Here is a 57671-nt window from a genome sequence, read left to right on the forward strand (position 1 = left end):
GTATCTTAGACTGATGAATATTCGACTAGATGTAGTGGTCAAAGATGTGGTGGGTCTGACAGGACTTAAAATTATTAGAGCAATTGCTCTAGGCGAAACTGACCCAAAAAAATTAGCTAGTCTCAGGCATTATAACTGCAAGAAAAGCGAAGAGGAAATAGCTAAAGCGCTACATAGTAATGAACGTAAAGACTTCCTTTACGCTCTTAAAGACGAATTGGATACCTACGAGTTCATTCAAAAGAAAATCAGAGAATGTGATGACCAAATTGCTAAGAAACTAGACGATATAATAGGTAAAGATCCTGAAAAGCAAGAACATCACATCGATAAAAAACCATATAAACGCATCAATAAAAACACCCCAAAAGATATTGACATCAATTTAAAATCCTATCAAATGTTTAAGGGTACAGACCTACTTGCTATCGAAGGTATGAGCTATAATACTGTCCTTACCATTATGAGCGAAGTAGGATATGATGGCATCAAGAAATTTAAGACCGCAAAACACTTTACATCGTGGCTAAGACTCGCACCAAACAATAAAGTCAGTGGTGGCAAAGTGCTATCCAGCAAAATTGGAAAAGGTAGTAGCAGACTCAAAATAGCACTAAGAAATGCCGCAAACTCTATTGGAAACCTAAAAGACAGTACACCTTTAAGAGATTTTTTTCATAGAATAAACTTTAGAAAAGGACGGGTATCTGCAATTACAGCAACAGCAAGAAAATTAGCCGTTATAATCTGGAATATGGTCACTAAAGGAATTGCATATCAAAATCCAGAAGGCTATCTCTACCTCGATCAAAAAAGAAAACTAGGACTAGTGAAAAGAATTAGAAAACAAATTGATAAATTTGGATTAACTAATGATGATTTGCAAATAACTGTAAATCAGTAGTGTAATTTTACGTTAGTCAGAATTTTATATTGTACAGTCTGAATGTTATCAGGAATTTGAAGTGCCCAGGATACATTGGTATTGCCAGCAGCTTTTACCGAGAAATCCTGGCTGATATTGGTATTCTGTAAATCAGTATTAATAGATTTTCCTGTAAGCGCATCTGTTAATTGTAATTCTATGACCCCGCTAAGATCTTTTGTAGAAATATTAGAAACCTTAGAACTGAATACAATTTTGTCTCCTTCTCTTAAGAATCGAGGAGGATTTGGCAGAATCATTAATTCTTTTTGAGTTACTGTTTCCAACATAGTAGTTGCTGCATGCAATTCTTTTGTATGCGCTACTAACTGTAGTTTCCATTTGGTCAGCGCTTCAGGAGCAGTAAAATTAAAACTTACATTTCCTTCGGGGTCTGTGGTCAAATGCGGAAAGAAAAATGCGGTTTCCTGTAAATTTTTTCGAATTTTGACACCTTCTAATACAGTTTTTGTCGTTTTATCTTTTGCCTCCGTACTGGCTGTATTAGATGTGTCTTTCTCTTGGTTAGAGATAGAGGCGACCTCTTCTAACTGAGCCTCATCCTCTACCATTTCCATAGCATTAGACATAGCAGCTTCTCTTCCAGGAGCAGCAGCGCTTTTCATTTTTATACCAGATGATAGCCCTCTTAGTCTATAATTATTGCTTTGTCCAAAATACAATCCAAACCAATTCAACTGGTCATATCCTTGTTGAGTGAAACCTGTATGTTTTTGATTTGTATTAAAGAGTCTGAAATTGGTTGTTTTAAAGCTGTTGTTTCCTTTTCTCTTCGCATAAGAGTAATATATAGGTCTGTTTATAGGATTAAAAGACCAATCGTGCATTCTAAATTGATCCAGAGAAGCATCATACATGCCAGCCAATAATTCTGCAGTAACTTTGTCTCCTTTTGGCCCTTTGACTGTAAAACTCCAGATTTCCTCTTGTCCGGGTTTCAGCTTGTCTCTAAAGGTTTTAGTTTCTATGCTCAATTCGGTTGATTCATAAGGAACTGCTATTGGTAACACACCATTTTTATGATCATTATACGTTACTAAGCTGTATGCTACTGCGAAGCCTCCCAAATTTTCTTTGTTTACGGGTATTTTTATCGTTTTACTATTGTTTGATAGTTTGATCAGTTTGGTTTCAATAATTTCATGATTCTTTTCTATATCCAGGGTAACGGTTGCATTTTCTGAGGCCGAACTTACTTTTAGAACTACTTCTTCTCCTGATTTATAAGAAACCTTATCTGTCGTGATTTCAAATAGCTGATGATCTGCAACCTTCTTGTCTGATTGATCAACTACAGAAACATATTTAATATCTTTTACTTCCTGACCAAATCTGTCTTTGGTAGTTAATTCTATAACATAGTTGCCAGATTCCCATTTTTTTGTATTTCCTAATGCTATTAGCTGATTTCCTTTCTTCTGGTTTTTGGTTTGTTGAGTATCATATTTTTTTTCCAATACTAGTTGTCCTTTTTTCCAGTTTCTATGATCATCTTCATTTTGATACGCATCGTGCGGGAATAGTTTTTTAAATTCTTCTTTTGTCAAACTAGTATAATCTGGAGCTTTCCAAGGTCGCGATCGCAATGTATACTCAGGAGATTGAAGTTTAAAAATTTTGATAGCCCCACTATTTGCTACGAATTTATCATTCAAATTTTTGGTCGTAATATTCAGAGAGTTATCTTTTTTCGTTTTTTCAACCGTCGGGGAGATGCTTATGTCGGCCGTTAAGGCATGATACCCAACATTCACAATAGTTGTTGTACTTCTGGTTTCGCCATTAATATCAATAACATCCGCAGTTACTTCATAATTAAAAATAGGCTGATCGTCTTTAGAAACATTTTTATCAGGTATGGCAGCAAAGGTGATACTATACTCGCCAGTATCATTAGTTCTAGTCTCTCCGTGTGTGATTTCCTGTGATTCTACAGTATATCTGGGAAACCAATAGCACCATTTGGGATATTGCACTTTTCTGTGTACCCGGTATACTACTTTGGCATCCGTAATATTGCTTCCTGCATAGGCAATGGCTGTTCCTGTTAGTTTGATACTGTCATTAACCTTATAGGTTTCTATAACGGGTTTAAAGGTAGTTTCAAACTTAGGTCTTTTGTATTCTTCTACAGAGATGTAGGTACTATTATAATTATGAGTCTGGATAGTATAATTTCCTGTAAGACCTGAAGAAGGCAGTATAAATTCTCCTGCAAAAGAACCATACTCATTGGTGGTGAAATTTATATTTTTTATTTCCTGCCCATTTACATCTATTAGTTTTGCGAAGGTCTCTTTTCCGGATGTTACTTTTGGATCTTCTTTACCTATAGATTCCATCATAATTCCTTTAAAATATACTGTTTGTCCAGGTCTATAGATGCTTCTATCTGTAAATAAGAAGGTGGTGTAGCGTGTTTGGGTATCTGTATTGTTTCGATCAGGGTATTGGTTGATATAGTAATTTCCAAAAAAAGCTGTATCTGTTCCACTGCTTACTGTGGCCATTACGTTATAGTAGTTGCCTTTTTTACTAAAAGATGCTTCGCCTTTCTCGTTTGTAGTAATTGTTTTATTGAGGCTGTTTCTATGATTATCAGTGGTAAGAAGAATACTTGCTTTAGGAATAGGACTACCATTATTTCTGTTCACAACCTGAAACTTAGTTTCTTTGGTTGTCTTGTTTTCTAATAAAGTAAGGTCTGTTACCTGGAGATCACCAAATGAAAAGGTATGTTCTTCATTGAGATCTTTTGCTGTAGAACCTACGATAAGGTATTCTCCTTGTGCCAATGCAGGTACGGGGATTTCTGTACTGTGATTTTGGTAGTCTTTTTCGTTAATTAAGGAGGAATCCCAACTTGTTACTTCGGTAAGTTTGCTCAGAAATTCTATTTGTTCTTTTTTTCGATACTTTTTCTGAAGCGATTTTAGTTGATTTTTATCTATTTTTAATACTTTAAAATAGAGTGCATTCAGATTTTTATAATTTACTAAAATTTTTGAAGGCTGCTTTATGGGGATATATTTTTCTAATGTAATTGAATTAATAGTCTTATTAAGGATTTGTTCTTTAAGAGAAATACAATTTTTTGTTCCTTTGGAATCAGGAAATCCTGAAACAGCATTTTCACATATTTCTAAAGCTTTTTTTAATTCCCAGCGGTATGTGTCATTTTCTTTGGGTATATATGTTGCTGCCTGTTCTCGATAGAGATTGGCAATTTCATAATCATATAGGGTAGAAGAGGGACTGTTTTTATATTTTTCTTTTTCAGAAAGTAGAGTCTCTAATAATACGGTTTGTTTGTTAGAAAAGGTAGCGTGGTCATCAACAAAATTTAAGCGTTCAATATTTATAGCAATTAATGCATCAGCTTGTTTGTCTCGCTTATGGAAATTAACAAGGTTTTGGTATATCTTTATTGCATGAAATTGAAGTGATAGCGAATCCTGCGTAGTAATTTTTACTCTAGAAAACGGTTCGGCTTCCTCCATATATTCTGGTGTGTCAATCTCAAAAGCATATGCCGGTTTGGTAATACTCGTTTCTGAAGTTTTATAAAACGCTAAGGCATTATGGGATAAAAAATCATACAATGTAGACCTATAAATTTTAGAGTCTTCTTGCTGAGTAAGAATATCATTGAATTTAGTAAGATCAGTTTGCTGCGCCAAAACTCCATTTTGAAGAGATTTCTGATAATATAAGTGGATTTCGGAAAATAAGGTTTCTAAATCCCAGGTTCTGAAATCTTCCGGATCTACTTTTTCAGAAGTTTTGGTTCGGTTATAGAATTTCCATCGGTTTTCCTGAAAGTATTGCCAATATAGGTTTGCCAAAATACTTTCCAGAATATTTCTGCTAGGAAAAGCAGTTTCTTTGATCTCATTTTTTAACTCTTTGATAATACTTAATTGCGCGTTCTCTTCCAGGGTTAACGTATACTTTGCTTTATAGATAAAAGCTTTAGTAATCTGGTTAGCGTTTTTATCTTTTTTTGCCTTGTTATGAATAACCTCTACTACTTCCAGTGCAGATTTAGGTAATCCTTTTTTATCAAAATCTTCTATTTTTTTCCAGTCACTTTGATAATCTTGTGCTATCATATAATAAGCATTAGTAATGAAGAGTATAAAAACTAAGATGATGTGCTTTTTCATTTTTTTATAATAATTTGTTATCGGTTTACCAAGCAAGCTTTATATCATAAAACTCACAATAGATAAATAAATGTATAAAACTACATAATAGAAATGAGCATTGGCATTATTAATTAAATTAATAAGCCAAAACATACATACTATTTGGATGTAAATAAACAACTAAACCAAAACTAATAAAACGATGAATTAGGGAAAAGCTTGTATTGCTTAGTGAAAGGTTAGAATTGATGAGTAATCTTATCTCGAATTAGGTAAAAAAGAAAAAATCTGAACGGATTTCAGCCATTTTTCAGGAAATAGAAAAAGTCAAGACAAATTTCTACAATATCAATATAGAAATTTGTCTTGAATAATATACTTCTATAATGCTATCTGTATACTATTATTTAAAATAAATTTTGGTGTCAAAATTAGTATATGAAATTAAGGTAATACAATATTAAACCAGAAGTTAAAAGTGTCCAATTTTGACATAAAAATAGTAAATGCCGATTGACTTCCTTCAAGTTCCATTTCACCACTATCTATTAAATCTTGGACTGTAGATTCTCCAGACATTAGCTTATCAAAACTTATTCTCTTAGTTGTAATAGTAGCAGTAACATTTTCAGAGACATGTTTATCCATTCTAGGGGTGACAGCTCCATTACTTACGATAAGAGCTAATCTATGAGGTATTCTGTTGCCTTCTTGTGTAAGATTAATATTAAAATTGTAATCTAGATTAGAGTTTTCAGTTCCTTTGAATTGCATTCCGAGATAGTTAAAATATAGTTCGTTAGACATTCCTGCAGTCATATCAGGAGAAGCTGTACTAACAGATTCTGTTTTATGAATACCATTTCGTAGTTCTTTGGCTCCTGTCAAATAAAAATTTCTCCAGGGACCGGATTCTGCCTGATACCCCAATTGTTCGTAGGTGTCGGCCAGGAGATAACGTGCCTGGGTATTCGTAGTATCTGCAAAAACTAGATTATTAACTAGTTCAGCTACCCATTGATACTCTCCTCTATCAAAAGATTTCTGAGCAGTTTCTAGTAATTTTGAAGCTCCTCCAATTGCTTCAACATATTTTTTACCTGATTTTTTAGGTGTAAGTGGGTTTAGGTTAGCTGGATTTCCATCAAACCATCCAAAATATAGTTGATATTGAGCTTTTGTATTATGCTTTACAGTACCATAATAGTCTCTATTATAAAATTCATTACTCAAGGAATCTGGCAATTGAATCATGCTGGATAGTTCTCTGGGAGTGTATCCTTGATTAGAAAGTCTTAAGGTTTGGTCGTGTATATATCTATAGGTGTCTCTTTGTTTTTTTAAAAATTTGAGAATGTTATCGTTCCCCCATGTAGGCCAATGATGTGATCCAAAAGAAATTTCGGCTTGATCTCCCCATTTAGAGATTGATAAATCAATGTATTTACTCCATTTTTGACCATTTCTCACTTGTGCACCTCTGAGAGTATACAAATTATGAAGAGTATGACTAACGTTTTCTGATTGACAGAAAGCTTTTAGATCTCTAAAGTAAAACATCATTTCTGCTGGAGCCTCTGATTCTGGAGTATATATAAACTCGATATTTACGCCATCGATATTCATAGATTCTCCTTGTTCTTCTTTAATATCTATAGTGGGTTCTACAATACCTGTTATACCATTAGATGTAGTGGTTCCCAATCCACTTCCTAAAGTTCCTAATGTATCTTTAGTCATTATGTTTCCATACATGTATGAAGCTCTTCTACTCATGGCATTACCAGCCATAACATTTTCACTGATAGAGCTATCAAAAAAACCTTCAGGAGCTAGTATTTTATAATCATCATCTATAAAATCTGTAAGCCCTCTGACTCCGCCGAAATGATCTACATGAGAATGTGTAAAAAGAATGGCTTTTATTGGTAAAGTACCAAAATTTTTATTGACTAGTTCCATTGCTTTTTTTGCAGTGGCAGGAGTTGTCAGAGGATCAATTACTATCCATCCATTGTCACTTCTTACTAAGCTCATATTAGCTAGATCATACCCTCTGACCTGTAAAATACGATCATCTTTTACTCTAAAAAGCCCGTGAATAGCATTTAATTGGCTTTGTCTCCACAAACTTGGGTTCGTTGTTGTAGGGTGAGAGCCTTTAATAAAATCAAATAAAGAAGTGTCATAAGAGAGACTTCCGTCAGGGTTGATTATTCTTGATATTTTTAAAGTATCAATAAGTCCTTGATTTGCATTAATAAAATCTGTAGAGTCTTCAAAATTTAATTTGGTCAATAATTCATTGTTCTTTTCAATGGTGAAATTGGAAGCTTTTTTTTGATTTTTAGTTCTAATAATCTGAGGTAGTGTAGTAGGCGTATTATTACAACTGTAAATGATTGTAAGAAAAGCAATGATGAAAGTGATTCTAATTTTTCTCATTTGATATATATGATTTGTTTATTACTAGATGATTGTATTTGCAGGTAGAAGATAAAATTAAAGATGTATGGTTTTGAGGAGATTAATTTTTAGGTTACATAGGGTAGTAATTCATGTATTGTAATCGATGGTGTAAAAAAATAAATGGAAAGAGGTATTGATGTGTGGTTCGTTTGTAATTCATAGTTGTGCTAGAGATGTCCATGTTTGTGAAAAGTCAAGAAAAGTATTATTACGATATAGAATTTTAATAAACAAGGATTTATTTTTGTGTCTTTTTTTAAGAAGATTGTGACGTGTGTTTTAAATAGTTGTTTATCAGTTAGTTTGTTGTGCAGTGTGTTTGTGCTGAGTATTTGTGGTATAGTATGTTTACTTTTTTAACGTAATGTTTAAAATAGAAAAACAGTATTAGAGTTTTTAGTTTTTGTAAGATTTTAAGAATAGATTTGTTTTATTCTATTGTAGATTTTCTTATGTTGGTAGTTAACAAAATGAGAATAAAGTATTATAGAATATGATTACTATTATGCTTATAAAAAAGATATTGTCTTAGCAATTAATTTTATATTTACATTCAATTATATAATTAGACTATGCGCGTACATTTTATTGCTATCGGAGGAAGTGCAATGCACAATCTGGCAATGGCACTATATCAAAAAGGAGATGAAGTAACAGGTAGTGATGATGTAATTTTTGAACCTTCAAAATCCAGATTAGATCGTTATGGATTATTACCTAATGAATTTGGATGGTTTCCTGAAAAGATTACTACAGATATTGATGTGATTATATTAGGAATGCATGCTAAAGAAGATAATGAAGAATTGAGGAAAGCTCAGGAGTTAGGGTTAAAAATATATTCATATCCAGAGTTTTTATATGAACATTCTAAAAATAAAACCAGAGTAGTTATTGGAGGATCACATGGTAAAACGACTATTACTTCTATGATTTTACATGTGTTGCATTATCATGATAAAAAAGTTGATTATATGGTGGGTGCACAGTTAGAAGGTTTTGATACTATGGTGCATTTAACAGAGGAGAATGATTTTATGGTGCTGGAAGGTGATGAATACCTTTCTTCTTCGATTGATAGGAGACCAAAATTTCATTTGTATCAGCCTAATATTGCTTTGGTCAGTGGTATTGCCTGGGATCATATTAATGTGTTTCCTACTTTTGATACTTATGTGGATCAATTCAGGATTTTTATGAATTCTATTATTAATGGAGGAGCTTTGGTATATAATGAAGAAGATATAGAAGTGAATCAGTTAGCAGAAGCTACAGAAAATCCAATTCGTAAGTTTGCATATAATACACCAGAATATCATGTAGAAGATGGAGAGACTTTATTATTAACTCCAGAAGGAGCGATGCCAATTGAGATTTTTGGAGGACATAATCTTAGTAACCTCGCTGGTGCTAAATGGATTTGTCAGCACATGGGGGTTGATGAAGATGACTTTTATGAGGCTATTTCATCTTTTAAAGGTGCATCAAAGCGATTAGAGAAAATTGCAGAAAGTGATGTTGCAGTAGCCTATAAAGATTTTGCACATAGCCCTTCAAAGGTAAGTGCTACTACAAAAGCAGTAAAAGAGCAATACCAAAATAAGCGATTGATAGCTTGTCTGGAGTTGCACACATACAGTAGTCTTACTGGAACTTTTCTTAAAGAGTATAAAGGAGCGTTGGATGCAGCAGATGAGGCAGTGGTTTTTTATTCTCCTCATGCTATAGAAATTAAAAAATTAGAAGCAGTATCTGCGAATCAAATCGAAGAAGCATTTAATCGGGATGATCTTATCATTTACACAAATCCTGAAGAATTCAAAAAATATTTATATCAAAAAGATTTTTCTAATTCAGCCTTGTTATTAATGAGTAGTGGTAATTATGGAGGATTGGATTTTGATGAAGTGAAAGGAATGATTTAAGACTAAAAGTGCTTTTCAAATAATCCATTTACAAAATCTGTAATGTTTTTTTGATTATTTTTAATCAATTCTTGTTTTGCATTTTCTATATCTGCCGGAACCTTATCTTGGCTAAGTTTAAATTTTCCTTCCCATTGTTGCACTTCGATTTCGAAGCAATGTATGTGAGGAAGTAGACGATCCATTCTTGTATCGTTTATAGATAAAGTAAAATTTTGATTAGGAGTTTCCAGAAATTCTGTCATAGTAATTATAGATTTTTTGATGATATCAGAGTCTTTAATTTCTGTTACTATCCCGATAGCGTGCGCAATAATATAGTTCCACGTAGGCAATTGATTTGTGGTATATATAGAAGGAGATATATAGGTCTGAGGCCCTTGAAAAATACAGGTAACAGGATAATCATCCTTTAATAGTTCTACATGAGGGTTGTTAGCATCTATGTGTCCTACAAGTTTCTGTCCGTGAAGAATAACGGGAGCGTGTGTTATAAAAGGTGTTTTGTCTTGTGCTGAAACCAAAACTGCGAAAGGATATTGTAAAGCAACTTTTTTTATATTCTCTAAGTTGTGTTCTTGATGATGTTTTGGAGGATACACAAAAAAACTTATTTGTTATACATTAAATTGTTGTAAATGGTGATCCAGATGTTTGTATTGCATCTTACCCCATTGCTCATTAGTGAAGGCTCCAAACATTGGATGTGGCTCCCATTGAGATACATTTCTTTTTTCAGAAAATTCTTTTACAAGCTCAAGCAATGTCTTTTTTTCTTCATCAAAAATTTTAAGATCTACTACTTTTAATTTGGGATGCGTTGGTAAGTTCTTTCTCCAGGGTTTGTCATTGTATAATGACTTTTTAAAAAACAATTTTGCCATAAAACTTGGTTTCATAGCAGGATGCTGTTTTTTTAAAGCAATTTTTAATGGAAATTGACAATGATGTAACATTTGAGATACGTCCATTTTACCCCAATTGGGAGTGCTGGTGTTCGACAGTGCATCAATGCGATCTGCTATCTCATCTTTTGAAGCTTCATTAAAAAGGGATTTCATTTCTGATGTTTTACTATGCTGATACTCAAAAATAGCAGATTTATTTTAAAATTAAGCATAGAAACGACTTGCCATCATAAAATAGCTCACTTTTTAATGTTTTTAGAAAGTAGAAGTTTATTAGCCTACCTTTTCAAAAACAAGCTTAAGCACACCGTCTAAATCACTATTAGCAGAAATATCAGATGGAGTTCCCAAATTAATCATTACGGGTTGATTCTTGATTTTTCCTCTCAGGAAATATTGAAAAGTAGTTCCAGATTTAAATTTATAACCTTTAAGGGGTGATCCAAACGAAGTGAAGATAACTTCAGTTTTAGAAGAACTACTAGCAGCAAATGCTTCTATTGTAGCGTCAAAAACAGCTGATAACATATCATCACTATAATAATCCCATTTGATGGATGTTCCATTACATGCTTGTAATTCGTATTCAGATTGCGCTTCGCAACCTCTTGGAACTTGTATGTGGTTTCCTACTAAATTTAAAAAGCCAATACGTTTGCTATCTTGTCCATAGAAACTTATAGTAGCAAATAATAATACAAAAGTAAAAATGTTCTTCATAAATAGGTTAATTTGAAGTTGTTAAATTCTATATTTTAGACTTAGGATCGTCAAATATAGTAAAACTTTCATTTTCAAACAAATATCTGGTCAAAGAATCTAGGTTTACAAGAGGGCTTTATGTTGGAACTCAAATATTTTGGGGAATAATATATTGTATTTGAGATAAATAGTTTATACTTATGGCATAAAAAAAAGTAGGTAAAGTGTATAAAAATAAATAAATGAGTAAATATAATTCTTCATTTTCTATCAAGGAGTGGAGTGAAAATGATCGTCCAAGAGAAAAATTATTGGTTAAAGGGAAGAATTCATTAACTGATGCTGAGCTAGTTGCTATTTTGATAGGTTCAGGAAATAGGGATGAAAGCGCAGTTGACTTGAGTAAAAGGATTTTGGCGAGTGTAGGTCATCAAATAAACTCTTTAGGGAAATTATCTGTAAAACAGTTAATGGATTTCAAAGGAATTGGAGAAGCAAAGGCAATTTCTATTGTTGCCGGATTAGAATTAGGTAGGAGAAGAATCGATGAAGATGTCCCTCAAATTCAAAAAATTACTAGTAGTAAAGATGTTTTTATGGTTCTAAACCCTTTAATTGGCGATCTCGAGCATGAAGAGTTTTGGGTGTTGTATTTGAATAATTCAAACAAGATACTACAAAAAAAGCAGATTAGTATAGGAGGGAAGACCGGAACTTTGGTTGATCCGAGAATTGTATATAGAGCTGCGTTGGATTTTGGAGCTACTTCTATAATTTTGGCGCATAATCACCCTAGCGGTTCTTTAATACCTAGCCAATCTGATAAGAATTTAACTCAAAAATTAAAGCAAGCAGGAATATGCCTGGAGATAAAACTACTAGATCACTTAATAATTACAGAAAAAAAATATGTTAGTTTTGCTGATGAGAAGATTTTGTAGTTTCTTATATCATATTGATTTTTGATATGTTAAAAAAATAAGAAAAAGTAGGGTTAATTCTTATCTGCTTGTTTATAGTAGTTATCATTGATAATGATGATCTCCTGAAGATGGGAAGAGAAGTGGTTATAAAATTCTAAGTTCAAATAACTTTCTGGATAGAAAATTGAGAAAGAATAGTCTTAATAAGTCTATTTCTGATTTGTTTCTGTACTGATTAGAACCATTTGGATTGACAAATTTGATAGTAAGAAAATAGGATGCGTGCTAGTATGTTTATAAATAAAAAGTAAGATTAGTTAGATCATCACCTTGATAGTATGGTATTAATTTATGTTCACAAAATTACTCCTAGAATCTCCTATGTGTTTAAGCATATTTGCAAGCGCATTTTAGGATGTGAAATTGATTTTACATCTAAAATAGAATCTTTTATAGCACACAAGGGTTCTAAATTTTCTTATGGTAAACAACCGCTGGGAAAAGAACTGTATTTTCAGAGTGTAGATTTGCTTTTTGAACAGGGATTTAATGAAGTAGCGATACAAGTTCTTCCCTGGGAAGATACTCAGTGTTTTTTTCAGGTTAAGAATCCTAATTCTGCATTACCATTTGATGTATTTGCCGCAACATTTTATTTATTATCGAGGTATGAAGAATACCTTCCACACGTAAAAGACGAACTGGGGCGTTTTGAAGCTACAGAAAGTGTAGCATACGTTCATGATTTTTTAAAAGATCCTGTAGTAGATATTTGGGCTTATAAATTCAAGAAAATCATTTTAGAAAAATACCGAGATATTAAGTTTAAAGAAAAAGAATTTAATATCATACCGATTGTAGCGGTTTCGCAGACATTTGCGTATTGGCAGAAAGGTATTCTAAGATCTATTGGAGGTGGATTGAGAGATTTATGGAACTTGAAACTGGGAGAAGTAACGGACAGAATAAAGGTTATTATGGGGCTAAAAAAAGATCCGTATAATACTTTTGATTTTATAATAAATTTTCAAAAAACAAAAAAGAGAAAGGCTATTATATTGTTTGGTTTGGGAGATTACTCTAATTATGAGAAAAATGTAAATTATAATAAACCAGAACATAGAGAAGTTATAAAACATGTTTCAGATTATATTGATGTTGGGCTTAAGGTATCTTATAGTGCTATTTCGGATGTAACAATTTTAAAAGAAGAAAAAAAAAGAATAGAAGGGATCGTAAACAGACAACTAAAATATTCGTTATGTTCTTTTTATAAAATAAAATTGCCTGAGGCGTACAGAAGTTTTATAGAACTAGAGGTAGAAGAAGATTTTTCTATGGGATATCCTGAACATTCTGGGTTTAGAGCCGGAACGTGTACACCTTTTTTGTTTTATGATTTGGATTATGAAGTGCAAACTCCATTAACTGTTTATTCTTTTTGTTGTACTCCCGGAAGTTTTGAAGATTTTAATAATGAAAGAATGGTAAAAGAAGAGGTGATTTCTTATATGAAAAAAATTAAAAAAGTTAATGGAACTTTTATCTCTATTTTCAGTAATGGTCTTTTTAGTGAACTTAATACTCAGACTTTTTGGAGATTAATATTTAAATTTATTTGGGATATAGATGAAAATAGAAAAAGTTGATCATATTTTTTTTGATCTGGATCATACACTTTGGGATTTTGATAAGAATTCTTCACTGGCATTTCAGATGCTGTTTGAGAAATTTGAAATTGGCATTCCTATAGAAGAATTCTTAAAAGTATATCAGCCAATAAACATGAATTACTGGAAGTTGTACAGAGAGGAGCAAATAACACAAACAGCATTGAGGAGAGGACGTCTGATAGATGCTTTTGATGTCTTTAAGGTGTATTTACCTCTTCATATTATAGATTCTTTATCAAAAGATTATATATCTTTTTTACCAATCAATAATTATTTAATTGATGGTGCCAGAGAATTATTAGAATATTTAATACCAAAATACCAGTTACATATTATCACCAACGGGTTCAAAGAGGTTCAGGATACAAAGCTCATTAATTCCAGAATCAAGAACTTTTTTAAGACAGTTACTGATAGTGAGCAGGTTGGAGTTAAAAAACCTAATCCGGCTATTTTTGAACATGCGCTTGAGGTTTCTGGTGCAGATGCAGGCAGAAGTTTAATGATAGGAGATAATTATGAAGCTGATATTATTGGAGCTGAGAGTCTAGGAATCAAAACAATATGTTTTAATTACCATAAAGAGAAATTACCAGATGAATCGATTCAAGTTTCAGAATTGATGCAAATAAAAAAATACATTTAGTAATAAATATTTGTATCTTTTCGTTAACATTAAATAATCCCCCCCCAAATGAGAATAAGAAAATCCTATTTACTATTATTAATTATTGGTGCAATTTTGTTATCTGCGTCTTGTGTAAAAGACTTGGATTTTGATCAAATAGAAGAGGTTGTTTTGACTCCGGTTTTTGAGCTTGATTTTATTTTTTCAGAATTTGATATGAATGATTTTGTTCCAGATGGTTTACCAACTGATACAGAATTTGATGTTCCTCGCGAGCAGCTGCGAGATACAGTAAATTATGATCTTGTGGGATCTGATTTTGCTGTTGATAATTTAGATAGAATAGAGCTCACTTTTGAAGTGCGCAATACAATACAACGTGAGTTTACCATACAGTTTCAGTTTTTAACAGATGCGGATCAACCTATAGGCGAACTTTATACTATTCCGATTCAGGCAGGCTTAGGAGAAGGAACAGCACCTGTAATTTCATTTTCTGTTCCCAACCCTATTGTATTAGACAATGCTACCCTTAATGAATTGTCACAGGCTCAAAAAATTGCTACAGAGGTTATAATCCCTACGCTGAATACGGATTTAAGAGGTGTATTGCATATAAGATCGAAAGCCAGTTACTTTGTAAATTACGAATTATGAGAATCCTATTATATACTTGTATTAGTTTATTGGGATATTCATTATGTGCCCAAAATAAAGAAACATTATACGACTTTACTGACGTACCACAATCATTACTGCTTAATCCTGGGGCAGAAGTGAATTTTAACTATCATACGGGAGTTCCTTTTTTATCACAGATTCACGTAAATGCGGGTCTTAAAGGAGGTTCTTTGTATGATGTCTTTGGTGATGACGGAAGAAATATAAATGATAAAATAGAGAATACGCTTAATACACTGACAAATAATGATTACCTAACTTTAACACAGCAATTAGAGCTTATCAATTTTGGATGGAGAAGCAAATTTAATAGAAATCTTTATTATTCTGGAGGATTATATCAGGAGCTTGATCTTATCGTATATTTTCCAAAAGATTTTGCAGTATTGGCATATCAAGGGAATCAGGATTTTATCAATCAACCATTTAGATTTTCTAGTGTAAGTGCTACTGCAGAAATGCTAACAGTGTTTCATTTTGGATACAATAAAAAAGTGAATAAAAAGCTGACTTTTGGAGCGAGAGCCAAATTGTATTCCAGTATTTTTAATTTCAGAACTACAAAAAATAGAGGAACCTTTACAACCATAGAAACACCGCAAGGAAATAATATCTATCGGCATGTACTAAGTAATATAAATGTAAGTGCGCAAACTGCCGGGTATGCCTCATTACGAGATATAGAATCAGAAGACATGAATGATGGTGCTAAACAAGTACTTAATAAATTTTTAGGGAGAGCTTTTCTGGGAGGTAATTTAGGACTGGGAATGGATGTTGGGTTTAGCTACAAATTAGAAGATCAATGGACTGTTACGGGAAGTATGACAGATTTGGGAATGATTTTTTATACAAAAGATGTGGAGAGCTATCAAGCAAGAGGAAGTTATGTTTTTGAAGGTTTTGAGACTCCAATTACTGAAGGTAATGGTCAGGATATACTGGATGAATTAGAAACCGCAATCCCCAGGGATACGATAAACTCTAGTTATGTGGCTTTGCGTCCATTAAAACTAAATGGATCCATTAAATATTCATTTAATAGATATGATGATGGTAGCTGTAATTGCTTTTTAGAAGGCGAAGATCCTCCATATCTGGATGCTTTTGGGTTACAACTTTTTACACAATTTAGACCTAGAAGACCTCAATATGCTGCTTCTCTATTTTATTATAAACGCCTTTCTAATCTCTTTAGAGCAAAATTAACATACACATTAGATGATTATTCTTATAAAAATGTAGGTTTTTTATTATCGACACATATTAACAAAATTAATTTCTATATTTCAGGAAATAATATTTTAGAATATTCTAATCTTGCAAAAGCTAGAGGGATATCGGTACAATTAGGATTTAATGTAATAATGTAATGAGTGTAGTTCGTATTTTGTTTTTATGTATAAGCGTTTTTTCTTCTATAAGTTTTTATGGAAAAAAAAATGTAAATGATTATAAATATGTTATAGTACCAGAAAGGTATGGTTTTTTAAAAAAGAATGATGAATATCAATTAAATTCTTTGTCAAAGTTTTTATTTAATAAATATGGGTTTCAAGCTTTTATCCAGGGAGAAGAATTACCAGAAGACCTCATTAATAATGGATGTTTGGGGTTAAGGGCAGAGGTTAAGAAAAATTCAGGGTTATTTGTTACAAAATTTATAGTAGAATTAAAAGATTGTAATGGAACTGTTGTTTTTTCTTCTTCTGAAGGTGCAAGTAGAGAGAAAGATTATAAAAAAGCATACCATGAGGCACTCAGAGATGCGTTTAAGGATGTGAAAGCTCTTAATTATAAATACACACCCAAAACCCAAAATATAAAAGAAGAGGATCATAATGATGTAACTACTAAAAAGGAAGTTTCTAAGCCCGTAGTTTCAATGCCAAAACATCCTGAGACTAATGCAACTCCTATCGCGCAAAAGGATGGGCTACCAAAAAAAGCAATAGAAGAAAAGACCGTTTCTTATATATTTAATGACAACGTTTTTATTTTTAAAAAGGAAGCGTATGGTTATGAATTGCTTCAAAACAATGGAGATACCCAGGTTTCTATAGGGAAACTATTTAAATCTAATAGTGGGAATAGTTATATAGTAAAAGCAGGAGATCTTAGTGGGAATGGTTATTTTGATAATTATCAGAATTTTGTCTTAGAACGAATCAATCCGGTTACAAATAAACTAATAACAGATATTTTTGCAAGACAATGACACCTTTTTTTTATTTAAAATCACCTGTTAAAATTTGCTTTTTTTCGTTTGTATTTTCAAAAATAAAAAGGAATGATTTTGGCGGCTAATTTTATTTTAAAATTGAATAAGTATTATCCTTTGCTTGAGTATTTTTGAAATAGAATTGGTTTTTAACGTAGGTTTTTAATATTGATATTTATCTCCCCAGCGTGTTTTGAGAAAATTCCTCAATGCATTCTCCCGCTGATTATTTCCAGGATCATATAATTTAGTATTCTTGATGGTTTCTGGAAGAAATTCCTGAGATACAAAGTTATTGCTATGATCATGAGCATATTTATAATCTTCTCCATATCCTAATTCTTTCATTAATTTGGTAGGGGCATTTCTAATATGTAGTGGAACAGATAAATCCCCGGTTTGCCGTACTAATTGTTGTGCTTTGTTAATAGCCATATAAGAAGCATTGCTTTTGGGAGAAGTAGCTAGATAAACAGCACATTGACTTAATACAATGCGTGCTTCGGGATATCCTATGGTAGTTACAGCCTGAAAAGTATTATTAGCCATAATTAGTGCGGTTGGATTAGCGTTACCAATATCTTCAGAGGCTAGTATAATCATTCTGCGAGCTAAGAATTTTAAATCTTCTCCGCCTTCTATCATCCTTGCCAGCCAATACACTGCAGCATTAGGGTCACTCCCTCTTACAGATTTAATAAAAGCCGAAATGATATCATAATGTTGTTCACCTGTTTTATCGTATCGTACGGTATTTTGCTGAACTAATTTTAGTACAAGATCATTAGTAATAATGATAGAATCCAGCTCTTGACTAGAAATAATTAATTCAAAAATGTTTAATAATTTTCTTGCATCCCCTCCACTTAGTCGAAGTAGAGCATCTGTTTCTTTTAGTTTTATATCTTTGGTTTGTAAGTACTCATCTTTTTGCATGGCTCTGTCTAGTAGCGCTTCAAGTTCTTTTTTGCCAAAAGGGTTTAATACATAAACCTGACAGCGTGATAGAAGTGCTGGGATTACTTCAAAACTCGGATTTTCTGTGGTTGCCCCAATCAATGTGATCCATCCTTTCTCTACTGCACCCAATAATGAATCTTGTTGTGATTTACTAAAACGATGAATCTCATCAATAAATAGGATAGGATTTTTGGTAGTAAATAATCCTCCGCTTTGTTTCGCTTTATCAATGACTTCTCGTACTTCTTTTACTCCACTATTAATAGCACTAAGCGTATAAAACGGTCTACTGGATTCATTGGCAATGATATTTGCCAAAGTAGTTTTTCCAACACCCGGAGGTCCCCAGAGTATTAATGAAGGAATAATTCCTTTTTTTATCTGTTGAGTAAGAGAGCCATCATCACCTATTAGGTGTTCCTGACTTAGGTATTCTTCTAAAGATTTTGGACGTATCCTTTCTGCAAGAGGTTTATTCATGTGTGCAAAGTTACTAAAACAGAAGAGAGTTAAGATTTGGTAACTAATAGTTTTATAAAATATGCGTTTTATTATTAGTATTTTAGTAAGAGTTATGTCAATTGTTTTTTGAATTTATTCTAAAAAAAATTATGATTTTTCTGTTTTAGTAGAGAAGAAAATTCAAGTATAGGTGGTTAAGGTTTATGTTTATTCTGAAACTAAAGTGAAAAAAGGATATTTTATTCCAGTATATTCAAGTGATAAGAGGTATTAGCTTATGATATACTGACAATTTAGCTGAATTACTTTTTTGGATGATTTTTTGATTACGATTTTATTATTATGAATGAAAAGGAAGATTTTAATTTTAGCACAGGTGTTATAGGATACCCAATCTTATTTGTACTAGCCATCTGGATAGTTTTTTGGTTTGAAATTCGATTTAATTTTGATTTTAATACCTGGGGAGTGTATCCCAGATCAATTATTGGACTCAGAGGAATTCTCTTTTCTCCTTTTATACATGGAGACCTATCACATTTGTGGCATAATACATTACCATTATTAATCCTATCTGCATCGCTTTTCTTTTTTTATCCAAAAAACGTTTGGAGAGTATTATTAGCTGGGGTCTTATGTACAGGAATACTTACCTGGCTATTAGGTAGAGAAGCAAATCATATTGGAGCCAGTGGAGTGATTTATATGCTTTTTGGTTTTTTGTTTTTTAAAGGAATTATAGCTAAACACTTTAGATTGATTGCTTTATCATTAATTGTGGTTTTTATTTATGGTAGTATGATATGGTATATTGCACCTATAGACCCCAAAATTTCCTGGGAAGGGCACTTATCTGGTTTGATTACAGGAATAGTTTTAGCTTTTGTAATTAAAAAAGGAATAGCAAAGCCAAAGAAATATCATTGGGAGTCTTCAGGGTATAATCCAGATGACGATGAGTTTTTACGGCATTTTGATGAACACGGTAATTTTATAGAAATATTGCCCGAAGATACAGTGGAGGAGGAGTCAGTTACTATAGTGTATGAGTATAAAAAAAGGGATGATGCATTAGATACAGAAAGAGATCAAGAAAATAATTAATGATCTTTTATTTATAGTCTTTGTCTAATAGTTTCATATAAGAATACACCACAGGCAACAGATACATTTAATGATGCAATTTCTCCATACATCGGTAATTTAGCTAAATGATCTGCCAATTTCAGTACAGAATTAGAAATGCCTTTTCCTTCGCTACCCATAACGATGGCTATTGGAGTGTTTAATTGTATATCATAAATAGAGGAGGAGGCTTTTTCTGTGGCGGCTACGATCTGTATGCCTGATGCCTGTAAGTAAAAAATAGCATCTTTGATATGATCAACTTTACAGATTGGAATTTTAAAAATAGCTCCTGTAGAAGTTTTTACAGTATCTGCACTGACTGGAGCCCCACCTTTTTTCTGAATAATGATTCCGTGGACACCCGTACACTCAGCTGTTCTGATGATAGCTCCAAAATTACGGACATCTGATAATTGATCTAGAATTAGAAATAAAGGAATTTCTCCAGATTCTATAACCTGAAGTACTAGGTCTTCTAAATTGTGGAATTCTATAGGAGAAGTAATGGCTACAACACCCTGATGGTTTTTGCGGGTTAGTCTATTTAGCTTTTCTACGGGTACTATAGAAAAACTGATACCTTCTTTTTTGGTGAGGCTTATCAGTTCTTTAGCTAATTCACCTTGCAGTCCTTTTTGTATAAAAAGTTTATCTATTGTTTTCCCGGAGTTGATCGCTTCTATTACAGCTCTGATACCAAAGATTTGAGATTCTTTTTCCATAAGTTGGTAAAGATATATATAAAAAGAAACATCCCGATACATTTTTGTATCGGGATGCAAGTAAATTCTTTTCGAATCTTTATGTATTATTTTTCAAACCACATTGGTTGTATCAAAGGGACACTGCCAGGAAAATTGACATTAGTAGTTTGTTCATTAAGAGGATAAGGATATCTTCGAAGGTTATCTGTTAAAACAGAGCCAGTTATTGGTTGATAATCAGGAACTCTATTTCTTCTTATAGTTGTCCAGGACTCTAAAGGTCTTAAAAAATCAGCTATATAATGTTCTTCATGTATTTTTCTCAAAGCATCAGCAGGAGTGTCACTATCGATAGAACCTCTAGAAGAAGATAAATAAGCAATTTTATCAGAATTAGATATTTCTCCAGGTAATCCATCATATGTCTCAAGAGATGCTACTATTCCATTTTGATAAAATGTATTAGCATTACCAGTAATCCACCCTTGTAAAGCAGCCTCAGCTAAATAGAAATTAATTTCTGCAGCTGTTATGTAACGATCGGGCATTTCTGAGCGAATAATGTTTGAAGATATTTGAGATGTAGATCCGTCATTTGTGAAAACACCTTGGTCAAGACCTACAAATGTCCCATCTGTTGTCGTATTAAAATACGTAGCCCTTCTCGGATCATTATTAGCATTCATAAGATTTACCAGAGGAGTACCAGCAGCATAAAAATTATTAAGACCTCCAGCGAATTGAACTATTAATGTAAAAATAGGATTTTGATTTCCAGCAGCATCAGTATAATCTAATTTGGCTTCCCATTGATTTTCTGTGATCAAAGGCTCATTTGCCACTTCTTGTATTTCTGCTTGTACAGAAGTAGGGTCGACATTGGCTATTAGCATTAATGTTTTTAATTTTAACGAATTAGCAAAACGAATCCAGTTTTCTCTATCTCCCCCATAAATTAGGTCTGGAGTGCCACTTATAATCCCTGCATCGGTAGAAAGGAGATCAACAGCTTCATCAAGCAACGTAGGAATGTTTCTAAGTATAAATTCTTGAGAATCAAAATTTGGGTTAGGAAATTCATCAATCTGCGTAGCCTCAGAAAATGGAGCCTGTCCATAGATCAGAGTCGAATTTAAGAAAATAAAGGCTTGCAGTATTTTGGCTTGACCAATTACATTTAGTCTATCAGGCTCATTTCTATTTACTAATTTGATCATTTGATCCAAATTATTCAATCCATTAGTATAAAGACTAGAATAGATATTATTAGTGGTGTTTATACTAATATTACCTCTTTCAGGGTTTAAGAAAACTCCAAAAGCTACAGAAAAAGACATTTGTTGAGAATGAGTAGCCATTTGGATCTCTTCTATTGTTCTGGAAGCTGTTAATCCAGCAAGTAATACCTGAGGTAGTAAAAGTGAAGGGTCAACATCTTCAGCTTTTAAAGGGTCTATATTAACAGTTCCTTCGATAGAGTCTTCACAACCAATTACTGTTGTTAAAATCAAAGCAACTAATATTAAAGCTTTGACTTTCTTTAGAAATATATTTTTCATTTTTTTCATTTTAAAAGTTTGCTTGAATGTTAAAACCAAAACTTCTAGTGGAAGGTACGCCACCTCTTTCTACACCTTGAAGATTACTTGCAGATCCTCCTAGTCCAGCTTCTGGATCAATATGAGGAATATCTGTGTTAAATATAGCAAGATTACGACCTTCAAGTGCTATTTGTAAGGACTTTATAGGTGTGCTCTTAAGGATTTTAGATGTAAACGTATAAGATAGACTTACTTCTCTCCATTTAATAAAAGTAGCATCAAAGACATTTCCTTCTGTAATATTGGCATTAGCAAATCCCTGCCAATATTGTTGAACACTTGCGACTGGAGTAGTGTTTGGTACAGCATTTCCGTTTGTGTCTAATTGGAAAGTATTTGGATCTACAAAAACTTCTCTATTTAGAGTTTCTTCTGCTAGCCCACTTCTTCGGAGTAATCCTGTTGTATTAGAGAACATTTTTCCTCCCTGTCTATAATCAAACGTGGTGGATAATCTCCAGCTTTTATATTTAAAAGTACTGGTTAAGCCCATTGTAAAATCAGGAAATATACTTCCTAAGCTTCCTGCTTGACCTACTTGACGTATTCCATTTGAGTCTACTAAAATTTGATCCTCAATTTCATTACCATCAGCATCAGTAGCCCTTCTAAAACGTGGTCCAAATAATTGTAAATCTTCGCCTCGTACAGCTCTAACAGCTGTTCCGCTAAACCCGTTTGCTAAATTAAACCCATCTCCAGGTAAATCTCCTAGGTCTTCTACTTTAAATTGATTAGTGGTAAAATTATAATCTACATCCCAGCTAAAAATATCACTTTTGATAATTTTTGTATTAATTTGTACTTCTATTCCCTTGTTGCTAATCTCTCCAATATTAGTTCTAAAAAAATTAAAACCGGTAGAATTTGGCTGAGGAACAGCTACTATTTGATCTTCAGTGATATTGTTATAATAAGTTGCATCAATTAGCACTCTATTATTAAATAACCCCAATTCTATACCTATCTCTGAAGTTAACTGGTTTTCTGGATTCAAATTTGGGTCTGTTAGTGTGGCATCAGAAACAAATGCTAAAGCGCCATTAAAAGGAAAAGAACCGGTTTGATTAAACTGCTGAAAGAAATTTGTGTCAGGATTAAACCCAAAATTGATAAAAAAGGACTGTGTGTCAACACCTACATTTGCCCAACTACCTCTCAGTTTTCCATAACTAAAAAAATCATTTTGTATATTCAAAGCATCTGAGAATACCCAACTTAAAGAAACGGAAGGATAAAAGAAACTATTGTTTTGAAGTGGTAATGTAGAAGACCAGTCATTACGTCCGGTTGCATTTAGAATTAGCCAATTTTTGTAGTCTAAAGTTAAATCTCCAAATGCCCCAAAAATACGTTGTCTTCGAAAATCTTTAAATAAATTATTTGCCTCAGCATTACCGGGATCAAATAATTCTGGAACAGTTAGATTCACACCTTGGTTTTGCAGTCTTTCAAGAACTCTTTCATTCCATTGAGTACCTCCTCTAAGTGTTAAATTAAAATTTTCTCCTAATGACTTATCATATGTAGCTATCAAATCGACAGTAAGTTCTCGCGTATTAATGATATCATCCGTGAAATTACCATTTAAAATACCGATCGTACTTATACTATTTTGTAATAGTCTGGTGTCTGTAAAAGTGTCATAACCTGCTCTTCCCAGAATATCAAAACTTTCTGTAGGTTTGTACTGTAAAGTAGCGTTACCAAAAAATCGTTGCACTGTTGTTTGAGAAGCATTTTGACGTGCAATAAATAATGGGTTATTTACTTGTCCACCTGGATCATTAATTTGATTGCCAGATTCATCTACATCCTGATCAAAAAGAGAGAAGTCAGTGATTCTCGATAAACCATTTATTATATTGGTTAGTACATTTGGATCATTAGCTCCAGCAGCAGCAGTACCTCTCGTATTAGTTCTTACGTAGTTTACGCTAAATCTTGAACTTAATTTGTCATTAAAAACTTTTCCTGCATTTAACCCAAGATTAGTTCTGTTTAAAGCCGAGTTAGGAACAATACCTTTCTGATCTGTATATGCAAGACTTAATCTATAATCATCACCATTAGCAGATGCACCAGAAACATTTACACTGTTTAGAGAAGTTGTACCCGCACTATAAAAATCTCGAACACCATTTTCAAAAATTCTAAAAGGAACCTGATCTCCCTGTAGGTTGGTGAATGTTTGTCCTGCTAAAGATGGATCATTGATTTCAGGTCCCCAACCTGCAAAGTTTTGAGCTCCATTAGTTGTATTAAAATCAAAAACTCCCTCATCACCACTTATAAATCGACTTTGAAAATCCGGTAATCTTAATGGATTGTCAAATCTTAGACTAGTATTGAATGAAATACTTGCAGATTGACCTTGTTTTCCTCTTTTTGTAGTGATAATGATAACACCTCCAGAAGCTCTTGAACCATATAAAGCTGCTGCAGATGCACCTTTAAGAATAGAAACAGATTCAATATCATCTGGATTAATGTCTTGAGCTCTATTACCAAAGTCAAAACCACCTTGAATTCTAGAACCTGTTGCAATGTTTTGATTAGAAATAGGAACGCCATCTATAACAAATAAAGGTTGTTGGTTACCTTGTAATGAAGAAATTCCTCGAATCAAGATTCTTGATGATCCACCAACATTACCACTTTGGTTCTGTATGACAACTCCTGATGTTTTTCCTTGTAATGCACTAAGTAAGTTAGTTTCTCTTACTTCATTAAGATCTTCTGACTTTATAGTGGCGACAGCATACCCTAGTGATCTTGCGGAACGCTCAATACCTAGAGCGGTAACCACGACTTCATCTAATTGTGCCGCATCAGGTGCGAGTTGAAGATTTATCACAGTATTGTCCCCAATTACAACATCTTTGGTTGCAAACCCCACATAACTAAAAGATAGAACAGCACCTCTGTTTGCATCAATGGAATAGTTCCCATCAAAGTCGGTCTGCGTACCATTAGCTGTGTTTTTTACAACAATATTCACTCCTGGAAGCGGTAGACCTTTATCATCGGTTACATTCCCAGAGATTGTTTTTTCTTGCGCAAAAGTAATTTGCACAATAAACGCTAAGAGTAGCGTTAAAATTCCACTAAACTTTGTTTTCATTTTACGATTTATTTGAATTAGCCAGTGCCAAAAATGATAATAATATCTTTATAAAACAACTTTTTGCTATTAAAATTTGAATTATTGCCTGGTAAATGTTAATAAAGTGTGAAATGTAGCTATAACGTTGTAGTACTTGGGTTTAAGGAGAATTAACGCATTTATTTCTCTGCTTTTTTTAGAGCGATTCCGGTAATAAGATAAGTGTTTGTAGAGAATATTTAATTCAAAGAAATAAAGGAGATATTTTTAATAGTTTGAAGGTATATTGTTGTAATATATATGTTTATAAATTTTTAGTTCTTAGTTTTTTGTCACTCTATTATTTTTTATTTTAAGAATCAAATCAATCATAAACAGAAAATTTATGAGTTAGGAGTGTTTGCATTTATAGTTGTTATTTTTGTGCATTCAAATAAACTTAGTTTTCTGTTTTTTATAATTGTCTGGAAAATTTTAAAAAATTAATTTTAACTCAAAATACTATATAAGTAATAATCAATGAGAATAAATTATGAGATTATACCCAAGTAATATGTTGTTAAGGCTTATCTATGTTGTAGCTATAATCAAAGATCTTTTTTAAATCATTTTCATTTTTGTAAGAAAGATTATTAGACTTAACATAGTCCTCTAAAGCAGAAATCGCTATATTTTTTTTAACCAAATTACTTATATATTTCTTTTTTAATTTAAAAGGAGTGAAAGTATTCCCCTGCCTCATAATATACGTTTCGATTTTTAGGATTTTATCTTTGCTGCGATTGAGCATAGGATTAGGTGAGCCTTCAACAATTTTTAGAGAGTATTTTTTTAAAATTGAAAAATCAGTAGTTTCATAGATTACCTGAAATATTTTTTCTTTCTTTTCTATTGGGTTGTAAAAAGATTTAAATTCCTTTCCATTTATAATGATTTTATCAATATTCTTAAAATCAAATATATAAATAGAATCTCCTTCTATTTGTGACATGAATTCTTCTTTGTCGATATTGAAATTGAAGTTGGAGAAGGTGTAGTTTTTCTTATCAATTTTTATGGTGGTTTTATTTTTCCAGCTATCAAATAAATACACAGAACCTTCTGCTGCAGGCACTGCAGATGATTTATTGAAAGAAGCAAAGCTTCCACTTAAAATTGCAGCCTGTTGTCTGAAATTATTAAATTGTATCGGTCGCCCAGCAGCATTGCTGTTAAAATCTGTCGATGTTAGGTTCTGGGCATTGATACAGCTGGTTATAAAAAATAATATTATGGTAATAAAGAGTGAATTTTTCATATTATAATAATTCATTAATTGTTTGTAAAACCATTTCTATCTTAAAACTATTCTATTGATTTCTCTGTTTTTTTGTAAATTATTAAAAATAAAGTGATTACGTATTGATTTCCTTTGCGCATAAAAGAATGATTAGGCTTTATTTATACTATTTTTAGATCAGAATTGAATTAAATACGTTCTAATATTAAGGTAATAAAAAAAATGCTGATTAATGCTATAATAATGAAATTTTATGATGTTTAATAAAGAATAAATTTTGCTGAGAATTAAAACCTAAGGTGCTTGATTGTTGTAGAATTTATCAGGTTTAGCGAGTTTAAAGGTCTCAATGTTTGAATCGTTAATTCCGATTAATAAGAACTTTTTATTGTTCCGTGATATGAATTCAATAGATTTTGCATTACCATCTATATAGAATCCTGTTTTGTCTGGTTCGAGTACGGTATATCCATTTTTGTTGTTGGATAGTAATATAAGTCCAAATGCGTTATCAAGACGAGGAGTCTCAACTTCGGTGTTATAAATTGTGCCAGCAATACATATATCTTCATAACCATCTGCATTAAAATCATATGATTCACTATCCAGAATTGGTAGTGTTTGAGCCATTTTAGGAAGTAGTATTTTTTCAAAATCCTCATCGCCTTTGTTTAAAAGAAGGATAGAGTTAAATTCGTTAGCTTCTCGTTGGTATGCCGTGTTGATTTTATCTCCATATATTTGTTTTAAATCTGCATTAGCAAACTCTTGGTATGTAGGGATTTTTTTTGCAATAAAAGGCATCTGTTGAGATGAACATTCACGTCCTCTTGCAGGAACAAAATTTCCATTGTATTTATAACTAATTACGATATCATGAGTCCCATTTGAGTCAAAATCATCGGCATACACTCGTAGTGGTTTTTGTTTTGTAGCCTTAAACTTGAAATTTAAACCGATATTTCCAACAATATAATCTTTATTACCATCATTATTTACATCGGTTTCAGTAATAGAAAACCACCAACCTTTTTCATTATCCAGGTTGCTTTTGTTCGAAATATTCTTGAATATACCCTTTTCATTTTTAAACAATCCTATAGAAGTCCATTCACCTACTGCTATAAAATCTTGCCATCCATCATTATTAAAATCGGTAGCAATTACTTTATTTACAATTCCAAAATTTTCGAATGAAGGTGCAATTTGCTTAGTTACATTTTTTAAAGTTCCATGCACATTCTCATAAATTATGGATGATTCTGAGATCGGGTATTTTTGGGATATAATTCTATTTCCCAGAATTAAGTCAAAATCACCATCGTTATCAAAATCAATTTTTGCTATAGTTTTTCCGCTAAAATTTGGATTGTTGTCAGAGAAAGGGTGTTTTGTAAAATTTGCATTTCCATCATTTATATATAATCGATCTTTAAGAAGTTTTGAATTTTCCTTAAATTCATTTCCTCCACTTACAACATATATATCAGTATCACCATCAGAATCAAAATCAAAAAAAAGAGCTTCCATATCTTCGAATTTTGCATCTCTACTGAATAGGTCAGTATTACTTTTTTTAAATCCTTGCGTAGTCTGTATAAACAATTGACCTGCCTGACCAGATGCGCCGCCGATATATAAATCCTCTTTATTATCACCATTTACATCTCCTTTTGCCATATACGGCCCCAAGGTGGATTGTTTATAAGGTAATAATATTTCATTTTCAAAATCGTTGTAATCATTTTCTATATGCTTAGCATTCACAAAGTTTTTTACCTTTTTTAATAAGTGAGTTTTATTTTTGGAATCTGATTTTATATTGGAAAATGCATTTTTTTCAGAGACTGTGATCGTTGTATTTGCTTTTACATTATATTGCATTTCCTGTTTTCCTGATAACCAGGTGATTTTTAGAGTGTCTACGAATGCTGTTTTTCCTAAGCCAAAATGTACTGTTTTATCAACAGAAGATAAATACCCTCTTACTCTTTTAGATTCTTTTGTTTTAATGATGTTTTTATAGTATAAAGTAATCTTTGCAAAATCCTCAGATGTTCTGCCTATAGTGTTTATTTTTAAAAAGTTGCCCTGATTGTTTTCTATACTAAGGTTTTTGTATAAAAACGATTCTCCATCTATATTATTGACGATTATTTCTAAGTCACCATCATTGTCTAAATCTGAATATGCCGCGCCATTAGAAAAAGAAGGCTCATTGAGTTGTGTAGTAGCAGTTATGTCTTCAAAGTTTAAATCTCCATTATTTTTAAAAAGAATATTAGGTAATTTTTCTGAAGGTAGCCGATTGTATATTTCTTTTTTTACATCAAATGGAACATTTCCTTTGTAATATTTTCTTGCCTTATGAATTAATGTACGTATGTCATTATCCAGGGCGTATTTTCTATAACCATTGGTTACATAAATATCATCGTTTTGGTCATTATTAAAATCAAAAATAAGACCCGCCCAGCTCCAATCCGTTTTAGAAAGTCCAGTATGTTGTGCGATATTATGAAAGGTGTTATTTCCTGTATTGAGTTGTAATGAATTAAACATGTACTGATTCTGTAAATTAAGCTTATTAGTTAATAAATCAAACTTTTTTACATTCATAGATGCCATCAGAGTTTTAGATCTTACATGATCACTGGAGGCCATATCTAACACAAAAATATCTTTTAAGTTATCATTATTTATATCTGCAATATCAACCCCCATCCCATAAAATGATACCTGATTTGTATAATGTTTAATTTGATCTGTAAAAGTGTTGTTTCTATTGTTAATGTATAAAGCATCAGGGACATAGTAGTCATTAGCTATGTAAATGTCTAACCATCCATCATTGTTGATGTCACTAACACATAATCCTAAACCAAAACTTGGTTGAAGAAGCCCTGCTTTTTTTGTGATATTTATAAATTTACCATTGGTGTTTTGGTATAAATGACAGGAACTTTTAATTCGTTTTGACTCATCCTTTAAGGTGTTGTAAAAGGTAACAGGGTCAAAGCCAAAGTACTCATTTTCATTCATTACAATGCAATCCAGATCTCCATCTTTGTCAAAATCAAAAAAAGCAGATTGGGTACTTATGCCTTGATCATCCAATCCGTACTCTGAAGCTTTTTCTTCAAAAGTTAAATCTTTTTGATTGATAAGGAGCATATTTTTTCTGAGCCCCTCTTTTTTTGGGCCGCCCTGAGAAATGTAGATATCCATCCATCCGTCATGATTTACATCTGCAAAAGTGACCCCGTTAGACCAATTTTTATTGGTGTTGATGTTTGCCGTTGCGCTAATGTCTTCAAATACTAGGTTCCCTCTGTTTATGTAGAGTTTGTTGGGGACTTGATTACCACAGAAAAATATATCTTTTAAGCCGTCATTGTTAATATCTTCGATACCTACTCCAGCACCATTATAAAAGAAATCAAAATCAAATAAATTAGATTTTGTGGTAATAGTATCTAGAATGGTATTTTTAAAATATAAATTACTGATTGCGGGAGAAACTTTTTTAAAGTATTGTTGAGAATATTCTTGGTTTACTTTTTTTTCAGTAGTTTCTTTATGGATTTTTTTTGCGCTTGATTTCTCTTTACAAGAATAAAGTATAAGAAGTATGCTTAGGGATATAAAAAATAACTTATTCATATAGTTTAAGTGTTTTTTAATGACTTGTTAAGAATATAAGGACCACTTTACTTTTGTATTTGCTATGGTCAGATTATAAGAATTTCCAAGTCTGACTAAATGGGGGTGAAAATATATTTCTTATTTAAAAATACTAAAATAAAAAGTAGCAATTTTTTGTTTTGGAAAAAAGAGAATTAATAAATAGCCTGATTCACAGCTTCTTTTTATTTTGAATATAAACGGGAAAGTGCAAATTTTAATGGGTAATTTAAAAATCAGAAATTGTATAAGCCAAATCAAAAGACAATTATTAATGGATGAGTACGGTGTTTAAATAAAAAAGGTTTCTACACGTAGAAACCTTTTTTATCATTACAAGCTTTTGATTATAAGCAAATATTTAAAAATATTTCACCAACTGTTGGACTAGGTCCATCTGCTGCTGCTTCCAGTGGGTCTGAACCGTCAAGAGCATTATATTCTATAGAGTAAGAATTATCTCCTTCAGAATTTCCGGCAGTATATGTAAATACTAAATCGGTAGTTCCATTAGGAACCATTATTACATGTTGGATTTCTTCACCATCATCTAGAGTGAAGTCCTGACTCACGCCGTCAATAGTTACTGTAATGAATGCGCCATCCCAGCCATCCTCTTCGCTATCGGTTAAGTTTAAAGTATACTCTCCAGTAAAAGGTACTATGGGAACACATTGTAAGGTGACATTGTATATAAAAGGAGAAGAGAAAAAAGAACCTCCAGAAACGGTACCTCCTAAGTTATTGTTAGAAAATATTCTTCCATCGGTTAATTCTAATTCAAAACGAAAACTAAATACATCACCACCATTGAACTCACCAGGATTTAATCCATTAATAGCGAGTGCTTCTGCAAGTGTTGATGAGAAATCCAATCTTGGAAGATCAAAATCAGAAACAGTTAAACCTGCTCCTGTTTCGGTTAGAATCAGTACTTCAGGTTTGCTATTGTCTGTACCATCATCGAGATTATCTGTAAAGCTTTGGTATAGTCTAATTTCAGAGATCAAACCACCATTTTGTGCATCTTGTTCTTCTAAAGCTACATCAAATACAAATCGGGTGTCGTTTGGATCAAAAAAGTTAAATGTATTTGTCGAGCTAATGGTTCTTAAAACAGCTCCATTAGTTACTCCTTCTAGAATACCATCAACGGTTTTATCATCCGTGCTGCACGATTGCATCATATAGAATGCAAGTAGGAGTACAGTGAATTTATTTATATATTTTTTCATGAGAAATATCTTTTAGTTTTTAATTTGCTACCGGAGCACTAGGGTTATTGTCCCAGAATACAGGTTGCGCCTGATCTGCTTTTTGGCTAATACTAGCATTAGTGTTTACCTCATTTGCTGGGTAAAATAAAGATCTGATAAAAGTGCCCGGACTTGGATTTAAATTAGGCTGAAGCGTGGTTGGATATCCAGTTCTTCTATAAAAATTATAAGACTCAATTCCATTACCAAATACTGCGATAAAGTATTGTTCTCCCAAAATATCCCACTTTCCTTCAATATCCGCTGCATCAAAATCAGATTCAATACTTGAAATAAAATTGGTAACATCAGTACTTGAAGGTTCAAATGAAGTATCAGCAGAGGTGTCCAGACTGGCAAAACTTTGAACTTTGGCAATAGATTTTGTTATCCCTGCTGACATAAAAGTTCTGGCACTACCTACATCACCATTTACCATAGCTATTTCTGCCTGCATAAAATCTATCCAAGCTGCTGTTAAAATAGGAGTGATCCCTGCACCACCACCGCCAGAACCAACAGCAACACCAGCATTGTCTGGATCTGTATTAAATCGATCATCATCAAATTTTCCGCCAACAGGGTAGACACCAAAGGTAGTGCGTAAAAAACCATCAGGTGGTATACCTGCAATATCTGCATGATCTCTTCCCCAATATCCATCTTCTAAAAAACAAAATGTAAACCCTCCTGCGACATAATGTGCAGGGGCACTTTGTAAAGAACATTGTAGGGTTTCTTCATTTGGAGGTATTCCCATTGCACCTGGCACAGTACCAGTTTGTCTATAAAAATAGTAACGAATCCTGGGGTCAGAAGAGGTATTCATTTTGTTCATCAACCAGTTGGACATATAATCACCAGCTCCACTGGCAGTATAATTTAGACCATATCTGGGATGTCTGGTATCAGGTTGAGAAGCACTTGTGGCAGGCCAGTTAAACTGAAAATCATCTGTTGTATCAATAATGTAATCTCCAGAATCTAGTATAGTCGTAATATTGGCTATAGCGGTAGGGTCTACCAAACGTCTTTGGTTATATAAGCGCATCTTAAGGGTATTAACAGCTTTAACCCATTTTTCGTAGTCATCTCCATAAAAGAAAATCGTTGAAGGTTCAAGATCTGAAACTACATCATTTTCAAAATTAACGATAGCATTATCTAAAAGGATCAGTGCGGCATCATAAATAGAGGCACCGCTTTCTAGGGCAGGATTAAGGTTATTCGATGCTGATATTGCTTCGGTATATGGGATATCTCCGTAGAAATCTACCATAGATGTCATTACGTAGGCTTCAATAAACTGTGCAATAGCGATATGACGAATTTGCCCATTTGCTTCAGCGAGAGGTACCATAGATCTAATATCTGCCAAAATACCTTGATAGGCATTTACCCATTCATCATCAGAGTCACTACCTAGATAGGCGTTATTGTATTGATTGCTAGATGTTAAAGCTGTAAGCCTGGTTAGTTGCGAACCAAAGAGCGATAAACCGTCTCCATTTGTGTTTCCTCCTGTTACCCAATTATCATTTGGATCGAAATCTGCATCACCCTCTATTTGTCTGACAAAATCTTCTTGAATCGAGGTTAAAAATAAATCTACACTAGCTTGATCCGGAGTTAAGAAATTTGGATCTTCTGTAAGATCTAATTCAAGTGTTTCACAAGAAAAAACCAGAAGGAGACCTGTAACTAGTAATGTATATATATAAGTATTTTTCATTTTTCTAAATTATAAAATTAAAATGTAGCCTTTACGCTAAATCCATATCTTCTGGCACTAGGACCATTTATAAAATCAAAACCAAATCCGTTTCCTACACCGGTTCCGGAAGTATTTGGGTCAAAATTTGCGCCGTCTGGAGTATTTATGGCATCGTACCATAGATTGTTGCCAGATGCGGTGATTGATACGGAGCCAAAAGGTGTTTTTTCTAAGTATTTTTTAGGAAAAGTATATCCGAGCGAAACTTCTTGTAACCTAATTAATGTTGCGTCATATACTTGATTTTCATTTGGACCAAATAAAACATTACTAAAATAAAAATCAGAATTATTTATTTGTATATTATTTGGATTCCCGTTTGTGTCAACTCCTGGTAAAATAAAAGTATTCTCTCGATCTAATGTTTCCACAATAAGACCTCGTCCTAATAAAGTTGATATAGTACTTGAATAAATATCACCACCTTTTGTGTAATTAAGCTGTACTCCCAAGGAGAAATTTTTGTAAGAAAAGGTGTTTTTAATATTCATAACATAATCTGGGTTAGGGTCACCGATAATGCCATCTTCTGGATCCTGAACATAAAAACCATCAGAACCAACTACCAAATTACCATCATCATCTCTTAATATTCTGGAACCAAAAAGAACACCAAGAGGTTCTCCTTTTATAGCTGCATTTCCAAGGTTAGAAAAACCAGAGTAAACAATTAAATCTGTGTCTAAACCTAAATCAGTCACTTCAGATCTGTAAGTTGTAAAATTCAGGTTGGCATCCCAATTAAATCCATCACTTTCGGTGCTTTGAAATAAATTAATTCCTAAATCTAATTCAAGCCCTCTATTTTGGATTTCACCAATATTTGTTCTTGTGGTAGTGCTACCAGTTGATGGTCCTAAAGGTCTGTTGATAATTAAATCTTCAGTGATTCTTGAGTATAAAGATAAATCTACAGAAATTTTATTTTTCCAAAATTTAGCTTCCATACCGATTTCGTACTCTGTTAGTAATTCTGGTTTTAGATCTGGGTTGCCTAAAACATTACTTGTAGTATTAGATACCACATTAGAACCTCCATCCTGAAAATCTTGAGTATCCAATGATAATGTGTTAGCAATAGGGAATCCAGGATCTCCAAAACTTGCTGACGTTCCATATCCTGCTCTTAGTTTTAAGTAGTTAACAATATCTGATTTCATATCAACAAAAGCAGCTGTTGGTAAAAAAGAAATGCTGGCACTTGGATAAAAAATAGATCTGTTATCACTTTCAAAATTGGATACCCAATCATTCCTTCCTGCCAGCGTTAAGAATAGGTAATTGTCATAATCAAACGCTGCCTGTCCATAAACCCCTACAATGTTTCTTTCAAAAAATTGTTGTATTTCATTTTGTCTTAAAAAGTTAAAGTGTCTTAAAACACCAAATGATTGCTGTCCATCACTGGAAGTACCATTTTGATCAAAAATTAAATTTCTTGTAGTAGCACCAACACTAAAATTAGCCCCTATTTTTTCACTTAATTGAGAATTCCCAGTTAGTGCTATATTATGATCATAGATAGAATTTAGATTATTCCAGGTTTCGTAAAAACCGCTGGCTAATCGCACATCACCACTATTACTGTTTACTCCACCCTTATTCTGAAAGTTTACATTACTCTCATTATAGACGTCAATACCAGCACGATAAAAAATATTCAAATTATCATTAAAATTATACTGTAACGTAGCATTACCAAAAACACGATTCGTTAATTGGGACGTTTGTGCATTATTTAATGTCCATAAAGGATGTTGAATGCTATTATTTTGTCTATAGTAAACACTACCACCGGTTACAGGATCCTGAAAAGGTAGCCCTTGTATATCAATGCTTCGAGGAGTAAACCATAAGTCACCAAAAATAGAAGAACCGGTACCTGTGGCTCCATTACCTTGACTTAAAGCAACAGGAGGGGAAACAAAATTCGTTCTGGCAAAATTTAAAGTTCCACTTATTGTGAACTTATTGCTAAGTTTTGCACGGCCTCCTATACCCAAGGTGTTACGCCCTAATTTATTTCCAGGAGTAAAACCTTTATCATCCAGATGACCATAATTTATATTATATGAAATATTCCCATTGTCTGAAACACCTCTTAAATTTGCAGAAACCGAAGCGGCGCCACCAATTCTAAAAAAATCTTTTACACTATCATATGGTCTCCAATCATAGCGTGCTCCTTGAAATTCGGGAAAAGCTGCCTGGATTGCTGGAGTAGAGGTAGAATATGGATGAGGAAGTGTTCCGTTTTCATCAATAGAAGAGCTATTACCAAAACCAGAAACTCCATCTTCTCTAAAACTAGGTCCCCAGTTACTGAAAAACCATCCAAAGGATTGATCAAAACCATTACCAAACTCATCTTGATAATCAGGTAGAGAAGCTATTTCAGTAAAAAAATAGGAAGAAGCAACAGTAACTTCCATTTTCTTTTGAGCATTTCCGGAGGCACCAGATTTGGTAGTTATCAAGACTACACCATTTCTACCGTCACTTCCGTATAAAGTAGAAGCAGCCAGACCTTTTAATACGCTAACACTTTCAATACTGTTAGGATCTAAATCTAAAAACCTACTGGATCCATTATTACCATTAACAAAGTCATTTCGAGATCCTTGTCGTCCAGACGGGTTTGTGTCAGTGCTAAACGGCACACCATCTACTATAAATAACGCTTGATTACTTGAACTGAATGAGTTCTGTCCTCTAATCACAATATTAGTACCAGACCCTGTAAGACCACTTTGTTGTGTGATCTGTACCCCGGCAGCTTTGCCCAATAGCACTCTTCCGATGTCGCCTTCAGAACGTTGCTCGATTTCTTGACTTTTAATTTCGCTTACAGCATACCCCAGAGATTTTTTTTCTCTTTTAATACCTTGCGCAGTCACAATTACTTCTTCTAATTGAGCGGTAGAAGCTTCTAATTGAATGTCAATAGTATTCCCAGCTCCCACAGGTACTTCTTTATCTGAAAAGCCAAGGTAGCTAAAAAGAAGAGTACTACCCTGAGCTGCATTTATGGAGTATAGTCCATCAAAATCAGTCTGTGTACCATTGCTGGTGTTTTTTACTACAATGTTTACTCCTGGTAGAGGTAAACCTTGATCATCAGTAACTTTTCCAGTTATTGTTTTTTCTTGCGCAAACGAAATTTGCACGACTAATGCTAGGAACAGCATTAGAATTCGCTTTTTTGGTGATTTCATTATTGTTTTAATTATTAGAATTAGCCAATTTCAAAAGTCCGTAAAATTTTCTTAAAATACAATATTATTGTAAGTAAATTACGGTTTTTGATGAAAATAAATCAAATAAATTACGGTTTTACCGTAATTTATTGTGAATCATTCAATGAGAAACGTGCTAGAAACGTGCTAGAAACGTGCTAGAAACGTGCTAGAAACGTGCTAGAAACGTGCTAGAAACGTGCTAGAAACGTGCTAGAAACGTGCTAGAAACGTGCTAGAAACGTGCATTCAGGCTTAGATGAACTTTAGTATTAGAAAATCTAAAATTGGAACTGCTATTTTTTCCATTCGCAAATATGATCCTGAATATGCCGGTTTGAGTATTGAGTCCTAGTCCGAAGCCAAAACTGGTTAAGTTATCTGATAAATTATTGCTCTCATCCTCAAAGTATGAATAGTCTGTAATGGAGTGAATGTATAAATTTTGAGATAAAATGTATCTATATTCACTGGTGAGTACATTATATATTGAGGCATTGATGCTATTCTCTTCAAAGCCTCTTATAGAATTTATTCCTCCAAACCTAAATAGTTCATTTGTGAATAGATTGTCAGAAAAAATTGCGGCTGCAGTATTATTAAGGAATATTGAGTTTCTTTGATTTAATTCCAAAATATAACTTAGACGTATTAGTCCTTTTATTTGGCTGATGGTTTCTACGTCGGTTTTTCTAGTTCCGAATTCGGTAAGTATACTGTATTGATTTTTGATGGGAAACAATTCTTTGTTTTGTGTTGTTTTGTAATTGAAACCTGCTCTAAAAAAAGATGAAGTGTAGTCTTCTATATTGAGGATAGGTTGATCAATATCTAATAAATTATTTGACGAAGTCGTTTTGTATCCAATAAAAGTATTGCTTTTGTTGTTTATAAGGTAGTTTAGGTTGATGTTTTGCTCTGTAATCAAGAAGCTTGAATCTTTTTTAAAGATGTCAAGTCCAGCTTCGATGCCTAATGGAGTTTTTAGTAAGTAGGGTAAAGAAATGTCAGCCTGAAATCGTTGTTGCTCATTGCCGTCACTTTTGTAAACTAGATTGAGTCTTTCTCCAAAATTCAGATTGTTTATTAAGTCTAAATTAATGTACCCATTCAATTCTAGATTTCCGTTATCTGTATCACTGGAAAATCCTAAAAAACCATCAAATGTATTTGCAGACTTTTTTTTTAGATAAAGATATATTTTAGTGGAATCTTTATTGAATAATACCTCAGGAGGTTTTATGTTTTTGGTAAATCCCAGGTTTTCTATGCTAAGAGATTTGTTAATAAGGTCTTCTTTTTTAAATATGATCCCTTTTTTTATTCTGCTGTAATATTTAAGATAGGACGGTGGGAATTTAGTGTATCCTTTGATGATGATATCATCGATTGTTCTGGTTTTACTTTCAGAACTTATTAGATTGGCAGTGATATGTCTATTGTTTTTCTCTATGTTGGTCAGGCGTAAATGGCTAAATGTATTTCCTTTGTTTACAAGATAATTGGATAGGTATTGTAAGGCTTCCTGTGTTTTGTTAAAAGGGATAGTAAAGTAATTTTCTGTGACTTTTGAGGAGATTTTTTCTAGAATATTTTTGGGTATTATCTCTTGATCATAAAAAACTTTTAAAGTCTTGTATTGGTTGTTTAGTCTAAAAGTTCCGGTAATTATTGAATCAGAAGTTTTTTCTAATCCTTTAAATTTAAGATCTATATATCCTAGTTGTAAAAGTTTTTTTTGCAGCGTGCTAACTTCTTTCTTTAAGTCTAAAAAATTTTGGAAGCGTCTGTCGTAAGATATGCTATCTATAATAGAAGTTTCTATAGAATCTTTCCCCTTAGCAGAAAGTAATAAAATTGGGTTTTGTGCATAACAAAATGATTGTATACATGTATAAAGGATAAAAAAATAAAATAGCGAAGTTTTCAACTTATGTTTTAATACTGCTAAAATAACGGAAAATACAGGGATTTCTTACGGTTTAATGTTGCGATTTTAAATCTATTTGAAAATTAATGAATTAGGATTTGAATTGCTGAAAAATATTTCTACCTTTGCAGCCCTCGTAAAAGAGGTATTGTAAAATATTTTAAAAAATAGTGTAAAGCAAATTATGCCAACAATTTCACAATTAGTAAGAAAAGGTAGAGCCAAAATAACTAAGAAGAGTAAATCGGCTGCTTTGGATTCGTGCCCGCAACGCCGCGGTGTTTGTACGCGTGTTTATACTACTACACCAAAAAAACCAAATTCAGCTATGCGTAAAGTAGCTCGTGTTAGGTTGACTAATGGTAAAGAAGTAAACGCATACATCGGAGGTGAAGGACACAATCTACAAGAGCACTCGATAGTATTAGTTAGAGGTGGAAGGGTAAAAGATTTACCAGGAGTTAGATATCACATTGTTCGTGGAGCTTTAGACACCGCTGGTGTAGAAGGAAGAACACAACGTAGATCTAAGTATGGTGCTAAACGCCCTAAGAAGTAATAAAAAAACTTTAAGAAGAAGACATGAGAAAAAGAAAGGCTAAAAAAAGACCTATTTTACCAGATCCACGTTTCAACGATCAGTTAGTGACTCGTTTTGTAAATATGATGATGTGGGATGGTAAAAAGTCGGTTGCTTTCAAAATTTTCTATGATGCAATAGATATCGTAGAAGAGAAAAAACAAAATGAAGAAAAAACTGCTTTAGAAATGTGGAAAGATGCATTATCTAATGTAATGCCACATGTAGAAGTAAGAAGCCGTCGTGTAGGTGGAGCTACTTTTCAGATTCCTAATCCGATTAGACCAGACAGAAAAATATCTACCGCTATGAAGTGGTTGATTCAGTTTTCTCGTAAAAGAAATGAGAAATCGATGGCTCAGAAACTTGCCGCAGAAATTATTGCTGCAGAAAAAGAAGAAGGAGCTGCTGTTAAGAAAAGAGTCGATACTCATAAAATGGCTGAAGCAAATAAAGCATTCTCACACTTTAGATTTTAATCAATAACAGAAATGGCTAGAGATTTAAAATATACTAGAAATATCGGAATTGCTGCACATATAGATGCAGGAAAAACGACGACTACAGAACGTATTCTTTATTATACAGGTGTAAGTCATAAAATTGGTGAGGTTCATGATGGTGCAGCTACTATGGACTGGATGGAGCAAGAGCAAGAAAGAGGTATTACAATTACTTCTGCTGCGACGACTTGTGAATGGAAGTTTCCAACAGAAAATGGGGAAGCTATTGCTGATACTAAAGGATATCATTTTAATATTATAGATACTCCAGGTCACGTAGATTTTACAGTAGAGGTAAATCGTTCATTACGTGTATTGGATGGGTTGGTTTTCTTGTTTAGTGCTGTTGATGGTGTTGAGCCACAATCAGAAACTAACTGGAGACTTGCTGATAACTACAAAGTGCCGCGTATTGGTTTTGTGAATAAGATGGATCGTCAAGGGTCTAATTTCTTAGCGGTATGCCAGCAGGTAAAGGATATGTTAAAATCTAATGCTGTACCAATTGTTCTAAATATTGGTGATGAAGCGGATTTTAAAGGAATTATTGATTTAGTAAAGAACCGTGCTATAGTATGGCATGATGAAACTCAGGGTTCTACTTTTGATGTGATCGATATTCCTGAGGATATGAAGGAAGAAGCAAGAAAATATCGTGGGATGCTAATTGAAGAAGTAGCAGCGTATGATGAGAACTTGCTGGAAAAATATATGGAGGATGAAGAATCTATTACAGAAGAAGAAGTGCATGCGGCACTTAGAGCTGCTGTAATGGATATGTCTATCATTCCTATGATTTGTGGTTCTGCTTTTAAGAATAAGGGAGTTCAGTTTTTATTAGATGCTGTATGTCGTTATTTGCCTTCTCCGACGGATAAGGAGGGTATTGTGGGTATAAACCCTGATACAGATGAAGAAGAATTACGTAAACCAGATGTAAAGGAACCGTTTGCTGCTTTAGCTTTTAAAATTGCTACTGATCCTTTTGTTGGGCGTTTAGCCTTTTTCCGTGCTTATTCAGGTCGTTTAGATGCAGGTTCGTATATATTGAATAATCGTTCTGGTAAGAAGGAACGTATTTCTAGAATCTATCAAATGCATTCTAATAAGCAAAATGCAATAGACTATATTGAAGCAGGAGATATTGGAGCTGCTGTTGGTTTTAAGGACATTAAGACAGGTGATACAATGTCTAGTGAAAAGAATCCTATTGTTTTGGAATCTATGGATTTTCCTGATCCTGTAATTGGTATTGCAGTTGAGCCTAAAACGAAGGCGGATGTTGATAAATTAGGGATGTCTTTGGCAAAGCTATCAGAAGAAGATCCGACATTTCAGGTAAAAACAGATGAGGCTTCAGGTCAGACTATTATTTCTGGTATGGGTGAGCTTCATTTAGATATTATCGTAGATCGTTTAAAGCGTGAATTTAAAGTAGAGGTTAATCAAGGTCAGCCTCAGGTAGAATATAAAGAAGCAATTACTCAGGCTGCTGATCACAGAGAAGTGTATAAGAAGCAATCTGGTGGTCGTGGTAAATTTGCGGATATCGTATTTACTATTGAACCAGCTGACGAGGGTGTTGTTGGTCTTCAGTTTGAATCTATTATTAAAGGTGGTAACGTTCCTAAAGAATTTATCCCTTCAATCGAGAAAGGATTCAAAATGGCAATGGTCAATGGTCCTTTGGCAGGATACGAAGTTGACTCAATGAAGGTAACTCTAAAAGATGGTTCTTATCACGATGTCGATTCTGATCAGTTATCATTCGAGTTGGCAGCAAAATTAGGGTTTAAGAACTCTGCAAAAGCTGCAAAAGCTGTGATTATGGAGCCTATTATGAAATTAGAGGTAATTACTCCAGAAGAAAATATGGGTGATATCGTAGGTGATCTTAATAGACGTAGAGGACAGGTTAGTGATATGGGAGACCGTGCAGGAGCAAAAACTGTAAAAGCTACGGTTCCTCTTTCAGAAATGTTTGGTTATGTTACAACATTAAGAACATTGTCTTCGGGTAGAGCTACATCTACAATGGAATTTTCACATTATGCAGAAACTCCTTCTAATATTTCGGAAGAAGTAATTGCAGCAGCAAGAGGAGTTAACGCTTAATTTTACAGAAATGAGTCAAAAAATTAGAATAAAACTAAAATCTTACGATCATAATTTGGTAGATAAATCTGCTGAAAAAATTGTAAAGACCGTAAAGAGCACAGGAGCTGTGGTTACAGGACCGATTCCTTTGCCAACACATAAAAAGATTTTCACAGTATTGCGTTCTCCACACGTTAATAAGAAATCTAGAGAGCAATTTCAATTAAGTTCTTATAAAAGGCTTTTGGATATTTATAGTTCGTCTTCAAAAACCATTGATGCGTTAATGAAGCTTGAATTACCGAGTGGAGTAGAGGTTGAAATCAAAGTTTGATAAAATTTCTAAGTAAGAAAACCTTACGATAAATGTCCCGAGCTGCGTGCGAGGGAAAAACGGCAAAAAATAAATTCAGGGTTGAATTATTTTGACCCTGTTTTTTTACAAAATAACTAAAATAGAATACTAATTAATAATTAATAAATATGTCTGGGTTAATAGGAAAAAAGATCGGTATGACCAGCATCTTCGACGAAAATGGAAAAAATATTCCATGTACGGTGATCGAAGCTGGACCATGCGTGGTTACCCAAGTCAGAACTAAAGAGGTTGATGGTTATGAAGCTATTCAGCTAGGTTTCGATGACAAAGCAGACAAAAATGCTACAAAAGCGGCTTTAGGTCACTTTAAAAAAGCAGGAACTGTTGCTAAGCGCGAAGTTGTTGAATTTCAAGGTTTTGATGAGGAGTACAAATTAGGAGATGCAATCACAGTAGAGTATTTTGCAGAAGGAGAGTTTGTTGATATATCTGGAACTTCTAAAGGTAAAGGATTTCAGGGTGTTGTAAAACGACATGGTTTCGGTGGTGTTGGTCAGGCAACGCACGGTCAGCATAACCGTTTAAGAGCCCCGGGTTCTATTGGAGCTGCGTCATATCCTGCAAGAGTATTTAAAGGAATGCGCATGGCCGGAAGAATGGGTGGCGATAAAGTAAAAGTTCAAAACTTAAGAGTGTTAAAAGTAGTTGCAGAAAAAAACCTACTTGTTGTGAAAGGATGTGTTCCTGGACATAAAAATGCTTACGTAACGATACAGAAGTAATGAAGGTAGCAGTAATTGATATCAACGGAAAAGAAACAGGAAGAAAGGCAGACCTTTCTGACGCTGTTTTTGGTATAGAACCAAATGATCACGCTGTGTACTTAGATGTAAAGCAGTACTTGGCTAATCAACGCCAGGGAACTCATAAAGCTAAGGAGCGTGCTGAGATTGTTGGTAGTACCAGAAAAATAAAGAAACAAAAAGGAACCGGTACTGCGAGAGCAGGTAGTATTAAGTCTCCTGTGTTTAGAGGTGGGGGTAGAATTTTTGGTCCAAGACCTCGTAACTACTCTTTTAAGTTGAATAAAAACTTAAAAAGATTGGCTCGAAGATCAGCATTGAGTATTAAAGCTGGTGATAAAGCGATAACAGTTGTAGAAGACTTCACTTTTGACACAATTAAAACAAAGAATTTTACGTCAGTATTAAAGTCATTAGGGCTTGAAAATAAAAAATCTTTGTTTGTGTTGGGAGAGTCAAATAAAAATGTATATTTGTCGTCACGCAATTTAAAAAGATCTGAAGTTATAACTTACTCAGAATTAAGTACTTATAAAATACTTAATGCTAGTAATGTTGTGCTTTTAGAAGGTTCTTTGAAAGGAATTGAAACGAATTTAAGTAAATAGAAGCCATGAGTATCTTAATAAAACCTATTATTACGGAAAAGGCTACTGCTGATAGTGAAGTATATAATCGCTATGGTTTTGTAGTTGATAAAAAAGCGAATAAGGTAGAGATCAAGAAAGCAGTCGAGGCTGCTTATGGAGTTTCTGTTACTAAGGTTCGTACTATTAATGTCCGCCCGGATCGTACCACTCGTTATACAAAAACAGGTATGGTTACTGGTAAAACAAAAGCGATTAAAAAAGCTATTGTACAGGTGGCGGAAGGTGATGTAATTGATTTATATAGTAATCTTTAAGACTAAAAAATGTCAGTAAGAAAATTGAAACCAATTACCCCAGGTCAGCGTTTTAGAGTAGTTAATGGGTTTGATGCCATTACTACTGATAAGCCGGAGAAGAGTTTATTGACTCCGAAAAAAAGATCTGGAGGTAGAAACAATCAAGGAAAAATGACCATGCGCTACAAAGGTGGTGGTCATAAAAAAAGGTATCGTATTATTGATTTTAAACGTGACAAACAGGGAGTCCCTGCTACTGTTGCAACAATAGAATACGATCCAAACAGAACTGCTTTTATAGCACTTCTTAACTACCAGGATGGTGAGAAACGTTATGTTATCGCTCAAAATGGTCTGCAAGTGGGTCAGAATATCGTTTCTGGAACTAATGTTGCTCCAGAAATCGGTAATGCAATGCCACTTAGTGATATCCCTTTAGGTACAATCATTTCTTGTATAGAACTGCGACCAGGTCAGGGAGCTGTAATGGCTCGAAGTGCTGGATCGTTTGCTCAATTGATGGCTAGAGATGGTAAGTTTGCTACGGTAAAATTACCTTCTGGTGAAGTAAGATTGATCTTGGCTAATTGTGTCGCGACTATTGGAGCAGTTTCTAATAGTGATCATCAGTTAATTGTTGGTGGTAAAGCAGGTAGAACACGTTGGTTAGGTCGTCGTCCACGTACACGTCCAGTTGTAATGAATCCAGTAGATCACCCGATGGGTGGTGGAGAAGGACGTTCTTCTGGAGGTCATCCACGTTCTAGAAAAGGGCTTCCTGCAAAAGGATACAGAACCCGTTCTAAAACGAAAGCGAGTAATAAGTATATTGTAGAACGTAGAAAGAAATAATAAGATATGGCACGTTCATTAAAAAAAGGACCTTACATTCACTATAAATTAGAGAAGAAAGTAGCTGCTAATGTAGAAGCTAATAAAAAGACTGTGATAAAAACTTGGTCAAGAGCATCAATGATATCACCTGATTTTGTTGGGCAAACAATAGCAGTACATAATGGTCGACAATTTGTTCCTGTATATATTACAGAGAATATGGTGGGTCATAAATTAGGAGAGTTTTCGCCAACACGTTCTTTTAGAGGGCACGCTGGTGCTAAAAATAAAGGTAAAAAATAATTTAGGCTATGGGAGTTCGTAAAAGAGAAATGGCAGATAGGATTAAGGAGGAAAAAAAGCAAATTGCTTTTGCTAAGCTTAATAACTGTCCTACCTCACCTCGAAAAATGCGTTTAGTAGCGGATTTAGTACGTGGAGAGAAAGTTGAGAAAGCGCTTCATATTCTTAGATTTAATCCTAAAGAAGCATCACGTCGTTTAGAAAAATTATTGCTTTCTGCAATAACTAATTGGCAGTCAAAAAATGAAGACGCTAGCATCGAAGATGCAGATCTTTTTGTTAAAGAGATCCGTGTAGATGGAGGAAGTATGTTAAAAAGACTTCGTCCTGCTCCACAGGGTCGCGCGCACAGAATAAGAAAACGCTCTAACCACGTGACAATCGTGGTTGCAGCAAAAAATAATACACAAAGCTAAATAAATAGTATGGGACAGAAGACAAATCCAATCGGAAATCGCCTAGGTATCATTAGAGGATGGGAATCCAACTGGTATGGAGGTAATGACTACGGTGATAAACTTGCCGAAGACGATAAGATTAGAAAGTATGTACACGCACGTTTATCAAAAGCTAGTGTATCTAGAGTAATTATTGAGCGTACGCTTAAACTTGTAACCGTTACTATCACCACCGCCAGACCTGGTATCATTATCGGAAAAGGTGGTCAGGAGGTAGACAAGTTAAAAGAAGAGCTTAAGAAAATTACAGATAAGGAAGTTCAGATCAATATCTTTGAAATCAAAAGACCAGAGCTTGATGCGTTTTTAGTTGGGTCTAGTGTTGCCAGACAGATAGAGAGTCGTATCTCTTACCGTCGAGCAATCAAGATGGCTATTGCGGCTGCAATGAGAATGAATGCAGAAGGTATTAAAATTCAGATTTCAGGACGTTTGAATGGAGCAGAAATGGCACGTTCAGAGTCTTATAAAGATGGTCGTATTCCTTTGTCAACATTTAGAGCTGACATAGATTATGCTTTAGTTGAGGCACATACTACTTATGGTAGATTAGGTGTTAAAGTATGGATTATGAAAGGCGAAGTATATGGTAAGAGAGAACTTTCTCCTTTAGTTGGTCTTTCTAAGAAACAAGGAAAAGGTGGCGATAGAGGAGCCGGACGAGGTGGTAATAATAAATCACGTCGTAGAAAGTAATTTTTTAAAGTAAATTAACAATGTTACAGCCTAAAAGAACAAAATTCCGTAAACAACAAAAAGGACGTATGAAAGGTCTTTCCCAAAGAGGAAATCAGCTTTCAAACGGAAGTTTCGGAATTAAATCATTGGATTCAAGTTTTGTTACTGCTAGACAGATAGAAGCAGCACGTATTTCTGCTACACGTTATATGAAAAGAGAAGGATCTCTGTGGATTAAAATTTTCCCAGACAAGCCGATTACAAAGAAGCCTCTTGAAGTACGTATGGGTAAAGGAAAAGGTGCTGTAGAATATTGGGCAGCAGTCGTAAAACCAGGAAGAATATTATTTGAAATCAGTGGTGTGCCACTTGATGTAGCAAAAGAGGCATTACGTCTTGCAGCTCAGAAACTTCCTGTAAAAACTAAGTTTATTGTATCAAGAACCTATCAAGGTTAAAATTCAAAAGAGACTATGAAACAATCACAAGTAAAAGAATCGTCTACAGCTGAATTACAAGAAGAACTTGGTAAATCTAGAAAAGAATATTCAGAATTAAAAATGGCTCATACTATGTCTCCATTAGAGAATCCTTTACAGTTACGTAAAGTAAGAAGATCTATTGCTAGAATAGCTACTGAGTTGACTAAAAGAGAATTAAACGGTTAATTCTGCTGAAAGATGGAAAAAAGAAACTTAAGAAAAGAGCGTATAGGAGTAGTTACAAGTAATAAAATGCAGAAATCCATTGTGGTTGCTGAAGTTAAGAAAGTAAAACATCCAATGTACGGAAAGTTCGTGTTGAAGACTAAAAAGTACGTAGCACACGACGAGAAAAATGACTGCAATATTGGTGATACCGTAAAGATCATGGAAACAAGACCTATGAGTAGAACCAAATGCTGGAGATTAGTAGAAGTAATTGAAAGAGCGAAGTAATTATGGTACAACAAGAGTCTAGATTAAAAGTAGCAGACAACACAGGTGGTAAAGAAGTTTTAGTTATCCGTGTTTTAGGTGGTACAAAAAGAAGATACGCCTCTGTAGGAGACAAGATCGTTGTCAGTGTTAAAGAAGCAACTCCTAATGGAAACATTAAAAAAGGAGCGGTTTCTACTGCAGTTGTAGTTCGTACCAAAAAAGAAGTGCGCAGACCAGATGGTTCTTATATTCGTTTCGATGATAATGCATGTGTTCTATTGAACCCCGCAGGAGAAATGAGAGGAACGCGTGTGTTTGGTCCTGTAGCAAGAGAACTTCGTGATAAGCAGTTCATGAAGATTGTTTCACTAGCGCCAGAAGTGCTTTAATTTAAGATAGCAAAATGACAAAGCTTAAAATTAAATCAGGAGATACAGTTCGTGTAATAGCTGGAGACAACAAAGGTCAGGAAGGTAAAGTACAGAAAGTATTGATAGATAAAAACAAGGCAATTGTAGAAGGTGTTAACTTAGTGTCTAAGCACCAGAAGCCTAGTGCAGCTAATCCACAAGGTGGGATTGTAAAGCAAGAAGCAGCTATTCATATTTCGAATTTATCGCTATTAACTTCTAATGGAGAAGCGACAAGAGTAGGGTATAGAGTAGAAGGAGATAAGAAAGTGAGATTTTCTAAAAAATCTAATGAAGTAATATAGTTATGGCTTATATCCCAAGACTAAAACAAGAGTATAATGGCAAAGTAGTGTCAGCTCTTACAGAAGAATTCAGTTATAATAACGTGATGCAGGTTCCAAAACTTAAAAAAATTGTTTTGAGTAGAGGAGTAGGAGCTGCTGTAGCAGATAAAAAATTAATCGATTATGCTGTAGACGAGTTAACTATGATTACAGGTCAGAAAGCTATATCTACGATTTCTAAGAAAGATGTTGCTACTTTTAAATTGCGTAAAGGAATGCCAATTGGTGCCAAGGTTACGCTAAGAGGTGAGCGAATGTATGAGTTTTTAGATCGCTTAATTACTTCAGCTTTACCTCGTGTACGAGATTTTAATGGAATCAATGCTACAGGTTTTGATGGTAGAGGTAATTATTCGTTAGGTATTACAGAACAAATTATCTTTCCGGAAATAGATATTGATAAAGTAAATAAAATTTCAGGAATGAATATTACTTTTGAAACATCTGCTAAAACTGATAAAGAAGCAAAATCATTGTTAACCGAACTAGGATTACCTTTTAAAAAGAATTAATTATGGCTAAAGAATCAATGAAAGCCCGTGAGGTGAAGAGAGCAAAGATTGTAGCTAAATATGCTGAAAAACGTAAAGCTTTAAAAGAAGCTGGAGATTATGAAGCATTACAGAAGTTGCCTAAAAATGCTTCTCCGATACGCAAACATAATCGTTGTAAGTTAACCGGTAGACCAAAAGGATATATGCGTCAATTTGGGATTTCTCGTGTTACCTTTAGAGAAATGGCTAACCAAGGGTTAATACCCGGAGTTACTAAAGCTAGTTGGTAATAATAAAGTAAATTAATTGGTGTAAGGTTCGATAGTAAATTCGAAAACCAATACCATAAAGTATAAACAATGAATACAGATCCTATAGCAGATTATTTAACCAGAATTCGTAATGCAAATAATGCTCAACATAGAGTGGTTGAGATTCCTGCATCTAAGGTTAAAAAGGAGATCACTAAAATATTATTCGATCAAGGGTATATTTTAAGTTATAAATTTGAAGATAATACAACACAGGGTAGCATTAAGATCGCTCTTAAATATGATAAGCTAACTAAAGAGCCTGTTATAAAAGAATTACAAAGAATCAGTAAGCCTGGTTTGCGTAAGTATGCAGGATCTAGTGAAGTTCCTAGAATTCTTAATGGATTGGGAATAGCTATCATTTCTACTTCTCATGGGGTAATGACTGGTAAGCAGGCAAGACAGGAGAATGTAGGAGGTGAATTACTTTGTTACGTATACTAACAGTATAAAAGACAATAAGAAATGTCAAGAATAGGAAAAAATCCAGTAACTATTCCGTCTGGTGTCACCGTAGAGGTGGTAGGTAATGTTGTTACTGTTAAAGGAAAATTAGGAGAACTTTCTCAAGAAATTGATAGTATCGATATAAAAGTCGAAGAAGGTCAGGTTACGCTTACTCGACCTACAGAGTCTAAAGATCATAAAGCAAAGCATGGATTATACAGATCTCTGATTAATAATATGATCAAAGGTGTATCTAATGGTTGGACCAAGGAACTAGAATTGGTTGGAGTTGGTTACAGAGCTTCTAATCAAGGTCAGAAATTAGATTTGGCCTTAGGTTTCTCTCATAATATCGTGCTAAATGTAGCTCCAGAGGTAAAAATAGAGACTATTTCAGAGAAAGGTAAGAATCCAATCGTTAAATTAACTTCTCACGATAAACAATTGGTTGGTCAGGTAGCTGCAAAAATCAGAGGATTCCGCAAACCAGAGCCTTATAAAGGAAAAGGAGTTAAATTTGTAGGAGAAGAATTAAGAAGAAAAGCAGGTAAGTCTGCATAATAATTAAGTTATGGCATTCTCAAAAGATTTAAGAAGATTAAAGATCAGAAAGCGAATCCGCGGAACAGTTAGCGGAACAGAACAACGTCCTAGATTATCTGTTTTTAGAAGTAATAAGGAAATTTATGCTCAAATTATAGATGATGTAACTGGTAAAACTATCAGTGCGGCTTCATCAAGAGATAAAGACATTGTATCAATATCAGGAAATAAAGAAGAAAAAGCAAACTTGGTTGGGAAGTCCCTTGCGGAAAAAGCAATGAAGGCTGGTGTAGAAACTGTATCATTTGATAGAGGTGGATACTTATATCATGGTAGAGTAAAATCATTAGCTGAAGGAGCTAGAGAAGGAGGACTAAAATTCTAAGAAATTATGTATCAAAAATATAAAAACGCAGAATTAGTAAAACCAAGTGGACTTGAATTAAAAGATCGCTTAGTTGGAGTACAACGTGTAACAAAAGTTACTAAAGGAGGTAGAGCCTTTGGATTTTCTGCAATCGTAGTTGTGGGAGATGAAAATGGCGTTGTAGGTCACGGTTTAGGTAAATCCAAAGAAGTAGCAGAGGCTATTGCAAAAGCGGTAGAAGATGCTAAAAAGAATTTAGTTAGAATACCATTACATAAAGGTACATTACCTCATGAACAAAAGGGTAAATATGGAGGGGCAAGAGTTTTACTTATGCCTGCTGCAACAGGTACCGGGGTAATTGCAGGTGGAGCAATTCGTGCAGTACTGGAAGCTGTTGGTGTACATGATGTACTTTCTAAGAATCAAGGATCGTCTAATCCACATAATGTGGTGAAAGCAACGTTTGATGCCTTATTGCAAATGCGTAGTGCGCAGCAAGTAGCAAAACAACGAGGGGTTTCACTTGAGAAAGTGTTTAAAGGATAAATTTAAGGAAGATGGCAAAGATTAGAGTTAAGAAAGTAAAAAGCGCTATTAATCGTACACAGAGACAAAAAAGAACTCTGGAGGCTTTAGGTCTTAAAAAGATCGGTCAGGTTGTAGAGCATGACGACACTCCTAATATCCTTGGGATGGTAAATAAAGTTAAACATTTAGTTTCTGTAGAAACAAAATAATATAAGCAAATGGATTTAAGTAACTTAAAACCTGCTGCAGGTTCAGTAAAAAATAACAGTAAACGCTTAGGTCGCGGACAAGGTTCTGGTAAAGGAGGAACAGCTGCTCGTGGTCATAAAGGTGCAAAATCACGTTCTGGTTATTCTAGAAAAATTGGTTTTGAAGGTGGGCAAATGCCACTTCAAAGACGTGTGCCTAAATTTGGTTTTACAAATATTAACAGAAAAGAATATCAAGGAATTAACCTTGATACACTGCAGAAGTTAGTAGATGCTGGTAAAATAACTGATACTGTTGATTTTGACGTGATTTTAGCTACACGTCTTGCAGGAAAAAATGATTTAGTTAAGATACTGGGTAGAGGTGAGTTGAAGGCAAAATTAAAAGTATCAGCTCACAAATTTACAGCTACAGCCAAAGCTGCTATTGAAGCAGCAGGTGGTGAAGCAGTAACCTTATAATACATAACTCATGAAACTTATTGATACAATAAAAAACATTTGGAAGATCGAAGAACTAAAAAATAGAATCTTAGTTACGCTAGGGTTACTTTTAGTATATCGTTTTGGGGCACAAATAGTACTTCCTGGTGTTGACGCGGCAGAATTAGCAAATTTGGGTACTCAAACTCAAGATGGTCTGTTAGGACTGCTCAATGCATTTACGGGAGGGGCATTTGCAAATGCTTCTGTATTTGCTTTAGGTATTATGCCTTATATATCAGCTTCGATTGTTGTACAGCTAATGGGGATTGCAATTCCGTATCTTCAGAAATTACAGAAAGAAGGAGAAAGTGGGCGAAAGAAAATTAATCAAATTACGCGTTGGTTAACCATCGCTATTACTTTGGTTCAGGGACCAGGTTATATTTATAATTTGTTTGCAACACTCCCACCGGCAGCTTTTGTGCTAGAAAATCAAACGGTTTTTGTTGTATCTTCTGTAATCGTATTGACTACAGGTTGTATTTTTGCAATGTGGCTTGGAGAAAAGATTACTGATAAAGGAATTGGTAATGGTATTTCATTATTAATTATGGTGGGTATTATTGCTACATTGCCGCAATCATTTGTACAGAATTTTATTTCCAGAACATCTGGAGAGGGTGGAGATATAATTATGGTTCTTATAGAACTGGTTATTTGGTTTGTCATCATTCTGGCCTCCGTTCTTTTGGTAATGGCAGTACGTCAGATACCAGTGCAATATGCAAGAAGAACAGCTGGGGGAGGATATGAAAAAAATGTCTTCGGTTCTCGTCAGTATATACCTTTAAAATTAAATGCCTCTGGGGTAATGCCAATTATCTTTGCGCAGGCAATCATGTTTATTCCTGCGGCAGTGGCTGGTCTTTCAGAATCAGAAACTTCTCAGGGTATAGCGGCAGCCTTTAGTGATATTTTTGGGTTTTGGTATAATCTAGTATTCGCATTATTAATAATAGTATTTACTTATTTCTATACGGCAATTACGGTTCCTACCAATAAAATGGCAGATGACCTAAAACGTAGTGGTGGTTTTATTCCGGGGATTAGACCTGGTGGTGAAACCGCAGAGTATCTGGATAAAATTATGTCTCAAATTACACTACCTGGATCTATATTTTTAGCGTTAATAGCAGTTTTTCCTGCAATAGCTGTAAAAGTTCTTGGGGTTCAACAAGGATGGGCATTGTTTTTTGGTGGTACCTCATTACTTATTATGGTAGGAGTTGCTATCGATACTATGCAGCAAGTAAATTCTTATTTACTAAACAGGCATTATGATGGATTAATGAAAACTGGTAAAAACCGTAAAGCAGTAGCATAATGGCAAAACAACCAGCAATAGAACAAGATGGAAGCATTATCGAAGCATTATCTAATGCAATGTTTCGTGTAGAACTTGAAAATGGACATGTAGTGACGGCTCACATCTCTGGAAAGATGCGTATGCACTATATTAAATTATTACCAGGCGACAAGGTTAAATTAGAAATGAGTCCTTACGATTTAACAAAGGCTCGTATAACATATAGATACTAATAAATTATAATGTTAGCTAATTAAGATTTTTTCTGTATTTTTGCAGGCTGAAAATCTTGTTACTGATTTTCTAAGATATGTTTAACATAATTTTAGATGTAAAAAAACAAATAGATGAAAGTTAGAGCATCAATAAAAAAGAGAAGTGCCGAGTGCAAGATTGTGCGTAGAAAAGGCCGACTTTACGTGATTAATAAAAAGAATCCTAGATTTAAACAAAGACAAGGGTAATTATGGCAAGAATTGCAGGGGTAGATATACCTAAACAAAAGCGAGGAGTTATAGCATTGACCTATATCTTCGGAATTGGTAGAAGTAGAGCTAAAGAGATTTTAGCAGGTGCTCAAGTAGATGAGAATGCAAAAGTGTCTGACTGGGATGATGATCAGATTGGTCGTATTCGTGAAGCTGTAGGGACTTATACTATAGAAGGAGAATTGCGTTCTGAAGTTCAGTTGAATATTAAGCGTCTTATGGATATAGGATGCTATAGAGGTATACGTCATAGAGCTGGATTGCCACTAAGAGGACAACGTACTAAGAATAACTCTAGAACTCGTAAAGGAAGAAGAAAAACAGTTGCTAACAAGAAAAAAGCAACTAAATAATAAGTAGTATGGCAAAGTCAACTTCAAAAAAACGTAAGGTAATTGTTGAATCTGTAGGAGAAGCGCACGTAACTGCTTCTTTTAATAATATTATCGTATCGTTAACTAATAAAAAAGGAGACGTTATTTCTTGGTCTTCAGCTGGTAAAATGGGATTTAGAGGATCCAAAAAAAATACCCCATATGCTGCTCAATTAGCAGCAGAAGATGCTTCTAAAGTTGCAATCGAAGCTGGTCTGAAGAAAGTAAAGGTATACGTTAAAGGTCCTGGAAATGGTAGAGAATCAGCAATACGTTCTCTTCATAATTCTGGAATCGAGGTATCAGAGATTATTGATGTAACTCCAATGCCGCATAACGGATGTCGTCCTCCTAAGAGACGTAGAGTATAATAAATAGTTCCTGAAATGTTTCGGGATCTTTTTTATAAGATATCTAAAAAAGTAAACAAGTATCATAGAGGAATACAGGATTATCGAAGGAAAGAGACCTTAATTCATAACCCCCTCTGATTAATTAAATTAATAATAATGGCAAGATATACTGGTCCAAAAACTAAAATCGCTCGTAAGTTTGGAGAAGCGATATTCGGAGACGATAAGTCTTTCGATAAAAGAAATTACCCTCCTGGTCAACACGGAAATAATAGACGTAGAGGTAAAAAAAGTGAGTATGCTATCCAGTTGATGGAAAAGCAAAAAGCAAAATATACCTATGGTGTTCTGGAACGTCAATTTCGTAATATGTTCGAAAAAGCTACGAGATCTCAGGGAATTACAGGTGAAGTATTACTTCAATTATGTGAGTCTCGTTTGGATAATGTAGCATTCAGAATGGGATTGGCAAACTCTCGTAGAGGTGCTAGACAATTAGTTTCGCACAGACATATTACAGTAAATGGTGAATTGGTAAATATTCCTTCTTATCAATTAAAACCTGGTGATGTCGTGGGAGTTAGAGAAAAATCAAAATCATTAGAAGTTATCCAGAATTCACTTGCTAATAATAGTAAAGTATATGAGTGGATTACTTTTAATAATGACACTAAACAAGGTACATTCGTATCTGTTCCGGCTAGAATACAGATTCCGGAAAATATCAATGAACAATTCATCGTCGAATTATATTCGAAGTAATTAACTCTAAGAAGAAACAGTAATATGGCAATATTAAATTTTCAGAAGCCCGATAAAGTTATCATGATCGACTCTAGTGAGTTTGATGGTAAATTTGAATTTAGACCATTAGAACCTGGGTATGGATTGACAGTTGGTAACGCTTTGCGAAGAGTTTTGCTATCTTCTTTGGAGGGATTCGCTATTACTTCTTTAAGAATCGAAGGAGTAGATCATGAATTTTCAACTATTTCTGGAGTTGTAGAAGATGTAACTGAGATTATCCTGAATCTTAAACAAGTACGTTTTAAGCGTCAGATAGAAGATATAGATAATGAGTCAGTTACTATTTCAATTTCGGGTCAAGAGCAATTGACAGCTGGTGATTTCCAGAAATTTATATCAGGTTTTCAAGTCCTTAATCCGGATTTGATTATTTGTAATATGGATAAGAAAATAGCTCTTAATCTAGAAATTACAATAGAAAAAGGTAGAGGGTATGTGCCAGCTGAGGAAAATAAAAAGGCAAATGCTCCTATAGGGACTATTTTTACAGATTCTATTTATACGCCAATTAAGAATGTAAAATATAGTATTGAGAATTATCGTGTAGAGCAGAAAACGGATTATGAGAAGTTGGTTTTTGAAATTGTATCTGATGGATCTATTCATCCTAAAGATGCCTTAACAGAAGCGGCAAAAATCTTGATCCATCACTTTATGCTATTCTCTGATGAGCGCATCACACTAGAAGCTGATGAAATTGCTCAAACTGAAACATATGATGAAGAATCTTTACATATGAGACAGTTGTTAAAAACTAAGTTAATCGATATGGATCTTTCTGTAAGAGCACTTAATTGTTTAAAAGCGGCAGAAGTAGATACATTAGGTGACCTGGTATCTTACAATAAAAATGATTTAATGAAGTTCCGTAACTTTGGTAAGAAATCTTTGACTGAGCTAGAAGAACTAGTGAATGTAAAAGGGCTTAATTTTGGGATGGATCTTTCAAAGTATAAATTAGATAAAGACTAATACATCATATTTTGCTCCTCATAATGAGTTGAAGCAAGATGATGATTAAATTAAAATGTCATGAGACACGGAAAAAAAATAAATCACTTAGGAAGAAAAACTGCACATCGTAAAGCAATGCTTGCGAATATGGCTTGTTCTCTTATAGAACATAAGCGAATAAATACTACAGTTGCAAAAGCGAAAGCATTAAAGCAATTTATAGAGCCATTAGTAACAAAGTCTAAAGAAGATACTACCCATAACCGTCGTATCGTTTTTAGTAGATTGCGTGATAAATATGCAGTTGCAGAATTATTTAGAGATGTAGCAGCCAAAGTGGGAGACAGACCAGGAGGATATACAAGAATTATAAAACTTGGAAATCGTTTAGGTGATAACGCTGACATGGCAATGATCGAATTAGTGGATTACAATGAATTATATAATGCAGGTAAGCCAACTAAGAAGAAATCTACAAGAAGAGGTAGAACAAAGAAAACAGATGCTACTCCGGTAGCTCCAGTTACCAAAACTGCTAGTTCTGAAGAAGAAGAATAAATATTATTCTTAATACAATACAAATAAAAAAGGGCAATCAATTTATTGATTGCCCTTTTTTATTTATCATCATCTAATTGTTTAACACAGATTATGCATTGAAACTTCGTTATGAAGCTTTGAGATACAATAAACACTGACTTTTTCTCGGTTTTAGCATAGCAGTTTATCCTGAACTGTGACGAGGGCTACGGTGAAATCAAAAAAAAGCAGCAAAGTGATAGTGTTTTCAGTAGCTCAGAACTGTAATAGATTTTCCAATGTATAATCTGGGTTTAATGATTTGCTTTTATCTATAACCAGTCATTGTAATACCTGCTTTGTCAGCTCGGTTGCCAGGAAAAGGAAAATTTCTAGCCTGATGTTTTGAGTTCAGATATCCACTAAAAATTCTGTGAAAACCATGTCTTTGAGCAGCTATGAAGGCGAGAATATCAGCACCTCCTCTAATAACTTTATAACTTTTAAAAGGTCTTAGATTTGTCAGATATAGACTTTTTTTTCTATATTTAGATTTTTTGTCTACACGCAGAGTGTACGTTCGATGAGATCCTCTAGCATGCTTCTTTTTCCATAATCTTAATTTGATAATTTTGTACCTTGCGTTTTTATTAACGCTTTCATATTTAGTAGTTAATTCAAGATCATAAGCTTCTACTTCCTTTTCTGTGTCAAAAGCAAATGCGCCATATTCTTCTGAGTATGAAATATAAAGGTTATCAGGATCTGCCACTTTTTCTAGGGATTCAATATTATCATATACAATCCCTTTATAATTGTATGCGGTATTTTTAAATGGATCAGTTTCTTCCTCAATATTTGATGTTTGAATATCACTGTTTTCAACGGGGATACTTTCATCTTCAGTACTACAGCTATTAAAAAATAGCATAAAAGCTGATAATACTAGTCCAAGTAATAAATTCGATTTTTTCATAAAATTAGGTTTTAATATTTGATTAATAATTTCTTGTGCAGCTACACTTAATAAACAATTTGATTAGTTTTATCCCTACATTTAGTAAACAACATTCCTTAGCTTTACTCAACTTATTTCAAAAGTATTCAACAGAATAAATCTCTTAAGTATTTGAAATTATACGATTTATAACTAAAAATTTCGTATATTCATCCTTTCTTTTTCCTTTCTACTTCGTTTAAAAAATAAACCGTAGCTATAGCTATGCTTGATTTTTTTGCCTTGCATAAAGAAAAAATAGTTCAATGAATCTATACGAATTTTTTAATCACAAATCGTATTAAACATTTTAAAAAAAAAATCAATTTTTAAAAAAAATCAAATTCAGTGCTAAATTGTTCATATAAATGGCCATAAAACAACGAAGTGATTTTTGATCACACTTTAGAGCAATCAAGGTCAGATCTTTTGGTTAACAAATAATACTAGCGCTAAACAAGTTGCAATTGAAAGGAACAATTTGGCGAGTGGAATTTACTTTTTCAAGTCTCTGCTTCGGATACACAATTAATGAAAAATGGTAAACTGATAATTGATTAAAATATCTTCTGAGCGCAACAAAAAAGAGTAATTAATTTGATTTGTTTTTTGCCCTGATAAGATAAAAATTCAGATAAAAAGAAATGAATTATTAATCGTTAGGGTAATTAGTTTGCATAAAAGCTTTAGGTGGCGTATCTGGCGTGCTTACGGTGTAAATATTTGATCAATTGCGGTTTATCTTTCTTCCTTTTTTTTATAAACCCTTTGATATTTTCTTTGAGTTGCTCTTTGCTAATGGCTCTTTTCTTTCCAATGATATTGGTTTTGAAATCTTGATTCACATATTCTTGCGGATTGAGTTCTGGAGAATAGGGAGGAATAAAGAACATTTCTATCTTATCTTTGTGTAGTTCTAACCATTGCTCTATTTTTTTTGTTTTATGAGAAGAATGATTATCGGTTCGGAGTTACTACATTTGGATGGACATTAAGTTAA

The 57671-nt window shown here is 33.7% G+C and carries 57 protein-coding genes and 1 pseudogene; 41 read left to right on the forward strand and 17 right to left on the reverse strand.

Features of this window, described 5'->3' with window-relative positions; genetic code table 11:
• Positions 1-904 (forward strand): transposase (locus F0000_RS10640; RefSeq protein ID WP_149624707.1); only part of this gene is annotated, 904 nt, incomplete at its 5' end.
• Here F0000_RS10640 and F0000_RS10645 read toward each other — a convergent pair.
• Both F0000_RS10645 and F0000_RS10650 read right to left on the reverse strand, forming a co-directional pair.
• Positions 898-5112, reverse strand: a complete 4215-nt coding sequence (locus F0000_RS10645; RefSeq protein ID WP_149624708.1) for an MG2 domain-containing protein — start codon at positions 5110-5112, stop codon at positions 898-900. The genes F0000_RS10640 and F0000_RS10645 overlap by 7 nt on opposite strands.
• A 426-nt stretch (positions 5113-5538) precedes the next feature.
• Positions 5539-7539 (reverse strand): alkyl/aryl-sulfatase, encoded by a 2001-nt coding sequence (locus F0000_RS10650; protein ID WP_149624709.1) that lies wholly within the window; start codon positions 7537-7539, stop codon positions 5539-5541.
• A gap of 596 nt (positions 7540-8135) precedes the next feature.
• Between F0000_RS10650 and murC the strand changes: the two genes are divergently transcribed.
• Positions 8136-9488: a UDP-N-acetylmuramate--L-alanine ligase gene (gene murC / locus F0000_RS10655; RefSeq protein ID WP_149624710.1), complete on the forward strand. Its 1353-nt coding sequence runs from the start codon at positions 8136-8138 to the stop codon at positions 9486-9488.
• Positions 9489-9490: 2 nt separating this feature from the next.
• On the opposite strand, the gene F0000_RS10660 is transcribed toward murC, so the two are convergent.
• The 3 genes from F0000_RS10660 to F0000_RS10670 all read right to left on the reverse strand — a co-directional run bounded on the left by F0000_RS10660 (position 9491) and on the right by F0000_RS10670 (position 11116).
• Positions 9491-10090, reverse strand: a complete 600-nt coding sequence (locus tag F0000_RS10660) for an FMN-binding negative transcriptional regulator (protein ID WP_149624711.1) — start codon at positions 10088-10090, stop codon at positions 9491-9493.
• Between the two features lie 15 nt (positions 10091-10105).
• On the reverse strand, positions 10106-10549 hold the full coding sequence (locus F0000_RS10665; RefSeq protein ID WP_149624712.1) for a DUF1569 domain-containing protein: 444 nt from the start codon (positions 10547-10549) through the stop codon (positions 10106-10108).
• Between the two features lie 120 nt (positions 10550-10669).
• Positions 10670-11116, reverse strand: a complete 447-nt coding sequence (locus F0000_RS10670) for a hypothetical protein (RefSeq protein ID WP_149624713.1) — start codon at positions 11114-11116, stop codon at positions 10670-10672.
• Positions 11117-11340: 224 nt separating this feature from the next.
• Between F0000_RS10670 and radC the strand changes: the two genes are divergently transcribed.
• From radC to F0000_RS10700, 6 genes are all read left to right on the forward strand, one after another.
• Positions 11341-12039: a DNA repair protein RadC gene (gene radC / locus F0000_RS10675; protein ID WP_149624714.1), complete on the forward strand. Its 699-nt coding sequence runs from the start codon at positions 11341-11343 to the stop codon at positions 12037-12039.
• A 320-nt stretch (positions 12040-12359) separates the two neighbouring features.
• On the forward strand, positions 12360-13670 hold the full coding sequence (locus F0000_RS10680) for a polysaccharide deacetylase family protein (RefSeq protein WP_149624715.1): 1311 nt from the start codon (positions 12360-12362) through the stop codon (positions 13668-13670).
• Positions 13651-14340: a YjjG family noncanonical pyrimidine nucleotidase gene (locus F0000_RS10685; RefSeq protein ID WP_149624716.1), complete on the forward strand. Its 690-nt coding sequence runs from the start codon at positions 13651-13653 to the stop codon at positions 14338-14340. Before F0000_RS10680 ends, F0000_RS10685 begins: the two co-directional genes overlap by 20 nt.
• 48 nt (positions 14341-14388) lie before the next feature.
• Complete coding sequence (locus tag F0000_RS10690) at positions 14389-14979, forward strand: hypothetical protein (RefSeq protein ID WP_149624717.1); 591 nt, start codon at positions 14389-14391, stop codon at positions 14977-14979.
• Entirely contained in the window at positions 14976-16376 is a 1401-nt protein-coding gene (locus F0000_RS10695) for a DUF5723 family protein (RefSeq protein ID WP_149624718.1), read from the forward strand. The genes F0000_RS10690 and F0000_RS10695 overlap by 4 nt, the downstream gene beginning before the upstream one ends.
• Positions 16376-17221 carry a hypothetical protein gene (locus F0000_RS10700; RefSeq protein ID WP_149624719.1) on the forward strand — a complete coding sequence of 282 codons (846 nt, stop codon included), beginning with the start codon at positions 16376-16378 and terminating at the stop codon, positions 17219-17221. The genes F0000_RS10695 and F0000_RS10700 overlap by 1 nt, the downstream gene beginning before the upstream one ends.
• Before the next feature lie 165 nt (positions 17222-17386).
• Here F0000_RS10700 and F0000_RS10705 read toward each other — a convergent pair whose 3' ends face one another.
• Positions 17387-18664 (reverse strand): replication-associated recombination protein A, encoded by a 1278-nt coding sequence (locus F0000_RS10705; protein WP_149624720.1) that lies wholly within the window; start codon positions 18662-18664, stop codon positions 17387-17389.
• A gap of 324 nt (positions 18665-18988) precedes the next feature.
• On the opposite strand from F0000_RS10705, the gene F0000_RS10710 reads away from it, so the two are divergent.
• Complete coding sequence (locus F0000_RS10710; protein WP_149624721.1) at positions 18989-19750, forward strand: rhomboid family intramembrane serine protease; 762 nt, start codon at positions 18989-18991, stop codon at positions 19748-19750.
• An 11-nt stretch (positions 19751-19761) separates the two neighbouring features.
• Here F0000_RS10710 and rlmB read toward each other — a convergent pair whose 3' ends face one another.
• From rlmB to F0000_RS10755, 9 genes are all read right to left on the reverse strand, one after another.
• Positions 19762-20496 (reverse strand): 23S rRNA (guanosine(2251)-2'-O)-methyltransferase RlmB, encoded by a 735-nt coding sequence (rlmB, locus tag F0000_RS10715; protein ID WP_149624722.1) that lies wholly within the window; start codon positions 20494-20496, stop codon positions 19762-19764.
• Positions 20497-20582: 86 nt separating this feature from the next.
• Positions 20583-22037, reverse strand: coding sequence for a SusD/RagB family nutrient-binding outer membrane lipoprotein (locus F0000_RS10720; protein ID WP_188112088.1), 1455 nt, complete (start codon positions 22035-22037; stop codon positions 20583-20585).
• 10 nt (positions 22038-22047) lie between these two features.
• Positions 22048-25203, reverse strand: a complete 3156-nt coding sequence (locus F0000_RS10725; protein WP_149624724.1) for a SusC/RagA family TonB-linked outer membrane protein — start codon at positions 25201-25203, stop codon at positions 22048-22050.
• A 541-nt stretch (positions 25204-25744) separates the two neighbouring features.
• Positions 25745-26482, reverse strand: coding sequence for a hypothetical protein (locus tag F0000_RS10730; protein WP_149624725.1), 738 nt, complete (start codon positions 26480-26482; stop codon positions 25745-25747).
• A 276-nt stretch (positions 26483-26758) separates the two neighbouring features.
• Positions 26759-30127, reverse strand: coding sequence for a VCBS repeat-containing protein (locus F0000_RS10735; protein WP_149624726.1), 3369 nt, complete (start codon positions 30125-30127; stop codon positions 26759-26761).
• A gap of 368 nt (positions 30128-30495) precedes the next feature.
• Complete coding sequence (locus F0000_RS10740) at positions 30496-31383, reverse strand: hypothetical protein (protein ID WP_149624727.1); 888 nt, start codon at positions 31381-31383, stop codon at positions 30496-30498.
• Between the two features lie 19 nt (positions 31384-31402).
• The gene (locus F0000_RS10745) at positions 31403-33136 is read right to left on the reverse strand and encodes a SusD/RagB family nutrient-binding outer membrane lipoprotein (protein WP_149624728.1); all 1734 of its coding nucleotides are present in this window, start codon (positions 33134-33136) and stop codon (positions 31403-31405) included.
• 17 nt (positions 33137-33153) lie between these two features.
• Positions 33154-36393 carry a SusC/RagA family TonB-linked outer membrane protein gene (locus F0000_RS10750; RefSeq protein WP_149624729.1) on the reverse strand — a complete coding sequence of 1080 codons (3240 nt, stop codon included), beginning with the start codon at positions 36391-36393 and terminating at the stop codon, positions 33154-33156.
• Between the two features lie 256 nt (positions 36394-36649).
• A complete protein-coding gene (locus tag F0000_RS10755) occupies positions 36650-38344 on the reverse strand; it encodes a ShlB/FhaC/HecB family hemolysin secretion/activation protein (protein ID WP_149624730.1) in 1695 nt (564 codons plus the stop codon).
• Positions 38345-38528: 184 nt separating this feature from the next.
• Here F0000_RS10755 and rpsL point away from each other — a divergent pair, with 184 nt between their 5' ends.
• The 32 genes from rpsL (at position 38529) to rplQ (ending at position 55713) form a co-directional block, all read left to right on the forward strand.
• Positions 38529-38903, forward strand: a complete 375-nt coding sequence (gene rpsL, locus F0000_RS10760; RefSeq protein WP_024770883.1) for a 30S ribosomal protein S12 — start codon at positions 38529-38531, stop codon at positions 38901-38903.
• A 23-nt stretch (positions 38904-38926) separates the two neighbouring features.
• Positions 38927-39403: a 30S ribosomal protein S7 gene (gene rpsG / locus F0000_RS10765; RefSeq protein ID WP_027392555.1), complete on the forward strand. Its 477-nt coding sequence runs from the start codon at positions 38927-38929 to the stop codon at positions 39401-39403.
• Positions 39404-39415: 12 nt separating this feature from the next.
• On the forward strand, positions 39416-41542 hold the full coding sequence (gene fusA, locus F0000_RS10770) for an elongation factor G (RefSeq protein ID WP_149624731.1): 2127 nt from the start codon (positions 39416-39418) through the stop codon (positions 41540-41542).
• 10 nt (positions 41543-41552) lie between these two features.
• A complete protein-coding gene (gene rpsJ, locus F0000_RS10775; protein ID WP_010181931.1) occupies positions 41553-41858 on the forward strand; it encodes a 30S ribosomal protein S10 in 306 nt (101 codons plus the stop codon).
• Positions 41859-42007: 149 nt separating this feature from the next.
• Positions 42008-42625 carry a 50S ribosomal protein L3 gene (rplC, locus tag F0000_RS10780; RefSeq protein WP_149624732.1) on the forward strand — a complete coding sequence of 206 codons (618 nt, stop codon included), beginning with the start codon at positions 42008-42010 and terminating at the stop codon, positions 42623-42625.
• Positions 42625-43254: a 50S ribosomal protein L4 gene (gene rplD, locus F0000_RS10785; protein ID WP_149624733.1), complete on the forward strand. Its 630-nt coding sequence runs from the start codon at positions 42625-42627 to the stop codon at positions 43252-43254. Before rplC ends, rplD begins: the two co-directional genes overlap by 1 nt.
• Positions 43255-43259: 5 nt before the next feature.
• Positions 43260-43550: a 50S ribosomal protein L23 gene (gene rplW / locus F0000_RS10790; protein ID WP_149624734.1), complete on the forward strand. Its 291-nt coding sequence runs from the start codon at positions 43260-43262 to the stop codon at positions 43548-43550.
• Positions 43551-43559: 9 nt separating this feature from the next.
• Positions 43560-44384 carry a 50S ribosomal protein L2 gene (gene rplB / locus F0000_RS10795; RefSeq protein WP_149624735.1) on the forward strand — a complete coding sequence of 275 codons (825 nt, stop codon included), beginning with the start codon at positions 43560-43562 and terminating at the stop codon, positions 44382-44384.
• 6 nt (positions 44385-44390) lie between these two features.
• Entirely contained in the window at positions 44391-44669 is a 279-nt protein-coding gene (gene rpsS, locus F0000_RS10800) for a 30S ribosomal protein S19 (protein ID WP_027392549.1), read from the forward strand.
• A gap of 8 nt (positions 44670-44677) precedes the next feature.
• Positions 44678-45085 carry a 50S ribosomal protein L22 gene (gene rplV, locus F0000_RS10805; protein WP_149624736.1) on the forward strand — a complete coding sequence of 136 codons (408 nt, stop codon included), beginning with the start codon at positions 44678-44680 and terminating at the stop codon, positions 45083-45085.
• Positions 45086-45094: 9 nt separating this feature from the next.
• Positions 45095-45823 (forward strand): 30S ribosomal protein S3, encoded by a 729-nt coding sequence (rpsC, locus tag F0000_RS10810; RefSeq protein WP_027392547.1) that lies wholly within the window; start codon positions 45095-45097, stop codon positions 45821-45823.
• 20 nt (positions 45824-45843) lie between these two features.
• On the forward strand, positions 45844-46263 hold the full coding sequence (rplP, locus tag F0000_RS10815; RefSeq protein ID WP_149624737.1) for a 50S ribosomal protein L16: 420 nt from the start codon (positions 45844-45846) through the stop codon (positions 46261-46263).
• A gap of 15 nt (positions 46264-46278) precedes the next feature.
• A complete protein-coding gene (gene rpmC, locus F0000_RS10820) occupies positions 46279-46473 on the forward strand; it encodes a 50S ribosomal protein L29 (protein WP_149624738.1) in 195 nt (64 codons plus the stop codon).
• A 12-nt stretch (positions 46474-46485) separates the two neighbouring features.
• Positions 46486-46743 (forward strand): 30S ribosomal protein S17, encoded by a 258-nt coding sequence (gene rpsQ / locus F0000_RS10825; RefSeq protein WP_027392544.1) that lies wholly within the window; start codon positions 46486-46488, stop codon positions 46741-46743.
• Positions 46744-46745: 2 nt separating this feature from the next.
• Positions 46746-47114, forward strand: a complete 369-nt coding sequence (gene rplN, locus F0000_RS10830) for a 50S ribosomal protein L14 (RefSeq protein WP_027392543.1) — start codon at positions 46746-46748, stop codon at positions 47112-47114.
• A 14-nt stretch (positions 47115-47128) separates the two neighbouring features.
• Positions 47129-47440 (forward strand): 50S ribosomal protein L24, encoded by a 312-nt coding sequence (rplX, locus tag F0000_RS10835; RefSeq protein WP_149624739.1) that lies wholly within the window; start codon positions 47129-47131, stop codon positions 47438-47440.
• 2 nt (positions 47441-47442) lie between these two features.
• Complete coding sequence (gene rplE / locus F0000_RS10840) at positions 47443-47994, forward strand: 50S ribosomal protein L5 (protein ID WP_149624740.1); 552 nt, start codon at positions 47443-47445, stop codon at positions 47992-47994.
• A gap of 2 nt (positions 47995-47996) precedes the next feature.
• On the forward strand, positions 47997-48266 hold the full coding sequence (gene rpsN / locus F0000_RS10845) for a 30S ribosomal protein S14 (RefSeq protein ID WP_149624741.1): 270 nt from the start codon (positions 47997-47999) through the stop codon (positions 48264-48266).
• Positions 48267-48335: 69 nt separating this feature from the next.
• Complete coding sequence (gene rpsH / locus F0000_RS10850; protein ID WP_149624742.1) at positions 48336-48734, forward strand: 30S ribosomal protein S8; 399 nt, start codon at positions 48336-48338, stop codon at positions 48732-48734.
• A gap of 21 nt (positions 48735-48755) precedes the next feature.
• Complete coding sequence (gene rplF, locus F0000_RS10855) at positions 48756-49298, forward strand: 50S ribosomal protein L6 (RefSeq protein ID WP_149624743.1); 543 nt, start codon at positions 48756-48758, stop codon at positions 49296-49298.
• A 10-nt stretch (positions 49299-49308) separates the two neighbouring features.
• Positions 49309-49665 carry a 50S ribosomal protein L18 gene (gene rplR, locus F0000_RS10860; protein WP_149624744.1) on the forward strand — a complete coding sequence of 119 codons (357 nt, stop codon included), beginning with the start codon at positions 49309-49311 and terminating at the stop codon, positions 49663-49665.
• Between the two features lie 6 nt (positions 49666-49671).
• The gene (gene rpsE, locus F0000_RS10865) at positions 49672-50196 is read left to right on the forward strand and encodes a 30S ribosomal protein S5 (RefSeq protein WP_149624745.1); all 525 of its coding nucleotides are present in this window, start codon (positions 49672-49674) and stop codon (positions 50194-50196) included.
• Between the two features lie 11 nt (positions 50197-50207).
• Positions 50208-50387, forward strand: a complete 180-nt coding sequence (gene rpmD / locus F0000_RS10870; protein ID WP_149624746.1) for a 50S ribosomal protein L30 — start codon at positions 50208-50210, stop codon at positions 50385-50387.
• A gap of 9 nt (positions 50388-50396) precedes the next feature.
• Positions 50397-50849 carry a 50S ribosomal protein L15 gene (rplO, locus tag F0000_RS10875; RefSeq protein WP_149624747.1) on the forward strand — a complete coding sequence of 151 codons (453 nt, stop codon included), beginning with the start codon at positions 50397-50399 and terminating at the stop codon, positions 50847-50849.
• A 10-nt stretch (positions 50850-50859) separates the two neighbouring features.
• The gene (gene secY, locus F0000_RS10880) at positions 50860-52197 is read left to right on the forward strand and encodes a preprotein translocase subunit SecY (protein ID WP_149624748.1); all 1338 of its coding nucleotides are present in this window, start codon (positions 50860-50862) and stop codon (positions 52195-52197) included.
• The gene (gene infA / locus F0000_RS10885) at positions 52197-52412 is read left to right on the forward strand and encodes a translation initiation factor IF-1 (RefSeq protein ID WP_008613577.1); all 216 of its coding nucleotides are present in this window, start codon (positions 52197-52199) and stop codon (positions 52410-52412) included. Before secY ends, infA begins: the two co-directional genes overlap by 1 nt.
• 114 nt (positions 52413-52526) lie before the next feature.
• A complete protein-coding gene (ykgO, locus tag F0000_RS10890; protein WP_013621733.1) occupies positions 52527-52643 on the forward strand; it encodes a type B 50S ribosomal protein L36 in 117 nt (38 codons plus the stop codon).
• 2 nt (positions 52644-52645) lie between these two features.
• A complete protein-coding gene (rpsM, locus tag F0000_RS10895) occupies positions 52646-53020 on the forward strand; it encodes a 30S ribosomal protein S13 (RefSeq protein ID WP_149624749.1) in 375 nt (124 codons plus the stop codon).
• 8 nt (positions 53021-53028) lie between these two features.
• Entirely contained in the window at positions 53029-53412 is a 384-nt protein-coding gene (rpsK, locus tag F0000_RS10900; RefSeq protein WP_091411316.1) for a 30S ribosomal protein S11, read from the forward strand.
• Between the two features lie 138 nt (positions 53413-53550).
• On the forward strand, positions 53551-54156 hold the full coding sequence (rpsD, locus tag F0000_RS10905; RefSeq protein ID WP_149624750.1) for a 30S ribosomal protein S4: 606 nt from the start codon (positions 53551-53553) through the stop codon (positions 54154-54156).
• Positions 54157-54180: 24 nt separating this feature from the next.
• Positions 54181-55173: a DNA-directed RNA polymerase subunit alpha gene (locus tag F0000_RS10910; protein WP_149624751.1), complete on the forward strand. Its 993-nt coding sequence runs from the start codon at positions 54181-54183 to the stop codon at positions 55171-55173.
• 60 nt (positions 55174-55233) lie between these two features.
• Entirely contained in the window at positions 55234-55713 is a 480-nt protein-coding gene (gene rplQ / locus F0000_RS10915) for a 50S ribosomal protein L17 (RefSeq protein WP_149624752.1), read from the forward strand.
• Positions 55714-56002: 289 nt separating this feature from the next.
• On the opposite strand, the gene F0000_RS10920 is transcribed toward rplQ, so the two are convergent.
• Positions 56003-56650 (reverse strand): hypothetical protein, encoded by a 648-nt coding sequence (locus F0000_RS10920; protein WP_149624753.1) that lies wholly within the window; start codon positions 56648-56650, stop codon positions 56003-56005.
• Positions 56651-57357: 707 nt separating this feature from the next.
• Positions 57358-57621 (reverse strand): annotated as a pseudogene (locus tag F0000_RS10925) (transposase); the annotation flags it as partial.
• Between the last annotated feature and the right edge of the window lie 50 nt (positions 57622-57671).

Origin of the sequence: Aquimarina sp. RZ0 (assembly GCF_008370685.1) — a bacterium.
Taxonomy (GTDB): Bacteria; Bacteroidota; Bacteroidia; order Flavobacteriales; family Flavobacteriaceae; genus Aquimarina.

What these genes read in the sequence shown, in the direction of transcription:
- F0000_RS10645 (WP_149624708.1), bottom strand. Translation starts at nt 5,112, where the DNA reads ATGAAAAAGCACATCATCTTAGTTTTTATACTCTTCATTACTAATGCT.
- F0000_RS10650 (WP_149624709.1), bottom strand. Translation starts at nt 7,539, where the DNA reads ATGAGAAAAATTAGAATCACTTTCATCATTGCTTTTCTTACAATCATT.
- murC (WP_149624710.1), top strand. Translation starts at nt 8,136, where the DNA reads ATGCGCGTACATTTTATTGCTATCGGAGGAAGTGCAATGCACAATCTG.
- F0000_RS10665 (WP_149624712.1), bottom strand. Translation starts at nt 10,549, where the DNA reads ATGAAATCCCTTTTTAATGAAGCTTCAAAAGATGAGATAGCAGATCGC.
- F0000_RS10670 (WP_149624713.1), bottom strand. Translation starts at nt 11,116, where the DNA reads ATGAAGAACATTTTTACTTTTGTATTATTATTTGCTACTATAAGTTTC.
- radC (WP_149624714.1), top strand. Translation starts at nt 11,341, where the DNA reads ATGAGTAAATATAATTCTTCATTTTCTATCAAGGAGTGGAGTGAAAAT.
- F0000_RS10680 (WP_149624715.1), top strand. Translation starts at nt 12,360, where the DNA reads ATGGTATTAATTTATGTTCACAAAATTACTCCTAGAATCTCCTATGTG.
- F0000_RS10685 (WP_149624716.1), top strand. Translation starts at nt 13,651, where the DNA reads ATGAAAATAGAAAAAGTTGATCATATTTTTTTTGATCTGGATCATACA.
- F0000_RS10690 (WP_149624717.1), top strand. Translation starts at nt 14,389, where the DNA reads ATGAGAATAAGAAAATCCTATTTACTATTATTAATTATTGGTGCAATT.
- F0000_RS10695 (WP_149624718.1), top strand. Translation starts at nt 14,976, where the DNA reads ATGAGAATCCTATTATATACTTGTATTAGTTTATTGGGATATTCATTA.
- F0000_RS10700 (WP_149624719.1), top strand. Translation starts at nt 16,376, where the DNA reads ATGAGTGTAGTTCGTATTTTGTTTTTATGTATAAGCGTTTTTTCTTCT.
- F0000_RS10705 (WP_149624720.1), bottom strand. Translation starts at nt 18,664, where the DNA reads ATGAATAAACCTCTTGCAGAAAGGATACGTCCAAAATCTTTAGAAGAA.
- F0000_RS10710 (WP_149624721.1), top strand. Translation starts at nt 18,989, where the DNA reads ATGAATGAAAAGGAAGATTTTAATTTTAGCACAGGTGTTATAGGATAC.
- rlmB (WP_149624722.1), bottom strand. Translation starts at nt 20,496, where the DNA reads ATGGAAAAAGAATCTCAAATCTTTGGTATCAGAGCTGTAATAGAAGCG.
- F0000_RS10720 (WP_188112088.1), bottom strand. Translation starts at nt 22,037, where the DNA reads ATGAAAAATATATTTCTAAAGAAAGTCAAAGCTTTAATATTAGTTGCT.
- F0000_RS10725 (WP_149624724.1), bottom strand. Translation starts at nt 25,203, where the DNA reads ATGAAAACAAAGTTTAGTGGAATTTTAACGCTACTCTTAGCGTTTATT.
- F0000_RS10730 (WP_149624725.1), bottom strand. Translation starts at nt 26,482, where the DNA reads ATGAAAAATTCACTCTTTATTACCATAATATTATTTTTTATAACCAGC.
- F0000_RS10735 (WP_149624726.1), bottom strand. Translation starts at nt 30,127, where the DNA reads ATGAATAAGTTATTTTTTATATCCCTAAGCATACTTCTTATACTTTAT.
- F0000_RS10740 (WP_149624727.1), bottom strand. Translation starts at nt 31,383, where the DNA reads ATGAAAAAATATATAAATAAATTCACTGTACTCCTACTTGCATTCTAT.
- F0000_RS10745 (WP_149624728.1), bottom strand. Translation starts at nt 33,136, where the DNA reads ATGAAAAATACTTATATATATACATTACTAGTTACAGGTCTCCTTCTG.
- F0000_RS10750 (WP_149624729.1), bottom strand. Translation starts at nt 36,393, where the DNA reads ATGAAATCACCAAAAAAGCGAATTCTAATGCTGTTCCTAGCATTAGTC.
- rpsL (WP_024770883.1), top strand. Translation starts at nt 38,529, where the DNA reads ATGCCAACAATTTCACAATTAGTAAGAAAAGGTAGAGCCAAAATAACT.
- rpsG (WP_027392555.1), top strand. Translation starts at nt 38,927, where the DNA reads ATGAGAAAAAGAAAGGCTAAAAAAAGACCTATTTTACCAGATCCACGT.
- fusA (WP_149624731.1), top strand. Translation starts at nt 39,416, where the DNA reads ATGGCTAGAGATTTAAAATATACTAGAAATATCGGAATTGCTGCACAT.
- rpsJ (WP_010181931.1), top strand. Translation starts at nt 41,553, where the DNA reads ATGAGTCAAAAAATTAGAATAAAACTAAAATCTTACGATCATAATTTG.
- rplC (WP_149624732.1), top strand. Translation starts at nt 42,008, where the DNA reads ATGTCTGGGTTAATAGGAAAAAAGATCGGTATGACCAGCATCTTCGAC.
- rplD (WP_149624733.1), top strand. Translation starts at nt 42,625, where the DNA reads ATGAAGGTAGCAGTAATTGATATCAACGGAAAAGAAACAGGAAGAAAG.
- rplW (WP_149624734.1), top strand. Translation starts at nt 43,260, where the DNA reads ATGAGTATCTTAATAAAACCTATTATTACGGAAAAGGCTACTGCTGAT.
- rplB (WP_149624735.1), top strand. Translation starts at nt 43,560, where the DNA reads ATGTCAGTAAGAAAATTGAAACCAATTACCCCAGGTCAGCGTTTTAGA.
- rpsS (WP_027392549.1), top strand. Translation starts at nt 44,391, where the DNA reads ATGGCACGTTCATTAAAAAAAGGACCTTACATTCACTATAAATTAGAG.
- rplV (WP_149624736.1), top strand. Translation starts at nt 44,678, where the DNA reads ATGGGAGTTCGTAAAAGAGAAATGGCAGATAGGATTAAGGAGGAAAAA.
- rpsC (WP_027392547.1), top strand. Translation starts at nt 45,095, where the DNA reads ATGGGACAGAAGACAAATCCAATCGGAAATCGCCTAGGTATCATTAGA.
- rplP (WP_149624737.1), top strand. Translation starts at nt 45,844, where the DNA reads ATGTTACAGCCTAAAAGAACAAAATTCCGTAAACAACAAAAAGGACGT.
- rpmC (WP_149624738.1), top strand. Translation starts at nt 46,279, where the DNA reads ATGAAACAATCACAAGTAAAAGAATCGTCTACAGCTGAATTACAAGAA.
- rpsQ (WP_027392544.1), top strand. Translation starts at nt 46,486, where the DNA reads ATGGAAAAAAGAAACTTAAGAAAAGAGCGTATAGGAGTAGTTACAAGT.
- rplN (WP_027392543.1), top strand. Translation starts at nt 46,746, where the DNA reads ATGGTACAACAAGAGTCTAGATTAAAAGTAGCAGACAACACAGGTGGT.
- rplX (WP_149624739.1), top strand. Translation starts at nt 47,129, where the DNA reads ATGACAAAGCTTAAAATTAAATCAGGAGATACAGTTCGTGTAATAGCT.
- rplE (WP_149624740.1), top strand. Translation starts at nt 47,443, where the DNA reads ATGGCTTATATCCCAAGACTAAAACAAGAGTATAATGGCAAAGTAGTG.
- rpsN (WP_149624741.1), top strand. Translation starts at nt 47,997, where the DNA reads ATGGCTAAAGAATCAATGAAAGCCCGTGAGGTGAAGAGAGCAAAGATT.
- rpsH (WP_149624742.1), top strand. Translation starts at nt 48,336, where the DNA reads ATGAATACAGATCCTATAGCAGATTATTTAACCAGAATTCGTAATGCA.
- rplF (WP_149624743.1), top strand. Translation starts at nt 48,756, where the DNA reads ATGTCAAGAATAGGAAAAAATCCAGTAACTATTCCGTCTGGTGTCACC.
- rplR (WP_149624744.1), top strand. Translation starts at nt 49,309, where the DNA reads ATGGCATTCTCAAAAGATTTAAGAAGATTAAAGATCAGAAAGCGAATC.
- rpsE (WP_149624745.1), top strand. Translation starts at nt 49,672, where the DNA reads ATGTATCAAAAATATAAAAACGCAGAATTAGTAAAACCAAGTGGACTT.
- rpmD (WP_149624746.1), top strand. Translation starts at nt 50,208, where the DNA reads ATGGCAAAGATTAGAGTTAAGAAAGTAAAAAGCGCTATTAATCGTACA.
- rplO (WP_149624747.1), top strand. Translation starts at nt 50,397, where the DNA reads ATGGATTTAAGTAACTTAAAACCTGCTGCAGGTTCAGTAAAAAATAAC.
- secY (WP_149624748.1), top strand. Translation starts at nt 50,860, where the DNA reads ATGAAACTTATTGATACAATAAAAAACATTTGGAAGATCGAAGAACTA.
- infA (WP_008613577.1), top strand. Translation starts at nt 52,197, where the DNA reads ATGGCAAAACAACCAGCAATAGAACAAGATGGAAGCATTATCGAAGCA.
- ykgO (WP_013621733.1), top strand. Translation starts at nt 52,527, where the DNA reads ATGAAAGTTAGAGCATCAATAAAAAAGAGAAGTGCCGAGTGCAAGATT.
- rpsM (WP_149624749.1), top strand. Translation starts at nt 52,646, where the DNA reads ATGGCAAGAATTGCAGGGGTAGATATACCTAAACAAAAGCGAGGAGTT.
- rpsK (WP_091411316.1), top strand. Translation starts at nt 53,029, where the DNA reads ATGGCAAAGTCAACTTCAAAAAAACGTAAGGTAATTGTTGAATCTGTA.
- rpsD (WP_149624750.1), top strand. Translation starts at nt 53,551, where the DNA reads ATGGCAAGATATACTGGTCCAAAAACTAAAATCGCTCGTAAGTTTGGA.
- F0000_RS10910 (WP_149624751.1), top strand. Translation starts at nt 54,181, where the DNA reads ATGGCAATATTAAATTTTCAGAAGCCCGATAAAGTTATCATGATCGAC.
- rplQ (WP_149624752.1), top strand. Translation starts at nt 55,234, where the DNA reads ATGAGACACGGAAAAAAAATAAATCACTTAGGAAGAAAAACTGCACAT.
- F0000_RS10920 (WP_149624753.1), bottom strand. Translation starts at nt 56,650, where the DNA reads ATGAAAAAATCGAATTTATTACTTGGACTAGTATTATCAGCTTTTATG.